Here is a 56,845-nt window from a genome sequence, read left to right on the forward strand (position 1 = left end):
CGCTCGAAGGTGTCGGGGCTGTCGACCTTGGTGACATCGCTGATCTGCGCCACATCGAGCTTGGCGGCCACGCGCGGCGCGACGTTCTTGCCGTTGGCGGTCGAGGGGAACAGGATGTGGCTGTAGTTCTTGGCAATGGCCAGCACCTGGGCGGCGACGTTCTCCGCGAGGTTCTCGGCCAGGCTGGGGCTGTCGGCGACGATCACCTTGGAGACGCCCGCGACCTGGGAGGCGGCCTTGCCGGCTTCGGCGGCATTGGCGCCGGCCACCAGCACGTGGACGTCGCCGCTGGCGCAGGCAAGGCCCGCGGTCACGGTGTTGAGGGTCGCCGGCTTGAGCGTGGCGTGGTCGTGTTCGGCAATAACAAGTACGGTCATTCTTTGCTCCAAAAATTCATCTGATCGGTTGGGGACAGAGCTTGCGCTTCGCGCTGCGGTCTGTCCCGCAAGGGCTTCAGAGGACCTTCGCTTCGTTCTTCAGCTTCTCGACGAGAGTGGCCACATCGGGCACCTTGATGCCGGCGCCACGCTTCGGGGGCTCGCTGACCTTCAAGGTCTTCAGCCGCGGCTTGACATCCACGCCCAGKTCCTCAGGCTTCACCACATCGAGCTGCTTCTTCTTCGCCTTCATGATGTTCGGCAGAGTCACGTAGCGCGGCTCGTTCAGGCGCAGGTCGGTGGTGATCACGGCCGGCAGCGAGAGGGAAATCGTCTCCAGGCCGCCGTCGACCTCACGCGTGACCTTGACCTYGTCGCCGTCGATCTCGACCTTSSWSGCRAAGGTGGCTTGCGGCAGGTCGGCCAGCGCCGCCAGCATCTGGCCGGTCTGGTTGGCGTCGTCGTCGATCGCCTGCTTGCCCAGGATGATCAAGGCCGGTTGTTCCTTGTCGACCAGCGCCTTCAAGAGCTTGGCCACCGCCAGCGGCTGCAGYTCTTCGGTCGTCTCGACCAGGATGCCGCGATCCGCACCAATGGCCATCGCGGTGCGCAGGGTTTCCTGGCACTTCGCGTCGCCGCARGACACCGCGATGATCTCGGTGGCCGCGCCCTTTTCCTTCAGGCGCACCGCTTCTTCGACCGCGATCTCGTCGAAGGGGTTCATGCTCATCTTCACGTTGGCAATGTCGACACCGGTGCCGTCGCTCTTCACGCGCACCTTGACGTTGTAGTCGACGACCCGCTTGACGGGGACAAGAATCTTCATGGGTTGGACTCCATTGATTTGAGAAATCGGGGCTTGCAGGCAGCCGGCAATTTTAGGCGCCGGCCTCCGCGAGGACTGTTCATTTCAATCAGGGGGGCTGAGACTCGAAGAAAAAGAACGGTCGTGCTTTTTTGAGATTATAGGCGAGCTGCCGGGGCCGGAGAAGTACCGACAGGTAACGACTCGACGCGGACCACGCGCTGGGGGTACGGAATTTCGATGCCGGCCCGGCGCAGGCCCTCGAGGATCGCGACGTTGATCGCCGAGCGCAGGTTGTCCCTGCCCTTGTCGGGATCGGAGACCCAGAAGTTGAGTGTGAACTCGAGTCCGTCGGGCGCGAAGTTCAGCAGGAAGGCGACCGGCGCCGGGTCCTGCAACACGCGCGGCTGCGCCACCGCCGACTCGCAAAGGATGGTCTGCACCTGCGCCACGTCGCTGTCGTAGCCGACCACGATGCTGGTCGTGACGTTGAACTTGAGATCGGCCAGCGAAAGGTTCTCGACCCGGCTCGTGATCAACGATTCGTTCGGCACGATCGACTCGCGGCCGTTGCCCGCGCGCACCAGCGTGTAGCGGGTCTTGATGTCGGTGATGCGGCCCTCGAAGCCGTCGACCCGCACGTTGTCGCCGATGCGGATCGAGCGCTCGAGCAGAATCACGAAGCCGCTGACATAGTTGGCCGCCAGTTTCTGCAGCCCCAGGCCCAGGCCGACGCCGAGTGCGCCGCCGAGCACCGACAGCGCGGTCAGGTCGACACCGACCGCCGACAGCGCGAACAGCAGGCCGATCAGCAGCAGGAAGGCGCGGATCGCGTTCGACGCAACCTTGCGCATCGAGAGATCGGCCACCGCCTCGCGCAGGATGCGCTTCTCGATGGTGGCCGAGATCCAGAGCGCGATCACCAGCACCAGGCCGGCCGACAGCGTGCCCTCGAGAATGGTGCGCAGGCTCACGCGCGAGCGGCCGAAGGCCAGCGTGATCTCGTCGAGTTCGGCCAGCACCGGCGGCAGCAGGCCGACGATCCAGAGCACGGCGCCGATCCACGCCATCCAGGAAATGGTGCGTTCCACCAGTCGCGCCATCGCCGAGGCCGGAAAGACCGCGCTGAGCACCCGGGCGAAGAAGCGGATCGCCACCAGCGAGACGAACACCGACACCGCGATGCGCAGCACCAGCACCGGCTGGAAGCCGATCACCGCCCGCCGCGCCAGGTCGGTGAACAGCAGCGAAAGAACAGGGAACAGCAGGCCGTCGATGGTGCGCTGGCCGAACCAGATCGAATCCTTCGGCTGGTCGCGCCCGAACCACCGGCACACGGCCCAGGCCACGAGCACGCAGCCGACCAGGATCGCGATCTCGATCCACAGGCCGCGGGCCTGGATCTGGCCCAGCTTCTGGCTGAACTCGCTGAAGTTCATCCCGCTAGAGATCGGCCAGCACGCGCAGGTGCTCCTCGACGCTGCGCGCCAGCGCATCGAGGTTGTAGCCTCCTTCGAGCATCGAGACGATGCGGCCCTTGGCGTGCCGGCGCGCCACGTCGACCACGCGGCCGGTGATCCAGCCGAAGTCGTGCTCGTTCAGCCGCAGCTGGCCCAGGTCGTCGTCGCGATGGGCATCGAAGCCGGCGCTGACGAAGATCATCTGCGGCTTGAATTCCTCCAGCCGCGGCATCCAGCAGGCCTCGATCAGCTCGCGCACGTCCATGCCCTTGGTGTAGGCCGGCACCGGCAGGTTGAGCATGTTCGGCGCCGGGTGATCGGTGCCGCTGTACGGATAGAACGGATGCTGGAAGATGCCGACCATCAGCACCCGCGGGTCGTTGCTGAGGATGTCCTCGGTGCCGTTGCCGTGGTGGACGTCGAAGTCGACCACCGCCACCCGCTCGAGCCCGTGTTCCTCGATCGCATGGCGCACCGCGATCGCGATATTGTTGAAGAAACAGAAACCCATCGCCTTGTCGCGGCAGGCGTGGTGGCCGGGCGGGCGCACCGCGCAGAAGGCGTTGTCGACGGCCCCGGCGATCACGGCGTCGGTGGCCGCGATGGCGGCACCGGCGGCGCGCCGGGCGGCCAGCAGCGTGAAGCGGGTGAGCGAGGTGTCGGGATCGATCTGCGCATGATCGGGGCCGCCGGCCGGCGCATCCTCGACCAGGCGCTGGCTCAGGGCCTCGAGATGCTCCATGTGGGCCACGCTGTGCGCCCGCGTGATCTGCGGCAAGGTGGCCAGCGGCACCTCGATCCGCTCCAGGGCGTCGCCGACGCCGGTGACCAGAAGGCGATCCTCGATCGCATCGAGCCGCGCGGGGCATTCGGGATGGCCCGGCCCCATGTCGTGCTTCCAGCAATCGCGGTGTGTGAAATAGCCGGTTTTACCCATGGATCGAATCACGTCGTACCCCCATGCGGCATGGGCCCGCCGGGCTTTACGGTATTGTTTGCATATGGATACAAAAATGGACGTCGCCGCGAAGCTCGCCAGTTTGCTCGGCCAGCTTAACACGGTGATCGTGGGCAAAGAGGCGCAGGTGCGCGATTGCGTGGCCTGCCTGCTGGCCGGCGGCCACCTGCTGATCGAGGACGTGCCCGGGGTCGGCAAGACCACCCTGGCACACGCGCTGTCGCACACCTTCGGGCTGCATTTCTCGCGCGTTCAGTTCACCGCCGACCTGATGCCGGGCGACCTCTCGGGCGTCGCGATCTACGACCGCGGCCAGCAGGCCTTCGTGTTCCACCCGGGCCCGATCTTCGCCCAGGTGCTGCTGGCCGACGAGATCAACCGCGCCAGCCCCAAGACCCAGAGCGCGCTGCTGGAGGCGATGGAAGAGAAGCAGGTCACGGTCGAGGGCGAGACCCGGCCGCTGCCGACGCCCTTCTTCGTCATCGCGACCCAGAACCCGCACGACCAGCTCGGCACCTTCGCCCTGCCCGAGTCGCAGCTCGACCGCTTCCTGATGCGCATCTCGCTCGGCTACCCCGACCGCGCGGCCGAACGCGAGCTGCTCGCGGGCGCCGACCGGCGCGAGATGCTGGCCGGACTGCCGGCGCTGCTGACCGCCGGCGAGCTGACGGCGCTGCAGCAGCGGGTGCTGCAGGTCCACGCCTCCGAGCCGCTGCTGAGCTACCTGCAGGACCTGATGGCCGCCACCCGCTCGGGCCGCTGGTTCCTGCAGGGCCTCTCGCCGCGCGCGGGCATCGCGGTGCTGCGCGCGGCCAAGGCGCAGGCGCTGCTGGCCAATCGCGACTACGTGGCGCCGGACGATGTCCAGGCGGTGCTGCCGCAGACCATCGCGCACCGGCTCACGCCGGTCGGCGATGCCGGCCGCGGCGCGGTCGAGCAGGTGCGCGCCATGATCGCGGCGGTGCCGCTGCCGTGAAGGCACCGGCGCCCGCCCGCGCCTGGCTCGCCGAGCGCCACGCGCCCTTGCGCCAGCGTATCGATCGCTGGTTCCTGACGCGGCGCCCGCCCTCGGATGCGCTCGAGCTGACGCAGCGCAATGTCTACATCGTGCCGACCCGGGCCGGCTGGATGCTGGCGGCCACGCTGCTGCTGCTGCTGGTCGCGTCGATCAACTACCAGCTCAATCTCGGCTACCTGCTGACCTTCCTGCTGGCCGGCAGCGTGGCGGTCGGCATGTATGTGTGCCATGCCACGCTGCGCGGCCTGGCGCTGCACCTGCTGGCGCCCGAGCCGCGCTATGCCGGGGCCGCCGCGGTGTTCCGCGTGGTGCTCGACAACGCGCGCCGCAGCACGCGCTACGGCATCGGCCTCGCGGTACACCGCAGCGGCCAGTGGGCCTGGTGCGACGTACCGGCCGAAGGCAGCGCCACGGTCGAGGTGGCCTTCAGGCCCGAGCGCCGCGGCCTGCACCCGGTTCCGACGCTGACCGCGGAAACCCGCTTTCCGCTCGGCACATTTCGGGTCTGGACCGTGTGGCGGCCGGCCTCGAAGGTGCTGGTCTATCCGGCGCCCGAGGCCCATCCGCCGCCGCTGCCCGCCGGCGAACCGCTGGCCGGCCAGGCCGCGTCGGCCGCGCTGCGCGCCCACCCCTCCGGCGAATACGACGGGGTGCGCGCCTATCGCCGCGGCGATCCCTTGAAGCGGGTGGTCTGGAAGCGTGCGGCGCAGGCGCAGGCCATGGGATCCGACGATCTCGTGAGCCGGGATACGCAGCAGGTGCAGCGGCAGGAACTCTGGCTCGACGCCCAGGCCGCGGGACTGCCGGATCAGGAAGCACGGATCTCCCGGCTCTGCGCCTGGGTGTTGATGGCGGACCGACTGGGCGTCGACTATGGCCTGCGCATGGCCGGCCGCGCGGTGGCACCGTCGCAGGGCGAAGCGCACAAGCGGCAATGCCTGGAGCTGCTCGCCCTATGCTGAGCGCCAGGCTGCAGGCCCTGCCCCGCGATGCCAGGGACACCCTCTTCCTGCTGGGTGTCATCGGCCTCATCCTGCTGCCGCAGGCGCCCAACCTGCCGTGGTGGTGCAGCGCGCTGRCCGCCATCGTGCTGCTGTGGCGCGGCACGCTGGCGGTGCAGGGCCGCCCGCTGCCCGGCAAGGGCTGGCGCATCGCCCTGCTCGCCCTGACGCTGGTCGCGACCTACCTGACCCATCGCACGCTGCTGGGCCGCGATGCCGGCGTGACGCTGGTGGTCATCCTGCTGGCGCTGAAGACGCTGGAGCTGCGGGCCCGGCGCGATGCCTTCGTGATCTTCTTCCTGGGCTTCTTCACGATGCTCACGAACTTCTTCTATTCGCAATCGCTCGCGACCGCCTTCGCGATGCTGCTGGCGCTGCTGGGCCTGCTGACCGCGCTGGTCAACGCCCACATGCCGGTGGGCAGGCCGCCGCTGGCGCAGGCCGCGCGCACCGCCGGATGGATGGCGATGCTGGGCGCGCCGATCATGCTGGTGCTGTTCCTTCTGTTCCCGCGCATGGCGCCGCTGTGGGGCACGCCGAACGACRCCATGACCGGGCGCACCGGGCTGTCGAGCACGATGCGCGTCGGCACCATGGCCGCGCTCGCGCTCGACGACGGCATCGCGGCGCGCATCAAGTTCGACGACGGCCGCGTGCCGCCCCGCACGACGCTCTATTTCCGCGGCCCGGTGCTGTCGCAGTTCGACGGCCGCGAATGGACCGCACCGCCGCCCTTCTCGCGCAGCCTCCTGCCGCGGGACCTGCGGGTGCGCGGCCCGTCGGTCGGCTACGAAGTCACCCTGGAACCCGCGAACCGCCCCTGGGTGCTGACGCTCGACGCCACGCCGACCCGGCCCGAGCTGCCTGGTTACGAACTGTTCGGGACCCCGGAGCTTCAATGGATCGCCAACCGGCCGATCGGCGACTTGGTGCGTTTCCGGGCCGAAAGCTTCACCCAGTTCGAGAGCGGCCCGACGCGCCGTACGGCCGCGCTCCAGGCCTACGTCGCCCTGCCGCCGGGCTCGAACCCGCGCACGGTGGCGCTGGCGGCGCAGATGCGAGCCGATCCGGCGCTGGCCGGTGCCGCCACGCCGGCCCTGGTGCAGAACGTGCTGCAGCGCTTGCGCACCGGTGGCTACGCCTACACGCTGGAGCCCGGCCTCTACGGCGACGACACCGCCGACGAGTTCTGGTTCGACCGCAAGGCAGGATTCTGCGAGCACATCGCCTCGGCCTTCGTGGTGCTGATGCGCGCGCTCGACATTCCGGCCCGCATCGTCACGGGCTACCAGGGCGGCGAGATCAACGGCGTCGACAACTTCTGGGTGCTGCGCAACAGCGACGCCCATGCGTGGGCCGAGGTCTGGCAGGCCGGCGTCGGCTGGGCGCGGGTCGATCCGACCGGCGCGATCTCGCCCGACCGGGTCGGCCAGTTCCGCCGGCTGGCACCGCAGCCCGGCCTCATCGCCGGCGCGATCGGCGCCATGAATCCGACCCTGTCGCAGAACCTGCGCGCCGCCTGGGAGGCCGTCAATAACGGCTGGAACCAGTGGGTGCTCAACTACACGCAGAGCCGGCAGCTGGACCTGCTCAAGACCCTCGGCTTCGAGGCCCCCAGCCTGCAGGACCTGGTACTGGTGCTGCTCGCGCTGCTGGTGGTCGCGAGCCTGGCGGGTGCCGGCTGGACGCTCTGGGAGCGCAGCCAGCACGACCCCTGGCTGCGGCTGCTGGGCCGGGCCCGCGCGCGGCTGCAGCGAGCCGGCATCGCAGTGCCCGTCGGCGCTTCGCCGCGCCAGATGGCAGCCTGCCTGTCGGAGCGCTTCGGCAGCGGCGCGGAGCCGGCGCGGCAATGGCTGCTGCGCCTCGAGGCGCAGCGCTATGCAAGAGCCCCGGCCGAGGCGCTGTCGAGCCTGCGCCGCGAATTTCGCCGGCTTGCATGGCCGCGCTGAAACCACTTGTGTCGGTTCGGGACAGGGGCCGCGCCGGCGGCACAATCGACGCGATGCGACGCCTTCTCCTCAACGCCCTGCCGGCCTTCCTCCTGGCAGCCACCTTCCTCGCGGCGGCGCCCGCCGCGGCCCAGGCTGCGAAGGACAAGCGCAGCGCCACGGTGCGCGGCGGCATTCCCTACGCCACGCGCCCCGACGCCATGCAGTTCGCCGACGAGGTGGCGGCACGGCGCGACCTCGACCCCGCCTGGGTACGGGCGACCATCGGCAATGCGCGGCAGTTGCCCCACGTGCCGCAGCTGATGCTGCCCGCGACGAGCGGCACGCCGAAGAACTGGCAGGTCTATCGCAGCCGCTTCATCGACCCGGTCCGCATCGCCGCCGGCATGCGTTTCTGGCGCGACAACGCCGCAACCCTGGCGCGGGCCGAGGCAAGCTACGGCGTGCCGCCCGAGATCATCGTCGGCATCGTCGGCGTCGAGACCATCTATGGCCGCAACATGGGCAGCTTCCGCGTCATCGACGCCCTCGCCACGCTGGCCTTCGACTTCCCGCAGGCGCATCCGCGCGCGGCCGAGCGCCAGGCCTTCTTCCGCGGCGAACTCGAGAGTTTCCTGAGCACCGAGAGCCGTACCGCCGAAGACCCGATGGTGCCGCTGGGCAGCTACGCCGGCGCCATGGGCATGCCGCAGTTCATGCCGAGCAGCATCGCGAAATACGCGGTGGACTTCGACGGCGACGGACGCATCGACCTGGTCCACAACCCGGCCGACGTGATCGGCTCCGTGGCGAGCTATTTCAAGGCCTTCGGCTGGCAGCCGGGATTGCCGCCGATCTTCCCGGTGAGCTTCGACGAATCCCGGCTCCTGAAGTCGGTGCTGCTGGCGCCGGACATCGTGCCGACCTTCAGCGTCGATGCCTTTGTCGCCGGCGGCGCGGTGCTCCAGGGCGAGGCGCTCAGGCACCCCGGCCTGCTGGCACTGGTCGAGCTGCAGAACGGCTACGACGCGCCGAGCTACGTCGCCGGCACCCGCAACTTCTACGTCATCACGCGCTACAACTGGAGCAGCTACTACGCGATGTCGGTGATCGATCTGGGTCGCGAAGTGCGGGCGGCGATGGAGCAGTGATGGACACCGCAGCGCTGCGCAGGTCATGGGCCGACGCGTGGCACGACCTCGGCGTGGACGCCCCGGACGACGCGCTCTTCGACCGCTTGCTGGCGCGCTACGACGAGCCGCAGCGCGCCTACCACGCGCGCCAGCACCTGGCCGAGTGCCTGCTGCACTTCGAGCGCGAGCGCAGCCAGGCCGGGCGCCCCGGCGAGGTCGCGCTGGCGCTCTGCTTCCACGACGCCGTCTACGACATCGGCCGGCACGACAACGAGGCGCGCAGCGCCGACTGGGCGCGGCGCGCACTGCGCGACGCCGGCGCCGCGCCCGAGGCTGCCGAGCGCGTGCATGCGCTCGTGATGGCCACGCGCCACGAGGCCGTGCCGGAAGGCAAGGATGCGCAGCTGCTGGTCGACATCGACCTCGCGATCCTCGGCGCCCCGCCCGAGCGCTTCGCCGAGTACGAGCGGCAGATCCGCATCGAGTACGCGCACATCCCGCCCGAGGTCTTCGAACCGCGGCGGCGCGAGATCCTGGGCCGCTTCCTGGCCCGCGAGCCGCTGTATCGGACCGCGTCGCTGCGCCAGCTGCTGGAAGCCGCGGCGCGCCGCAATCTCCAGCAGGCGCTCAACTGAGCGCCGCGGGCTTCAGCGCACTTTTCCTTCTTTCCAGGCCGTCAGCAGCTTGTCGTAGTCGATGGTCTCGCCCTTCGGCTTCTCGTTCGCGAGCTTCTTCCACGGCGCGTGCTCGTCGCTCAGCATCTTGGCCGGGTCGCCCTTCGGCGCCAGCTTGGGCGCGCACTTGGCCATGCCGGCGCGCTCCAGGCGGCCCATCACGTTGTCCATCTCCTCGGCCAGGTTGTCCATCGCCTTCTGCGGCGCCTTCTCGCCCGTGACCGCCTCGGCCACGTTCTTCCACCACAACTGCGCCAGCTTCGGGTAGTCGGGCACGTTGGTGCCGGTCGGCGTCCAGGCCACCCGCGCCGGGCTGCGGTAGAACTCGATCAGCCCGCCGTACTTGTTGGCGTTCTGCGTGAAGTACTCGTGGCGGATGTCGCTCTCGCGGATGAAGGTCAGGCCCACCACGCTCTTCTTGGCCGAGACGGTCTTGGAAGTGACGAACTGGGCATAGAGCCAGGCCGCCGCTGTCTTGTTGGGGTCATGGGCCTTGAAGAAGGTCCACGAGCCGACGTCCTGGTAGCCGTTCTGCATGCCCTGCTTCCAGTACGGGCCGTTCGGGCCGGGCGCCATGCGCCACTTCGGCGAGCCGTCCGCGTTGACCACCGGCAGCCCGGGCTTGGTCATGTCGGCCGTGAAAGCGGTGTACCAGAAGATCTGTTGCGCAATCTGTCCCTGCGCGGGCACCGGCCCGGCCTCGCCGAAGGTCATCCCGGTGGCCTCCTTGGGCGCGTACTTCTTCATCCAGTCGATGTACTTGGTAAGCGCGTAGACCGCAGCCGGCGAATTGGTCGCGCCGCCGCGCGCCACCGAGGCGCCGACCGGCGTGCACTTGTCGGCCGCCACCTTGATGCCCCACTCGTCGACCGGCATGCCGTTCGGGATGCCCTTGTCGGCCGTGCCAGCCATCGAGAGCCAGGCATCGGTGAAGCGCCAGCCCAGCGACGGGTCCTTCTTGCCGTAGTCCATGTGGCCGTAGATCGGCTTGCCGTCGATGGTCTTGACGTCGGCCGTGAAGAACTCGGCGATGTCCTCGTAGGCGCTCCAGTTGAGCGGCACGCCGAGGTCGTAGCCGTACTTGGCCTTGAACTTGTCCTGCAGGTCCTTGCGCGCGAACAGGTCGGCGCGGAACCAGTAGAGATTGGCGAACTGCTGGTCGGGCAGCTGGTAGAGCTGGCCGTCGGGCGCCGTCGTGAAGCTGGTGCCGATGAAGTCCTTCACGTCGAGCCCCGGATTGGTCCATTCCTTGCCGGCGCCCGCCATGTACTCGGTCAGCGACATGATCTTGCCGTAGCGGTAGTGGGTGCCGATCAGGTCGGAGTCGGAGATCCAGCCGTCATAGATCGACTTGCCCGACTGCATCGAGGTCTGCAGCTTTTCGACCACGTCGCCTTCCTGGATGATGTCGTGCTTGACCTTGATGCCGGTGATTTCCTCGAAGGCCTTGGTCAGCGTCTTCGATTCGTACTCGTGCGTGGTGATGGTCTCCGACACCACCGCGACCTCTTTCACGCCCTTGTCCTGCAGCTTCTTCGCGGCGTCGATGAACCACTTCATTTCGGCCGCCTGCTGCTCCTTGCTGAGGGTCGACGGCTGGAACTCGCTGTCGATCCATTTCTTGGCCTCCGCCTCCCCGCCCCATGCGCTCTGCAAGGCGAAAGTCGCCGCTGCCAGAGCCATTGCTGTGTAGCGAATCTTCATGGTTGTCTCCTCGATGGCGCTTCCCGGTTCTTTCGGAGCCGGCCCCGGGAAAGCGGAGGGCCGGTCCGATGGACAAAAAAAAAAGACTCAGCCCTTTCGCATGATCAGCGCAAGCACGCCCATCGAAAGGACGAAGCTGATCCAGATCGATGGTTCGGCCTCGAGGCCGAACCACTCCTGGAACCTGCCGGCCAGGCCGATGAAGATCAGGTTGACGTAGGCCGCGGTCAGCAAGCCGATGAAGAGCCGGTCGCCGCGCGTGGTCTCCAGCGGCAGCCAGCCGCGCCGCAGCGTGGTTGGCGACTTGAGCTCCCACACGGTCATGCCGACCAGCATCAGCGCGATGCAGGTGAAGAAGACGGCCACCGGGGTGGTCCAGACCATCCAGTCGAACATGATCAGACCCTCCCCATCGCGAAGCCCTTCGCGATGTAGTGCCGCACGAACCAGATCACGATCGCGCCGGGCACGATGGTCAGCACGCCGGCGGCCGCCAGCGTGGCCCAGTCCATGCCCGAGGCGCTCACGGTGCGCGTCATGGTCGCCACGATCGGCTTGGCGTTGACGCTGGTCAGCGTGCGCGCCAGCAGCAGCTCGACCCAGCTGAACATGAAGCAGAAGAAGGCCGCGACGCCGACGCCGGCCTTGATGAGCGGCAGGAACAGCGTGAGGAAGAAGCGCGGGAACGAGTAGCCGTCGATGTAGGCGGTCTCGTCGATCTCGCGCGGGATGCCGCTCATGAAGCCTTCGAGGATCCAGACCGCCAGCGGCACGTTGAACAGCAGGTGCGCCAGCGCCACGCCCAGGTGCGTGTCCATCAGTCCGACGGTCGAATAGAGCTGGAAGAAAGGCAGCAGGAAGACCGCCGGCGGCGTCATGCGGTTGGTCAGCAGCCAGAAGAACACATGCTTGTCGCCGAGGAAGGTGTAGCGAGAGAAGGCATAGGCCGCCGGCAGCGCCACCGTGAGCGAGATCACGGTGTTGATGCCGACGTAGATCAGGCTGTTGATGTAGCCCGAGTACCAGGACTCGTCGGTGAAGATGCGCCTGTAGTTCTCCCAGGTGAAGCTCTGCGGGAAGAACGAGAAGCTCGACAGGATCTCCTCGTTGGTCTTGAAGCTCATGTTGACCATCCAGTAGATGGGCAGCAGCGCGAACACCAGGTAGAGCAGCAGGAAGACGCTGCGCTTGCGGAAGCGGCGCTCGTTCATTTCTCTTCCTCCACCTCGAGCGTGCCGACACGCAGCATCCAGTTGTAAAGCACGAAGCACAGCAGCAGGATGATCAGGAAGTAGATCAGCGAGAACGCCGCCGCCGGGCCCAGGTCGAACTGCCCCACCGCCTTCTGCGTCAGGTACTGGCTCAGGAAGGTGGTCGCATTGCCGGGCCCGCCGCCGGTCAGCACGAAGGGCTCGGTGTAGATCATGAAGCTGTCCATGAAGCGCAGCAGCACCGCGATCACCAGCACGCCGCGCATCTTCGGCAGCTGGATATAGCGGAACACCGCGAACTTGCTGGCGCCGTCGATGCGCGCCGCCTGGTAGTAGGCGTCGGGGATCGAGCGCAGGCCGGCGAAGCACAGCAGCGCCACCAGCGGCGTCCAGTGCCAGACGTCCATCAGCAGCACGGTCAACCAGGCATCGCGCGCGTTGCCGGTGTAGCTGTAGTCGATGCCCAGCTTCTGCAGCGTGTAGCCGAAGAGCCCGATGTCGGCGCGGCCGAAGATCTGCCAGATGGTGCCGACCACGTTCCATGGGATCAGCAGCGACAGCGCCACCACCACCAGCACCGCCGAGGCCTTCCAGCCGGTGGCCGGCATCGACAGCGCCAGGCAGATGCCGAGCGGGATCTCGACCACCAGCACCGCGATCGAGAAGCCGAGCTGCCGCCCGAGCGCCGCATGCAGCTCGTCGTCGCGCATCACGGCGGCGAACCACTCGGTGCCGACGAAGACCCGGCGCTCGGGCGAGATGATGTCCTGCACCGAATAGTTGACCACCGTCATCAAGGGCACGATGGCCGAGAAGGCGACGCACAGCAGCACCGGCAGCACCAGCCACCACGCCTTCTGGTTCAGCGGTTTGTTGTAGCCGTTCATTGAAGCACCTCCATGCTTCGCATTGCGGTGCGAGCTTGCTTGGGGCGGCCCGGCGCTGCGCTCATACGAGTTCCTCGTCGCGGTAGAAGCAGCTCTTGCGGCCCAGCACCTGCAGCCAGACGGTGGCGCCGGGCGCCGGCACCGTGGCATCCGATGCCAGCCGGGCCTTGACGGCGCTCTCGCCGGCCCGGGCGCTCAGCATCAGGTGGGTGCCGACGTCCTGCACCTGCGTCAGGGTGGCGGGCACCGCGCCCGGCGCGTTGGCCTCGACCAGCGCCACGTACTCGGGCCGGATGCCGAGCTTGAGCGCGCCCTCGGGCAGCTCGCGGGTCGCCGCCAGACGCGTGCCCGCGATCTCGAGCGTGCCGCCGGCACTGCGCACCGGCAGGAAGTTCATCCCCGGCGAACCGATGAAATGGCCGACGAAGGTATGGGCCGGCCGCTCGAACAAGGCCTCGGCGCTGCCGATCTGCACCGCCTTGCCGCGCGTCATCACGACCACTTCCTCGGCGAAGGTCAGCGCCTCGACCTGGTCGTGCGTGACGTAGATCAGGGTCAGCTTGAGCTCGCGGTGGATCTGCTTGAGCTTGCGCCGCAGCTGCCACTTGAGATGCGGGTCGATCACGGTCAGCGGCTCGTCGAAGAGCACCGCGGAGACGTCGCTGCGCACCAGGCCGCGCCCGAGCGAAATCTTCTGCTTGGCATCGGCTGCGAGGCCGGCCGCACGCTGGTTGAGCTGGCCGCTCATGTCGAGCATCTCGGCGATCTCGCCGACGCGCCTGCGGATCTGCTCGGCGGGCATGTTGCGGTTGCGCAGCGGAAACGCGAGGTTCTGCGCCACGGTCATGGTGTCGTAGATCACCGGGAACTGGAACACCTGCGCGATGTTGCGCTGCTGCGGGGTCTCCAGCGTCACGTCGCGGCCGTTGAACTTGACGCTGCCCTTCGACGGCGCCAGCAGGCCCGAGATGATGTTGAGCATCGTGGTCTTGCCGCAGCCCGAGGGGCCGAGCAAGGCATAGGCGCCGCCGTCGCGAAAGCTCATCTTGAGCGGCAGCAGCGCGTAGTCGCTCTCCTGCACCGGGTTCGGGCGGTAGGCATGGGCCAGGTCCAGGTCGATGCGTGCCATGTCAGCCTTTCCTGCGCCATTGCGGCGCGACCGCGAGCCGCTCGCCGCTGTCGAACGCATAGGCTTGCGATGCGCTGAAATACAGCGTGATCGCCGCGCCGAGTTCGAAGCGGTGCACGCCGGTCAGTTGCGCGACCAGTTCGCCCACCAGCGTCTCAACGTGGACGAAGGTGTCGGATCCGGAAATCTCGGCCAGTTCGACCTTGCCGGGCAAAGCCAAGTCGCCCTCGCCCGCGCCGACGTTGAGCGCGCTGGCGCGCAGGCCGACCGTGACCGTGCCGTCGACCCCGGCCGGAAGGTTCAGCGGCAGCAGCGGGCCGCCCTCCAGCTGCACGCCGCCGGCGACCACGCGCCCGGCCATCAGGTTCATCGGCGGGTCGCTGAAGGCGCGCGCCACCCGCAGCGATTGCGGCGCGTGGAACACCTCGGCGGTCGGCCCGTACTGCAGCAGTTCGCCGGCATCCATCACGGCCGTGTAGCCGCCCAGCAGCAGCGCCTCGCCGGGCTCGGTGGTGGCATAGACGACGGTCGAGTCGCCGCTCGCGAAAAGCTGGGTGAGCTCTTCGCGCAGGCCCTCGCGCAGCTTGTAGTCGAGGTTCACCAGCGGCTCGTCGAGCAGCATCAGCGGCGCGTTCTTGGCCAGCGCACGGGCCAGCGCCACCCGTTGCTGCTGCCCACCCGAGAGCTCGGCCGGATAGCGGTCGAGGAACATGCCGATGTGCAGCCGGTCGGCCAGTTCGCGCACCCGCGCCTCGATGTTCTTCTCGCCCCGCAGGCGCAGCGGCGAGGCGATGTTGTCGGCCACCTTCAGCGACGGATAGTTGATGAACTGCTGGTAGACCATCGCCACGTTGCGTTCGCGCACGGGCACGCCCGTCACGTCCTTGCCGTCGACCCGCACCTGCCCCTCGGTCGGCGCGTCGAGCCCGGCCATCAGGCGCATCAGGCTGGTCTTGCCGGCCTGCGTGGCGCCCAGCAGCACCGTCACCGCGCCGCTTTTCGGCGCGATGCTCTGCGGGTAGAGCCAGGTCTGCGGACCCGACTTCTTGGTGACGCGATCGAGTGTCAGCTGCATGGGGCTCCTTCCTTCGAACGGGCATGCCGCTGCATCCAGGCGCTCACCTGGCCGCGCTGCTGCGGCGTGAATCGCAGGCCGAGCTTGGAGCGGCGCCACAGCACGTCGTCGCCGCTGCAGGCCCATTCCTGCGCGCGCAGATAGTCGAGCTCGCGCTCGTGCAGGCCGGGCGCCACCGCCGGCCCCAGGTCGGCCATCGAGGCGGCGTCGCCGAGCACTTCGGAGATTCGCGCGCCGTAGGCCCGCGCCAGGCGGCGCGCCAGCGCGAGCTCCAGCCACGGATGCCGCGCCTGCACCGCCGCCACGAAGCGCGCGAAATCGTTGTCGGGCCGCGTACTGCGCGTGGTGGCGCCGATCCAGCCCGACAGGTCGCCGCCGGCCATGAAGGCGCCATCGGTCCAGGCGGCGCGGGTCTCGCCCAGCATCCGCCCCACTTCGTCGGCCGCGTCCTCGGCCAGCTTGCGGAAGGTGGTGATCTTGCCGCCCCACACCGACAGCAGCGGCGCCGCCGCGGTGTTGGTTTCGAGCAGGTAGTCGCGCGTCACGGCCGACGGATCGCCCGATGCATCGTCGAGCAGCGGCCGCACGCCGGAGTAGGTCCAGACCACGTCCGAGGGCCTCACGGGCTGGGCGAAATAGCGGCTGGCCTGGGCGCAGAGGTAGTCGATCTCGTCCTCGGCGATGTGCGCGGCACCCGGGTCGTCGCCTTGCAGTTCGATGTCGGTGGTGCCGATCAGCGTGAAGTCGTCCTGGTAGGGGATCGCGAAGATGATCCGCTTGTCGGGGTTCTGGAAGATGTAGGCGTGGTCGTGGCCGAAGAGCCGCGGCACCACGATGTGGCTGCCCTTGACCAGCCGCAGGTGCCGGGTCGCCAGCGCCTCGCCGTGCACCGGGTGCGCCACGCCGCGCAGGAAGGCCTCGGCCCATGGCCCGGCGGCGTTCACCACCGCCCGGGCGCGCACCGTGCGCCGGCCGTCGGGGCCTTCGAGCACGGCAGTCCAGCCGTCGACGCTGCGCTGCGCATGCACGCAGCGGGTGCGCGTCAGCACCTCGGCACCACGGGCGCGGGCGTCGATCGCGTTCAGCACCACCAGGCGCGCATCGTCGACCCAGCCATCCGAATAGACGAAGCCGCGTTTGAACTCGGGCTTGAGCGGCGCGCCGGCCTCGTGCCGGCGCAGGTCGATCGTGCGCGAGCCCGGCAGCACCTCGCGCTTCGCCAGGTGGTCGTACAGGAACAGGCCGATGCGGATCATCCAGGCCGGCCGCATCGACGGGTCGTGCGGCATCACGAAGCGCAGCGGCCACATGATGTGCGGCGCACTCTTGAGCAGCACCTCGCGCTCCTGCAGCGCCTTGCGCACCAGCGAGAACTCGTAGTACTCGAGGTAGCGCAGGCCGCCGTGGATCAGCTTGGTCGACGACGACGAGGTGTGCGCAGCCAGGTCKTCCTTCTCGCACAGCAGCACGCGCCAGCCACGGCCCGCGAGATCGCGCGCGATGCCGCAGCCGTTGATGCCGCCGCCGACGATGAGAACATCGCAGTCGGCGGCGAAGGCGTTCGGTGTCGAGGCGGTGGCGCTCACGGAAGTGGCTTCAGGTGCGATGTGATTGACTTCACGAACAATTGCTGTTTCGCTTTCGAATCTTTTCATTTTGGTTCCTTACGGCGCGATTTTCCTAGTCGTTAACCCTGAAGTCCATTCGTTTTAGTTCGTTCTAAAGTAGGGCGCGCTGCTTTTCCCATTCCCCGTGAATTCCAACCCCCGCCAGCTCAAGCTGCTCAACACCGTCCGCTCACGCGGCTCGGTCACCGTCGAGCAGTTGGCCGAGATGCTCGGCGTGACGCTCCAGACCGTGCGCCGCGACGTCCAGCGGCTGGCCGACGAGGGCCTGCTGACGCGCTTCCACGGCGGCGTGCGGGTGCCAAGCTCGACCACCGAGAACATCGGCTACCGGCAACGCGAGAACCTGCATGCCGAAGGCAAGGCGCGGATCGCGCGGGCGGTGGCGGCGCGGGTGCCCAACGACTGCTCGCTGATCCTCAACATCGGCACCACCACCGAAGCGATCGCCAAGGCGCTGCTGCGCCACACCGGGCTGCGCGTGATCACCAACAACCTCAATGTGGCCAGCATCCTGAGCGACAACCCGTCTTGCGAGGTGATCGTCGCGGGCGGCTCGGTACGGCTGCGCGACCGCGCCATCGTGGGCGAGGCGACGGTCGACTTCATCCGCCAGTTCAAGGTCGACATCGCGCTGATCGGCGTCTCGAGCATCGAGGACGACGGCACCTTGCGCGACTTCGACCTGCGGGAGGTGAAGGTGGCGCAAACCATCATCGCGCAGGCGCGCGAGGTCTGGCTGGCGGCGGACGCCAGCAAGTTCAACCGGCCGGCGATGATCGAGCTGGCAAAGCTGTCGCAGATCGACTGCCTGTTCACCGATGCCGAGCCGCCGCCGCCCTTCCCCGAGCTTCTAGCGCGCGCCCAGGTGCGCTGCGAGATCGCACGCGACACCTGAAGGATTCCTGCCATGACCTACCTGCTCGCCCTCGACCAGGGCACGTCGAGCTCACGCAGCATCGTCTTCGACGGCGACGGCCGCGTCGTCGCCATCGCCCAACGGGAGCTGACGCAGATCTACCCGCGGCCCGGCTGGGTCGAGCACGATCCGATGGAGATCTGGACGAGCCAGCTGGCCACCGCCCGCGAGGTGCTGTCGAAGTCAGGCATGGCCGCCGCGGACATCCACGCGGTCGGCATCACGAACCAGCGCGAGACCACCCTGCTGTGGAACCGCAAGACCGGCCAGCCGGTGCATCACGCGATCGTCTGGCAGGACCGCCGCGCCGAGCCGCTGTGCGCGCGGCTGCGCGAGGATGGCATGGCCGACGCGATCCGCGAGAAGACCGGACTCGTGATCGACGCCTACTTCTCGGCCACCAAGCTGCGCTGGCTGCTGGACAACGTGCCCGGCGCGCGGGCTGCGGCCGAGCGCGGCGAGCTGGCCTTCGGCACGGTCGACAGCTGGCTGATCTGGCAGCTGACCGGTGGCAAGGTGCACGCGACCGACGTCAGCAACGCCTCGCGCACGATGCTGTTCAACGTGCACCGCAACGCCTGGGATGCCGAGTTGCTGAAGGCGCTCGACATCCCGGCCTCGCTGATGCCCGCGGTCAGGCCCTCGAGCGCGCATTTCGCCGACATCGATGCGGCCCTGCTCGGGCGCAGCCTGCCGATCGGTGGCGTCGCAGGCGACCAGCAGAGCGCGCTGTTCGGCCAGGCCTGCTTCGAGKCCGGCATGGCGAAGAACACCTACGGCACCGGCTGCTTCCTGCTGATGCACACGGGCGGGGCCTTCCAACCCTCGCACAACGGCCTGCTGGTGACCAGCGCGGCGCAGACCAGCGCCACGCCGCAGTTCGCGATGGAAGGCAGCGTCTTCGTCGGCGGCGCGGTGGTGCAGTGGCTGCGCGACGGCCTCAAGGCGATCCAGGGCAGCGCCGAAGTGCAGGCGCTGGCCGAGAGCGTGCCCGATGCCGGCGGCGTGATGATGGTGCCGGCCTTCACCGGGCTCGGCGCGCCCTACTGGGACGCCGATGCGCGCGGCATCATCACCGGCCTGACGCGCGGCACCACGGTCGCCCACATCGCGCGCGCGGCGCTGGAGAGCATCGCCTACCAGAGCGCCGCGCTGCTGCAGGCGATGAGCCGCGACGCGATGGCCGCGGGCGGCGCGCCGGTGGCGGAATTGCGGGTGGACGGCGGGGCCTGCGTCAACGACCTGCTGATGCAGTTCCAGGCGGATCTGCTGGGGATTCCCGTGGTGCGGCCCGAGGTCACCGAGACCACGGCGCTGGGGGCTGCCTACTTGGCGGGGCTGTCGACCGGGGTCTACAGCGACGTGGGGCAGTTGTCGAAACTGTGGCGGATCGAGAGGCGGTTCATGCCGACGATCGGGCGACCACAGGCCGAGGAATCGATGGCCCGCTGGGAGCGCGCGGTGCGTCAGGCCACTGCGGCCTGACAGGGCCGCGCATCAACGGCCTCAGTGCCCAGGCACCAAAAAGTCCTGGCTGATCCGCCACCCCAGTTCGTTCACCCGATCGAGGAACTGCGTCAGGTAGGCATGCAGCCCGGTCGCGAGGATCTCGTCGACCCGTGCGTACTGCAGGTCGGCCAAGAGCTTGCCGGCTCGGCGTTGCGTTTCGGCGCTCTGCTCGTTCTTGACCATGTCGAGGTTGTCGACCACCTCGCGCAGGCTCGCGTGCAGCGAACGCGGCATGTCGGCGCGCAGGATCAGCAGTTCGGCCACGCGCTCGGGCTTGATGACGTCGCGGTACACCTTGCGGTAAACCTCGAAGGCCGAGACGCTGCGCAGGATCGCGCTCCAGTGGTAGAAGTCGTACTCCTGGTCCTCTTCGGTGGCGGTGCCGAAGAATTCGCTGTTGAGCGCATGGAACTTGACGTCGACCAGGCGCGCCGTGTTGTCGGCGCGCTCGAGGAAGGTGCCCAGGCGCGAGAAATAGAAGGCCTCGTCCTGCAGCATCGTTCCGAGCGTCACGCCGCGCGACAGGTGCGAGCGGAACTTGACCCATTCGAAGAACTGCCCCGGGTCGCGCTCGAAATCGCCCGCGCGCAGCATCCGGTTCACTTCGAGCCAGGTGGTGTTCTGGGTCTCCCAGGCTTCGGTGGGCAATGAGCCGCGCACCGCCCGCGCATTCTCGCGCGCCGCGCGCAGGCAGGACAGGATCGACGACGGATTCGACTCGTCCTTGACCATGAACTCCATCACCTCGTCGGGCTTGAACCCTTCGTGCTTCTCGTTGTAGAGCGGCAGCAGCTCGCTGATCGACAGCAGGCCCTGCCAGCCGTATTGGGCCACCTCGGCCGACTGCGGCAGCATCGAGGTCTGGTAGTTGACGTCGAGCATGCGCGCGGTGTTCTCGGCCCGCTCGGTGTAGCGCGACATCCAGTAGAGGTGATCGGCGGTGCGTGACAACATCATGGGTGTGTGCTTCCGTGTGCTCTCTGATCAGGACTGGTTTTGCGACTGCGAAGGCGCCGGGGCGCGCGGCTTGGCGCTGCGATCGGCCTCGAGGATCCAGGTGTCCTTGGTGCCGCCGCCCTGCGACGAGTTGACCACCAGCGAGCCCTCCTTGAGCGCCACGCGCGTGAGGCCGCCGGGCACCATCTGCACTTCCTTGCCCGACAGCACGAAGGGCCGCAGGTCGATGTGGCGCGGCGCGATGCCGGCATCGACGAAGGTCGGCGAGGTCGACAGGCTCAGCGTCGGCTGCGCGATGTAGCCGTCGGGCTTGGCCAGCACGGCCTTCTTGAAGTCTTCGATCTCGGCCTGGGTCGCGGCCGGGCCGATCAGCATGCCGTAGCCGCCGGCGCCGTGCACCTCCTTGACCACCAGGTCCTTCATGTTGTCGAGCGTGTAGGCCAGCTCGTCCTTGTTGCGGCACATGTAGGTCGGCACGTTCTTGAGGATCGGCTGCTCGCCGAGGTAGAACTCGATCATCTTCGGCACGTACGGGTAGATCGACTTGTCGTCGGCGACGCCGGTGCCGACCGCGTTGCAGATCACCACGTTGCCCTCGCGGTAGGCGCGCATCAGGCCGGCGCAACCCAGGGTCGAGGTCGGGCGGAACACCTCGGGGTCGAGGAAGTCGTCGTCGACCCGGCGGTAGATGACGTCGACCCGGCGCGGCCCGCGCGTGGTGCGCATGTAGACGAAGTCGTCCTTGACGAACAGGTCCTGACCCTCGACCAGCTCGACGCCCATCTGCTGCGCCAGGAAGGCGTGCTCGAAATAGGCGCTGTTGTACATGCCGGGCGTCAGCACCACCACGGTGGGCTCGGCGGTGGCGGGCGGGGCCGAGGCGCGCAGGGTTTCGAGCAGCAGGTCGGGATAGTGCGCGACCGGCGCGATCCGGTTCTGGCTGAACAGCTCGGGGAACAGCCGCATCATCATCTTGCGGTTCTCGAGCATGTAGCTGACGCCGCTGGGGACGCGCAGGTTGTCCTCGAGCACGTAGTACTCGCCGTTGCCCTGGGCATCGGGGGCGCGCACGATGTCGATGCCCGAAATGTGCGAGTAGATGTCGTTGGGCACCTTGACGCCCACCATCTCGGGGCGGTACTGGGCGTTGTTCAGGATCTGCTCGGCCGGAATGACGCCGGCCTTGACGATCTCCTGGCCGTGGTAGACGTCGTGGATGAAGCGGTTGAGCGCCGTGACGCGCTGCACCAGGCCTTTTTCCATCGACGCCCACTCGTGGGCCGGGATGATCCGCGGCAGCAGGTCGAAGGGGATCAGGCGCTCGGTGCCCGAGCCATCCTCGTCCTTCGCGCCATAGACCGCGAAGGTGATGCCGACCCGGCGAAAGATCAGCTCGGCCTCCTCCCGCCGCGACTGCATCACCTCGGCGGGCTGCCGGGCGAGCCATTGGTCGTAACGTTTGTAGTGGCTTCGCACTGCCGCGCCGTGGTAGGGCAGCTGCTCGTACATCTCATCGAATTTGTGCATGGGACGACCAATCTCCTTGACCATAGCTTAGCAAGTTCAAGGCCAAACCCTTCCGGAAGATGGCGGATATCGCGCCTGCCCGACTTCATGGCGGCACGTGATGCCAGTAGCGCCGCCCTCGCAAGCGCTCGCAGCCCAGCGCCGAAGGCGTGCTGCTCGACCATGTCGCCGCCCCGCAGCGGGACGACTCGGCCAACGCAATCCCGCGCTCCCGGTAGCGCGCCACCACCTCCTCGGCCGGATGCCCGAAGCGGTTGCGGTATCCGGCCTGGACCAGCGCGAAGCGCGGCTGCACCGCGTCGAGCAGCAGCGCGCTCGACGAGGTCTTGCTGCCATGGTGAGGCACCAGCAGCAAATCGGCGCGCAGGTCCGGCGTGCGGGCCACGAGCGCGGCTTCCTGCAGCCGCTCGATGTCGCCCGCCAGCAAGACGCTGGCGCGGCCGTTGCCGATGCGCAGCACGCAGGAGATGGCATTGGGCTTCGCCGGCACGAAGGACGCATAGTCGTCGCCCTGCGGGTGCAGCAGCTCGAAGTCGACGCCGTCCCAGCGCCAGCGCTGGCCGGCCTCGCAGCGCCGCGCCGGACGCACGGCCTGCAAGGGATGCCCGTCCTCGATCGAACTCAGCAGGCTCGCCTGCGGCTGCGTGGCGAGCACCGCGGCGGCGCCGCCGGTGTGGTCGCTGTCGCGGTGGCTCAGGACCACGACATCCAGCCGCTCGCCGAACGCCCGCAGCAGCGGCACCAGCACGCGCTGGCCGGCATCGCTTTCCGGGCTGTAGCGCGGCCCGGCGTCATAGAGCAGGCTGTGCGAGGCGGTGCGCACCAGCACCGCATTGCCCTGTCCGATGTCGGCCGCCAGCAACTCGAACTCCCCCGCCGCCGGCCTTGGCGCCTGCCACAGCAGCGCCGGCAGCAGCAGGGGCAGTCCCAGCACGCGCACCGACCCTGGCAGCCGCATCGCCAACAGGGCACCGCCGGCCACGCCCGCCACGGCGGTCCAGAGCGGCGGCGCGGGCATCGAGAAGCTCGCAAAGGGCAGCGCCGCGAGCCATCCCAGCACCGCGAGCAAGGCCTGCACCGACTCGGCGGCCAGGTGCCAGAGCGGCGGCACGACGACGCCCAGCATCGCCAGCGGCGTCACCACCAGCGTGACCCAGGGAATCGCGATCGCATTGGCCAGCAGACCGACGGCCGAAACCTGCTGGAACAGCAGCAGCGTGAGCGGCGTCAGCGCCAGCGTCACCACCCATTGCTCGCGCAGCATGCGCAGCAGGCGCGCGCCGATGCCGGCGGGCGCGCCGCCCGGCGCCGCCCCCTCGGCGGCGAACAGCACGCCCACGGCGACGAAGCTGAGCCAGAAACCCGCCTGCATCAGCGCCCACGGATCGGCTGCGACCACCACCGTGCAGGCGAACAGCCAGACGAAGGGCCAGGGCCAGCGCCGGCCCATGAGGCGCAGCAAGCCGATGGCGGCGAGCATCAGAACGGTTCGCCGCGAGGGCACGCCCCAGCCGCTGAACACCGCATAGGCGGTGGCGAGCAGCACGCCGCCGACCAGCGCGGCATGCTGCGCCGGCCAGCGCAGCATCAGGCGCGCGCTGCGGCGCCACAGGGCACCGGCCGCCAGCGTCGCGAGCCAGGCGAACATCGTGATGTGAAGCCCCGAGATCGACATCAGGTGGGCGACGCCGGTGGCGCGGAAGACGTCCCAGTCGGCGCGCTCGATCGCGTTCTGGTCACCGGTGACCAGTGCCGCGATCACACCGGCCTGGCGCGGGTCGCCGATGCGCTCGAATACGACATCGCGCACCGCCTCGCGCAAGCGCTCCACGGGGTGGCGCCAGCCCGATGCCATGCGCTCGGGCGACGGATCGCGAACCCCGTTGCGCACTTGGCCGCTGGCGTGCTCGCCCTGCTCCCACATGCGCAGCTCGTGATCGAAGCCATGTGGATTGAGGCTGCCGTGCGGCGCCCTGAGCCGCACGGCAAAGCGCCAGCGCTCACCCGCGTGGAGCGGCCCGAGGCCGGCCCCTGCAAGGGCCGGCGCGCCGGCCTCGGCGCGAGCCCACGGACCGCCACCCGGCGCGAACCACGCCAGCGAGATCCGCGACGGCACGCGCGGCGGACCTTCACCCTTCGACGCGGCGTCGATCCAGCTCGCCGACTCCACCTCGAACGAAAAGCGCAGGCCGCCCGCGCCATGCTGGGGCATGCTCGCGACCCGCCCTTCCAGACGCAAGTCGCGGCCTTCGAGGGCTGGTGGCAGTGCGCCGGCGGCATACGCAGTGGCGCGCCATCCTGCCAGGCCGCCCCCGGCCATCGCACCGAGCCACAACGCCAGCAACAGCCGCAGCCAGGCCGCCGGCCCCCGCCGCCGCGAGCGGAGCGCAAGCCAGCCCACCCCTGCGCCGGCAAGCAGGCCGGCATAGAACGCAGCGGGCCACAGCTCGGCCTGCTGCAATTGCAGCGCCGCGCCCAGCAGCGAGCCCGCCATCGCGGCGAACGCGGCCAGGGCACGCCCCTCCAGCCCGGCCATCACGGACCGAATTTCCCACGCATCTGCAATTCACTCCCTTGCGCACTTCTTTGGCGCGCAAATTGCTTTCTGTGTCGGCTAGTATGCGTCTCACTCCGAGGCACCCTCGACGCACCGAGAAAAAATGTCCATCCACGCCGCCCTCCACCACGTCACCCACTACAAGTACGACCGTCCGGTGCAACTCGGTCCTCAGGTGGTCCGACTGCGCCCGGCACCGCATTGCCGCAGCAACCTCATCTCGTATTCGCTGCGGGTCGAGCCCGAAGAGCACTTCGTCAACTGGCAGCAGGACCCGTTCGCGAACTACCAGGCGCGGCTGGTGTTCCCCGAGAAAGCGCGCGAGTTCAAGGTCACGGTCGACCTCGTGGTCGAGATGGCGGTCTACAACCCCTTCGATTTCTTCCTCGAGCCGCAGGCCGAGAACTTCCCTTTCAAGTACACCGAGTCGCAGGCCCAGGAACTGGCGCCCTACCTGGTGGCCGACGAGGCGACGCCGCGGGTCCAGGCCTACCTCGAGAAGATCGATCGCAAGGCGCAGCGCACCATCGACTTCCTGGTCGGGCTCAACCAGCAGGTGCAGCAGGACGTCAACTACCTGATCCGCATGGAGCCCGGCGTGCAGACGCCGGAAGAAACGCTCACCAACGCCTCGGGCTCCTGCCGCGACTCGGGCTGGCTGCTGGTGCAGTTGCTGCGTCACTGCGGTCTCGCGGCGCGCTTCGTGTCGGGCTACCTGATCCAGCTGACGCCCGACGTCAAGGCGCTCGACGGCCCGAGCGGCACCGAGGTCGACTTCACCGACCTGCACGCCTGGTGCGAGGTCTACCTGCCGGGCGCCGGCTGGATCGGGCTCGACGCCACCTCCGGCCTGCTGGCCGGCGAAGGCCACATCCCGCTGGCCTGCACGCCGACGCCGTCGAGCGCCGCGCCGATCGAAGGCGTGGTCGACGACGCCGAGGTCGAGTTCGGCCACGAGATGAAGGTCACGCGCATCCACGAATCGCCGCGCGTGACCAAGCCCTACACCGAGGAGCAATGGGCCGAGGTCCTGGCGCTCGGCGACCTGGTCGACAAGCGCCTGAAAGCCGGCGACGTGCGCCTCACGATGGGCGGCGAGCCGACCTACGTCGCCACCAGCGACCGCGACGCGCCCGAATGGAACACCGATGCGCTGGGCCCGACCAAGCGCGGCTTTGCCACCGAACTGGTGCACAAGCTGCGCGCCGAATACGGCCAGGGCGGCTTCCTGCACTTCGGCCAGGGCAAGTGGTATCCGGGCGAGCAACTGCCGCGCTGGGCGCTGTCGATCTACTGGCGCGCCGACGGCCAGACGCTGTGGCACAACCCCGAGCTGTTCGCCGACGAGCGGCACCCCACCCACTACACCAGCGAGGACGCGCGCCGCTTCACCACCGTGCTGGCGCATCGCCTGGGCCTCACCGAGCGCTTCATCCAGCCCGGCTACGAGGACGTCTACTACTACCTCTGGCGCGAGCGCCGGCTGCCGGTCAACGTCGACCCCTTCGATTCCAAGCTCGACGACGAGATGGAACGCGTGCGCCTTCGACGGGTGTTCACGCAGAAGCTCGATGCGGTGATCGGCTACATGCTGCCGATCGAGGCCGGCAATGCCAACCTCGACGCGCCGGCCCTCGAAGGCCCGGGCTGGAAGACCGGCCCCTGGTTCCTGCGCGACGACCGCATGTACCTGATCCCCGGCGATTCGCCGATGGGCTACCGGCTGCCGCTCGACTCCCAGCCCTGGACGAGCAAGGGCGACTACCCCTACCTGGTCGAGCGCGACCCGACCGCGCCGCTCGGCAGCCTGCCGAGCGCGGCCGACTACCGTGCGCGCTACACCGGCCTGCCGACCGGTGCGAGCGCCGACCGCGGCGCCGTGCCCTACGCCTTCGGCGCACCCGAAGCCGCGCCGGCAGCACTGCGCATGCAGTCGCCGGGCGACGGCCCGGCCCGCGCGGGCGACGAGGCCATCGACCCGACCAAGCCGCGCCAGCCGCGGCGCGGCGAGTCGGCCCACTGGATCACCCGCAGCGCGCTGTGCGTCGAGGTGCGCGACCCGCGCCGCGCCAATGGGCCGGCGGCCGAGAAGCTCGGCAGCGCCTCGGGCGTGCTGTACGTCTTCATGCCGCCGCTGGCACGTCTGGAGGACTACCTCGACCTGGTCGCCGCGGTCGAAGCGACGGCCGAGCAGCTCGGCGTCAAGATCGTCATGGAAGGCTATCCGCCGCCGCGCGATCCGCGCCTCAAGCTGCTGCAGGTCACGCCCGACCCGGGCGTGATCGAAGTCAACATCCACCCGGCGCACAACTGGCGCGAGCTCGTCGACCACACCGAGTTCCTCTACAACGCGGCCTTCGAGACCCGCCTGTCGGCCGAGAAGTTCATGACCGACGGCCGCCACACCGGCACCGGCGGCGGCAACCACTTCGTGCTGGGCGGCGCGGTGCCGACCGACAGCCCTTTCCTGCGCCGACCCGAGCTGCTCGCCAGCCTGCTGCTCTACTGGCACAACCACCCGTCGCTGAGCTACCTGTTCTCGGGCATGTTCATCGGCCCGACCAGCCAGGCGCCGCGCGTCGACGAGGCGCGCAACGACCAGGTCTACGAGCTCGAGATCGCGCTCAAGGAAATCGCCCGCAACCGCGAGATCTATGGCCAGAACATGCCGGCCTGGCTGGTCGACCGCAGCTTGCGCAACATCCTGATCGACGTCACGGGCAACACGCACCGCAGCGAGTTCTGCATCGACAAGCTCTACTCGCCCGACTCCAGCACCGGCCGCCTGGGCCTGCTCGAGCTGCGCGCCTTCGAGATGCCGCCGCATGCGCGCATGAGCATCGCGCAGCAACTGCTGCTGCGCGCCTTCATCGCCCGCTTCTGGGACGAGCCGTACCAGGCGCCGGCCACGCGCTGGGGCACCGAGCTGCACGACCGCTTCCTGCTGCCGACCTTCGTCAAGATGGACTTCGACGACGTCGTCAGCGAGATGCGCCAGGCCGGCTTCGCCTTCGACCCGAACTGGTTCGCGCCGCACTTCGAGTTCCGCTTTCCCCTGGTCGGCCAGGTGCAGGCCATGGGCGTCGAGCTGTCGCTGCGCAACGCGCTGGAGCCCTGGCACGTGATGGGCGAGGAAGGCTCGGCCGGCGGCACCGTGCGCTACGTCGACTCGTCGCTCGAACGCATCGAGGTGCGCGTCACCGGCCTCAACGAGAGCCGCTACGTCATCACCGTCAATGGCAAGGCGCTGCCGCTGCAGCCCACCGGCACCGTCGGCGAGTTCGTGGCCGGCGTGCGCTACAAGGCCTGGAACCCGCCCTCCTCGCTGCATCCCAGCATCGGCGCCCATGCGCCGCTGACCTTCGACATCGTCGACACCTGGATGAAGCGATCGCTGGGCGGCTGCCAGTACTTCGTCGCCCACCCGGGCGGGCGCAACTACGACACCTTCCCGGTCAACGCCTACGAGGCCGAGAGCCGGCGCCATTCGCGCTTCACGCGGATGGGCCACACGCCGGGCCTGATGAGCACGCCGCCGGCGACCATCGAGCTGGCGGGCAGCCGCGAGTTCCCGTTCACGCTCGACCTGCGGCGATGAGCGCAGCGCCGGGCCGCTCGCAAGCAAGCTCGCACCGCAGTGCGCAGCACGGAGGTGAGTTCATGAGCGCCGCCCGGCCGCCCGAAGACGCTCGCTCCGCAGTGCGAAGCACGGAGCTTGGCTTATGAGCGCATGCGGGGCGCGCAGTTTCGGACTTTTCTCACGCGCCCGCCCTCGCCATCCGTGACCACAGTGTGACAATCGGCGCACTGTGGACCCACTGAACGAATCCCTCTTCGACGCCCAGGCCCTGGAAGCGCCTGCCGCGCTGGCGGCCGGGCTCGCTCCCCCGGCCGCGCCCGGCCATTTCGACGAATTGCGCGGCGTCGCGACGCCCGAGGACGAAGCGCGCCCGGCTGCCCCGTCGCAGCCGGCGCCGCTCTACGAGGCTTCCTCCGTACCGCCCACTGCGTCGCCGGCGGAAGACGATGCCGGCCCCCACGACCAGGGGCCGCTGGTCCCGGCCTGGAGCGGCTTCTTCGAGAACCTCGGCCCCGGCGGCTTCGACGACCTGCCGCGGCGCGCGATCAACCTCGAGCGGCAGATCCGCGACAACGGCGTCACCTACAACGTCTACGCCGACGCCGACGGCCCGCAGCGGCCGTGGTCGCTCGACCTCTTTCCGCTGATCGTTTCCCCGGACAGCTGGGCCCAGATCGAGGCCGGCGTGCAGCAGCGCGTGCGGGTGCTCGACCAGGTGATGGCCGACGTCTACGGCCCGCAGCAGCTGCTGGCCGAAGGCCTGCTGCCGGCGGCGCTGGTGCAGGGCCATCCGGGCTACCTGCGGGCCATGCACGGCGTGCGCCCGCCCGGCGACACCTGGCTGCACATCGCCGCCTTCGACCTCGCGCGCGGGCCCGACGGCAACTGGTGGGTGGTCTCGCAGCGCACCCAGGCACCCTCGGGCCTGGGCTACCTGCTCGAGAACCGGCTGGCCATCGCGCGCCAGTTCCCGCAGGCCTTCGAGAACCTGCAGGTGCAGCGCCTGGCCGCCACCTACAACGCGATGATGGAAGGCCTGCAGCACATGTGCCCGGCCGGCCAGCCGCCGCACATCGCCCTGCTGACGCCCGGCCCCTACAACGAGACCTACTTCGAGCACGCCTACCTGGCGCGCTACCTCGGCATCACGCTGGTCGAGGGCAGCGACCTCACGGTGCGCGACCAGCGCCTCTACCTCAAGACGCTGCAGGGCCTGCGGCCGGTGCACGGGCTGGTCAAGCGGCTCGACGACCAGTTCCTCGACCCGCTCGAACTGCGGCCCGACTCGACGCTCGGCGTGCCGGGCCTGCTGCAGGCGATCCGCGCCGGCAACGTGCTGGTGGCCAACATGCCCGGCTCGGCCTTCCTCGAATCGCCGGCGCTGCTGGGCTTCCTGCCGGCGCTGGCGCGCCGGCTGATCGGCGAAAAGCTGCAACTGCCGGCCTTGCCGACGTGGTGGTGCGGCGAACGCGCAGCGATGGAAGCCGTGCTGCCGCAACTGGGCGATTGCGCGATCAAGGCGACCTACCCCGACATCGACGCCCACACCGGCTTCGACGCCGTGCTCGGCCGCCACATGGGTCGCCGCGAGCTCGACGAATGGGCCGGCCGCATCGTGCGCCAGGGCGAGGCCCACACGGTGCAGAGCTACCTGCCGCTGTCGCAGATGCCGACCTGGACCCAGGACCTCGGCCGCGGCCACATCGCGCAGCGCTCGGTGCTGCTGCGCGTGTTCGCGGTCAGCGACGGCCCGCGCTCGTGGCGGGTGCTGCCGGGCGGGCTGGCGCGGCTGGCCGGGCGCGACGCCCAGATCGCCTCGATGCAGCGCGGCGGCAGCAGCGCCGACGTCTGGGTCCGCACCGAGGGCGAAGTCGACCGCACCACGCTGCTGCAGCCGCACGCGACGCCCGCCTCGCTGGCCCGGCATCGGGCGCCGGTCACCAGCCGGGCGGCCGAGAACATGTTCTGGCTTGGCCGCTACACCGAGCGGGCCGAGAACGCGGTGCGCCTCGCGCGGCTCACCATCGACCTGCTGGGCGGCGAGGACCATTCCTCGCGCACGCTGCTCGAGTGGCTGCACCGGGTGGCACTGCGCAACGCCCTGGTGCCGGCCGAAGTGCCGAGCCTGCCGAAGTCGCGGCGCGTGTTCGAGCGCGCGCTGATCGCCGAACTGGGCAACGTCGACACTGGCGGCAGCGTGGGCTGGAGCCTGCGCTGCATCCGCCAGTCGGCCGCCGCGGTGCGCGAGCGGCTGTCGCAGGACCACTGGAACCAGATCGTGCGCGCCGAGTCCGACTTCCTGCGCCGCAGCGCCGAGCAGGCCGGCGAGAAGGTCGAAGGCGGCTACGCCAGCGGCGCCGCGCTGCGCCTGCTCGAATCCGCCAGCACCGCGCTGTCGGCGATCACCGGTGCCCAGACCGACCGCATGACGCGCGACGACGCCTGGCGGCTCCTGTCCATCGGCCGCCACATCGAGCGCCTGGCCTTTCTGTCGAGCGCGCTGGCGGCCGGTTTCGAGAACGGTTCGGTGCACGAGGTCAGCGGCTTCGAGGCCATGGTGGCGCTGTTCGACAGCACCATCACCTTCCACGCGCGCTACCAACAGCGGCGCGACGTCGCCACGATGGTCGACCTGCTGGTGCAGGACGGCGACAACCCGCGCTCGCTGGCCTGGGTCACGCACACGCTGCGCAAGCGCATCGCCAAGCTGGCGGGCTGCGCGTCCGGCAAGCTCACCGCCCTGTCCTACGACCTGCCGGACCCCGACAGCTGGACGCTGGAAGGCCTGTGCGAGTCCGGGCCCGAACAACAGTACCCGTCTCTGGTCCACGTGTTCGGGGCCTGCGAGAGCGCGGCCTACCATGTGTCCGATGCGATCGGCACGCGCTATTTCACCTTGACGTCCGAATCGCTGCGCTCCGTCGGCGCATGACTGTTGCTCGCCCCCAGGTTGGCTCACTTCGTGTAGCCGCCCACCCCCGACCGGGGGCGCAGTCAGCGGCCCGGCGAAGCCGGTTCCGCGACTGCCCCCGAAGGGGCGCGCGACGCGCAGCCCAGGAGCAGATGCGCGCCTGCCCCCGCCCCGGCAGTCTGGGGGCGAGTAAAGTCCCCCCATGCTTCTTCACGTCACCCACGCCACGCGCTACGACTACACGCCGCCGGTCGAGACGGCGCAGCACCTGGCGCACCTGAAGCCGATGAACACGGTGTCGCAGCGGCTCGTGAGCCATGCGTTGACGATCAGCCCGACGCCGGCGCTGCGCGAAGAATCGGCCGACGTCTACGGCAACGCGCGCGCCTTCTTCGCGCTCGAGGCCACCCACGAGGAACTGGTCGTGACCGCCGAGAGCGTGGTCGAGACGGGGCAGCCGGTACTGGCGCCGGCCATCGCGCGCCAACTGCCCTGGGAAGAGGTGCGCGAACGCTTCCGCTACGTCAAGGACGCGCGCTACGACCCCGCCTCCGATTTCGTCTTTCCCTCTCGCTATGTGCCGCGCCACGACGACTTCGCTGCCTACGCGCGGCCCAGCTTCGCCCCCGGCCGCCCGACCTTCGACGCCGCGATGGACCTCACGCTGCGCATGTACCGCGACTTCGAGTACGACGCCGGCAGCACCGAGATCAGTACGCCGGCGATCGAGGCCCTGGCCCAGCGCAAGGGCGTCTGCCAGGACTTCGCCCACATCATGATCGCCTGCCTGCGCACCATCGGCCTGCCGGCCCGTTACGTGAGCGGCTACCTGCTGACCCAGCCGCCGCCGGGCAAGCCGCGGCTGGTCGGCGCAGATGCCTCGCACGCCTGGGTGTCGGTCTACCTGCCCGGCGCCGACGGCCCGGGCGACTGGGCCGAATTCGACCCGACCAACGGCCGCCAGCCGGGCGAGGACTACGTGACCCTGGCCATCGGCCGCGACTACTCCGACGTCTCGCCGATGCGCGGCGTGCTGCACGGCGGCGCCCGACACACGCTGGGCGTCAGCGTCACGGTGCGGCCGCTCGAGGAACTGAAGGAAGCAGCGGCGGCCGTCGCGCAATCGCAATCGCAATCCCAAACCCAGTCCCAATCCCAATCCCAGAACAAGGAGTCCTCATGAGCGTCTACGACAAGCTGTCCAGCCTGGGCATCACCCTGCCCCCGGTGGCCACCCCGGCCGCGGCCTACGTGCCCTTCGTGCGCACCGGCAACCTGGTGTTCCTCTCCGGCCACATCGCCCGCAAGGACGGCAAGCCCTGGGTCGGACAGCTCGGCGCCGCGCTCGGCACCGACGAAGGCAAGCAGGCCGCGCGCGCGATCGCGATCGACCTGCTCGGCACCCTGCACGCGGCGGTCGGCGACCTGAACAAGATCAAGCGCATCGTCAAGCTGATGAGCCTGGTCAACTCCACGCCCACCTTCACCGAACAGCACCTGGTGACCAACGGCGCCAGCGAGCTGATGGCCGAGGTCTTCGGCAGCGAGAAAGGCGCCCATGCGCGCAGCGCGTTCGGCGTCGCGCAGAACCCCTTCGGGGCCTGCGTCGAGATCGAGTTGATCGCCGAAGTGGAATGAAATGTTGGCCCCCACGCTCCCCCACTGCGTGTGGGTCGCTGCCCCCCGAGGGGGCCGCAGGCCGMCTTGGGGCGGCCCGGCGCCGGCCTGACTGACCCCCACGCTCCCCCACTGCGTGTGGGTCGCTGCCCCCCGAGGGGGCCGCAGGCCGCCTTGGGGCGGCCCGGCGCCGGCCTGAGACTGCCCGTTGGACGGCACCGATCGGTGCTGAGCCGCAAGTTCGACCGCCGCAGCGCGGCGGCGTCGCCGCCTGGAGCGACCTGACAGGCCCTAATCCAGCCGGATCTCGCCGTCGAACCCGACCTTCAGCTGCAGGCCAGGAATCTCCAGCGTCATCTTTGCCGGCAGCGCGGCATCGCCCGCGATCGCCCCCGCCGCGATGGCCTTCGACACCGCGTGCTCGATCTCGCGCTGCGAGCTCACACCGACCATCTTGAGGAACTTGCGGATGCTGAGATTGAAGTTTTCTTCATTCATGGCGATCTCCGTGACATGGCGGACGGGATTGATTTTCCGGTGCGGAAGGTTCAAATTCAACGGCAGGAGTCCCTGCCATGCCTGCCGTGCGCCGCGCCGCTGTCGACGGCCTGTTCTACCCCGCCGCGCCCTCGGCGCTGCGGCAGCAGGTCGAGCGCTGGCTGAACGGCGACGGCGACGGCGACGGCGGCGAAGCCGATCGCACACACCCGCCCCCGAAGCTGCTGATCGTGCCGCATGCCGGCTACCCCTACTCCGGCGCGGTGGCCGCGAGCGCCTACGCCCTGCTCGGCCACCCGCGCCAGCCGGCGATCCGCCGCGTCGTCCTGCTCGGACCCGCGCATCGCGTCCGGCTGTCCGGCCTCGCCGCGCCTGAAGCAGCCGCCTTCGAGACGCCTCTGGGGCAGGTTCCGATCGACACCGACGCGCTGGCGGGCCTCGGCGACCTGCCGCAGCTGGTCCGCAGCGACCGGGCGCACGCGAACGAGCATTCGCTCGAGGTCCAGTTGCCGTTCCTGCAAAGCGTGCTCGGCAGCTTCACCCTCGTACCGCTGGTCGTCGGCGATGCCGAGGCGGGAGCCGTGGCGCAGGTCCTGGAGCGGCTCTGGGGCGGGCCGGAAACGCTGATCGTGATCAGTTCCGATCTGTCGCATTACCTGCCCTACGCGCAGGCCCAGGCCACGGACCGCGCCACCATTCGGCGCATCCTCGACTTCGATGCCGGTCTCACGCCGCAGGAGGCCTGCGGATCGTCGGCGATCAACGGCGCCTTGCGCGCCGCGCGCCGGCACGGGTTGGCGCCGCGCCTGCTCGACCTGTGCAATTCCGGCGACACCGCCGGTGATCGGGATCGGGTCGTCGGCTACGCCGCGCTCGCGTTCGAGGAGCCGCAATGAGCCGCCGGGCCGCTCCCAAGGCGAATACCGCAGCGCTGCTGCGCGAAGGTGACCCAATGAGCCGCCGGGCCGCTCCCAAGGCGAATACCGCAGCGCTGCTGCGCGAAGGTGACCCAATGAGCCGCCGGGCCGCTCCCAAGGCGAAACCCGAAGCGCCGCTGCGCGAAGGTGACCCGATGACCCGCCTCGACGGCGGGGCCACCGGATCAGCGCCCGCCCGCTGGTGGCACCGCCTCGACGACGGGCGCATCCAGTGCGACCTCTGCCCGCGCGACTGCCGGCTGCACGAAGGCCAGCGCGGCCTGTGCTTCGTGCGCCAGCGCGTCGGCGATGCGATGGTTCTCACGACCTACGGGCGCAGCTCGGGCTTCTGCATCGACCCGATCGAGAAGAAGCCGCTCAACCACTTCTTCCCCGGCAGCAGCGTGCTGAGCTTCGGCACCGCAGGCTGCAACCTCGCCTGCAAGTTCTGCCAGAACTGGGACATCTCGAAGAGCCGCGAACTGGACCGCCTCATGGACAGCGCCTCGCCGGAGCGGATTGCCGAGGCGGCGCGTGCCAGCGGCGCATCGAGCGTGGCCTTCACCTACAACGACCCCGTGATCTTTGCCGAGTACGCGATGGACACGGCCGACGCCTGCCACGCGCTCGGCCTGCACAGCGTCGCGGTGACGGCGGGCTACATGCACGCCGAGCCCCGGCGTGCGTTCTACGACCGGATGGACGCGGCCAACGTCGACCTCAAGGGCTTCACCGAGCGCTTCTACTTCCAGCAGACCGGCGCGCACCTCGCACCGGTGCTCGATACGCTGCAGTACCTGCGGCACGAGACCGATTGCTGGTTCGAGATCACGACCCTGCTGATCCCCGGACACAACGACAGCGACGACGAGATCGAGGCGATGACGCGCTGGGTCGCCGACCGGCTCGGCCTCGATGTGCCGCTGCATTTCACGGCCTTCCACCCCGACTACAAGATGCTCGACGTCGAGCCGACGCCACTGTCCACGCTCAGTCGCGCCCGCGCGATCGCGCGGGCCAACGGCCTGCTTCACGTCTACACCGGCAACGTGCACGACGTCGAGGGCGGCACCACCTTCTGCCCGCAATGCCACGAAGCGCTGGTGCGGCGCGACTGGTACCTCGTGCTGGACTGCCGACTCGACGAACGCGGCACCTGCCCGCATTGCGGCACGCCGATCGCCGGCCGTTTCGGCGCTTTCAAGAGCGGCTTCGGCCGGCGCCGGATTCCGGTGCGCCTCGCTGCGTGAGCCGCTGGCGCGGCCGCCAGCGCCGCGTCGTCCTCGACCGGACGGTCGAAGCGGCAAGCCGGGTCTCGAGGAAAAAATGCGCCCGCTTGTAAAGCCGTTGACATACGGCGCCGGCACCCCTTCCTACACTGGGCCGCAGTCCCCGCCTGCTCCCTTCACAAAACCACGGCACGCTGCCTCAGCCCCTGCATCTCGCGAATCACGCAATGCGACTTGACCATCTCGATCAGTCCCTGCTCCTGCAGCTGCATCAGCACATTGGAGGTCATGACCCGGCTCAGCCCGGCGATGTTGGCCATCTCCTGGTGCGTGAAGGAAATCCGGATGGCGACGCCCTCCTCCCGCACCTCGCCGTAGGTGCCGGCCAGCTGCACCAGGTGATGAACCACCCGCTGCGCCGCCGTGGCCTGGCTCAGCAACAGGTTCTGGTGCGCCAGCACGCGCAGCTTGACGTTCAACAGCCAGAGCACCTGGCGCAGGCAGCCGGCATCGCGCTCCATGCAGCGCAGCAACCGGGCGCGTTCGACCTGGCGCGTGACCCCATCCGACGAAGCCACCGCCGTCACCGAATGGCGGCCGTCGAGGAAGGCACTGCATTCGCCGACCATTCCCTGCGTTCCGACGATCGCCATGTGCTTTTCGTGGCCGGCCTCCGAGAGCAAGACCAGCCGGACGCGGCCCTGCTCGACGACATGGACATGGGTCACGGCATCGCCTTGCGAGAACAGGGTCTGCCCCTTGCGGAAGACCATCCTCGGCGCGCCGTCTGCAATCAGGCTTTCCCAGCCGAAGTGCGGCACCTCGATCCACGCCGAAGGGGAAGCCGCGATCTCTGCGTTCTTGTCCATCGTCTCAAAGCCTCGTCCATGCACCGGGCACATTCATGAAGCATCCATTCTCGTCATACCGAAAGCTCTTTCCCATCCTGGACAACGCGGTCCAGCTGTCCAGCTGCTCGCAGAGCGCGCTCAGCCTGCCGGTGCGGCAGGCCATCGACGAATACCTCGACGTCTGGGTTCGGCGCGGCGCCGACTGGGGCTACTGGATGGACCAGGTGGCCCTGGCCCGCGCCGAGTTCGCCCGCATGATCCACGCCGACGTCGATGACATCGCGGTGCTGGGCAGCGTGTCGGACGCGGCGTCCGCCATCGCCTCGGCACTGCGCTTCGACGCCGGCCGCCCGGAGATCGTCACGACCACGCTCGACTTCCCCTCGATCTGCCATGTCTGGCTGGCGCAGCAGCCGCGCGGCGCCAGCACCCGCTTCGTCGAGGCCGATGCCGGCAGCACCGACACCGCCGGGCGGGTGGCGGCGGCGATCGATGCGCGCACCGCCCTGGTGTCGGTCTCGCAGGCCTGCTTCTACGACGGCCAGATCGTGGACATCGCCGCCACCGGCCGCGCCGCGCGCCACCACGGCGCGGTCCAGTTCGTCGATGCCTACCAGTCCGCCGGCTCGATCGCGATCGACGTCCGCGCGCAGGAGATCGACATCCTGGCCAGCGGCGCGCAGAAGTACCTGCTCGGCATTCCGGGCATCGCATTCCTCTATGTGCGTCCCGCGCTTGCACGGCAGCTCGTGCCCACGGTCACCGGCTGGTTCGGCCGCGTGAACCCGTTCGCCTTCGACCCCGCGCGGCTCGACTTCGCCGACGGCGCCACGCGCTTCAACACCGGCACGCCGCCGATGATGTGCGCCAGCGTGGCGCGCGCCAGCATGGCCTTGCTCAACGAGATCGGCATCCCCGCGATCGAGGCCTACCTGCAGCAGTTGTCGGCGCTCGCCATCGAGGAGGCAACGCGACTGGACCTCGAGGTCGCGAGCCCTGCGGACCCGTCCGCCAAGGGCGCGAACACGGCGATCCGCATCGCCAACGCGCAACAGGTCGAGGCCCGGATGCTGCAGTCGGGCTACGTGGTTTCGGCACGCAACGACGTGATCCGGATCGCACCGCACTTCTACAACAACGCCGACGACGTGGTCGGCGCCCTGCGCGAACTGGCACGCCTCACCCGCTGATGACCATGCCGATCGACAACCCGCTCCTGCGCCCCTCGCACTGCGCCACCGTGGCCTGCCGGGTGTCGGCACCTCGCGCCCTGGCCTTTCTTGCCGACGGCCTGACGCTCGGCCAGTGGGCGCTCGGCTGCTGGCAGACCGACGCCGTCGGCGGCGGCGTGGTGCGCGGCCACTCGCTGTTCGACGGCACGCCGAGCTGGGTCCGGCCTGCCGTGGACGAAGCCCGCATGACCGTGACCTACCACGTCGGTGGCGCGCCCGATGCGCTGCAGCCTCGCATCCACGCGACGGTCGAGGCCGATGCGGACAGCGACGGCTGCCGCATCAGCCTGCATGCCTCGCGCACTGCCGACATGGACGACGCCCGATGGCTTCGCCTGGTGCGCTGCCACGAACTCGAGGTGCTCCTGATCCAGGCCCGCCTGGCGCAAGGCGCCGCCGCCGGCGATCCGAATTTGCTTTGAACCACGATGAGGAAGAGATCATGAACCGTCGCCATTTCGGCCAGGCATTCACGGCCGCGCTGCTCGCCCCCGCGCTCTCGTCTTCCTGGGGCGCCCAGGCGAGCACCAAGGCCTACAGCGGCCCGATCCGCGTGCTGGTCGGCTTCCCGCCGGGCGGCGCCACCGACGTGGTGGCACGCGCCGTGATCGACAAGCTCGGCAAGGCCATGAACGGCCAGGTCTTCGTGGTCGACAACAAGCCCGGCGCCGGCGGCCAGATCGCCGCGCAGCTGCTGAAGGCGGCACCGGCCGACGGCTCCACCCTCATGCTGTCGATCGACCACACGCAGGTGATCATCCCGCTGACCATCGCCGCCGCCGGCTACGACCCGGTGGCCGACTTCACGCCGCTGGCCGGGGTCGCCTCCTACTACAACGTGCTCGCGGTCAGTGCCGCCACCGGCGTCAAGACCATGGCCGAGCTCGGCGCCTGGGTCAAGGCCCATCCCAACGAGGCCAACTACGGCATCCCCGCGGCCGGCAGCGTCCCGCAATTCATCGGCCACATCATCGGCAGGTCCTTCGGCGTGCCGATGAACTCGGTACCCTACAAGGGCGGCGCACCGATGGTGCAGGACCTGCTCGCCGGCCAGGTCCCGATCGGCATCGCCTCGATGACCGAGCTGATCGAATACCACCGCGCCGGCAAGGTCCGCATCCTCGCGAGTTCGGGCCAGGAACGCAGCAAGACCGCGCCCGAGATCCCGACCTTCCTCGAACTGGGCTTCAGCGGCATCGACAAGAACCCGTGGCTGGCCTTCTTCGGGCCCAAGGGCCTGCCGGTCGAATTCGTCGAGGCCTTCGACCGTGCGATGAAGACCGCCCTGGCCCAACCCGAGTTGCAGGAGCGGCTGGCCAAGATGGGCAACGAAGTCACGCCGGCGCCGTCAACGGAGGTCGCGCAATGGGTGGCCGATGCCACGCGCAGCTGGGGCAAGGTGATCCGCGAGTCGGGGTTCAAGGCGCAATGAGCGCCGCCCGCGAGTTCATCCAGAGTGGCTCGCGCTGGGAAGCGCTGGCCGGCTACTCGCGTGCCGTGGTCGACGGCGACTGGGTGTTCGTCTCCGGCACGCTGGGCCAGGACTTTGCCAATGGGGAGTTTCCGCCCACTGCACAGCAGCAGTGCGAGCTCGCGCTGGACACCATCGAGCGCGCGCTGTCGCAGGCGCGCGCCGGCCTCGCCGACGTGGTGCGGGTGCGCGTCTACGTGCCCGACCGCGGCGATGTGATCGCGGTCAGCGGCGTGCTCAAGCGCCGCTTCGGGAGCAACCGCCCGGCCAACACCACGCTGTGCAGCGCACTGGCGGTCGAGGGCGCCAAGGTCGAACTCGAAGTCACTGCCCGGCGCCGCCCCTGAGGTCCCATTTCTCTGTCCCCTCCGTCCTGGAAGCCACGATGAACATCCTGACCCAACTGGCCACCGCCATGCGCCATCGATCGGTTCGCACGATCGACCTCACCCACACCCTGAGCGAGGACTTCCCGCCGCTGCAGCTGCCACCGCAGTTCGGCCAGGTGGCCGCCTTCAAGATCGAACGCATCTCGCGCTACGACGAGGCCGGCCCGGGCTGGTACTGGAACAACTTCAGCTGCGGCGAGCACACCGGCACCCACTTCGACGCGCCGGCGCACTGGGTCAGCGGCAAGGACCATCCGCGCAACACGGTCGACACCATCGATGCCCGCAACTTCATCGCACCGGCGGTGGTGGTCGATGCCAGCGCCGAGGTCGCCGAGGATGCCGACTGGCTGCTGACAGTGGCCTTCCTGCGGGCCTGGGAAGCACGCCACGGCCGCATCCCCGAAGGCGCCTGGGTGCTGTTGCGCACCGACTGGTCGAAGCGCATCGCCGACCCGGCGGCCTTCGTCAACATGCGCGAGGACGGCGCCCACACGCCAGGACCGACGCAGGAGGCGGTCGAGTGGCTGATCCGCGAGCGCGACGTCCATGGTTTCGGCGTGGAGACGATCAACACCGACGCGGGCCAGTCCTACGGCTGGCCCCTGGCCTATCCGTGCCACACGCTGATGCACGGGGCCAATCGCTACGGGCTGCAATGCCTGAAGAATCTCGACCAGTTGCCGCCCACGGGGGCTCTCATCGTGTCGGCGCCGTTGAAGATCCGGGAGGGATCGGGGAGCCCGCTGCGGGTGCTGGCGCTGGTCGAGGGGGATGGGGCCCGCACGCCGAGCTGAGGCAGCGCTCAGCGCGCGCGAATCACGTCGGAGACGACGCCGTTTTCGTTGACGGTGCAGTTGATCGCCGGCTGTCCGGCGCCGATGCTGAGCGTGACGACGTAGAAGCCTTCCTCCATGGTCATCGAGTCGTACATCGGCTTCACGCTTTCCTTGGGCACCTTGAACTCGCGGGCGACGGAGTCGATGCAACTCGTTCGCGACACCAGCGGCGACATGAAGCCCGCGAACGCCTTCGGCGGCTGGTAGTTGGCGCAACCACCGGCGATGGCGCACAAGGCGATGGCGGCCGCTGCGGAGAGTCTGCGAACAGGCATGTTGACTCCTTGGACTGCGGCGTAATTTACACGCGAACGCAGCCCCGGGGAACAGTTGCAATTCGGCTGAAGAGCGCCGCGCGCTTCACGGCATACTCGAGGCGGTCACAACTCGCCTGATTCCCTCCGAATGGACAAAGAAGTCGACCCCGCGGTACTTGCGGTCATCAATGAAAAGCGCCTGCTGGGCGAGAAGCGAACGCCCGTCGAGATCATTTCCAGGATGGGCGTGTTCGACGCCCGCGAAAAGGCGTCCGAGCAGGCCTGGCTGGCGACCGGCGACAACGTCATCGCCACCATCTGGGCCGAGTTCGTGAGCATCGGCGCCGGGGGCCGGTGGTTCTATCTCGAATCTCTGGACACCCCACGCCGGATCGGCGGCGGCGAGCGCAGCGCACTGCAGATCCAACGCGCCAAGGACCGACTCATCCTGCTCAAGCGCTCGTTCGACGCCGGCCAGGGCCTCCGGGCCGTACTGCAGACCAACCGGATCTCCATCCTCGATCTGGAAACCGACAAGGCTGCCAAGGTTTCGACGCGCGTGCCGGATGACCAGGAATGGCACRTCGCCGTCTGGAACCCCGATCAGAAGTTCGCGGTTCTGGTTCGCGGCCCGCGCGGTTGGCTCCCGACCGATGAAGACATGCAAGCCGCCCGGGCGCGGGGCAGCGTGCCGGCGCCGGTGGAGGAGACCCCCTCCGGCCAGGCCTCCCGGGAAGAGGTGCAGGCGGCCGCCGTGGACTACCTGACGCGTCACTTTGCGGGCTATGGGTACAAGACCGAGAACGTGGCCAGCCAGAAGCTCGGCTTCGACATCGAGGTCTCGGACAAGAAGGGGGCCACCTTGCTCAAGCTCGCGGTCAAGGGCACCGCGGCCGGAATGGCCGGCTTCCAGCTCACCGGTGAGGAGCGCGCGTGCGCGAAGCGGGGTGATCCCTGGCGCCTCGCGGTGGTCACGGACCCGATCGGCCCCGCTGCGCAGCACAAGCTCTACAAGCCCTCCGAGATCGACCAGGCACCCGGCCTGGAACCCGAGCTCGACTAGCGGGCTTCGACGCCGTCGTCCGGCCCGGCCGGCCCCGCCTGTCCGCGAACGCTTGCAATTGATGGGGCGACGACTAGAGTGCATCCTCGTTCGCAAGTCCACGACCGCATGGAGAACCCTATGAGTCCCGATCCCTTTGCAGAGTTGAAGAGGCGACAGCGCGAGATGTGGGCGTCTTTTGCGCCGACAGCCATGTTCACCACCCCGGTCGCGGGCCACCTCGTGAAATTCGCGCGGATCGGCTCGGGCGAGACGGTGCTCGACGTCGGCACCGGGACCGGCGTCGTGGCCCTCACGGCTGCGCGGGCCGGCGCCAAGGTCACGGCCCTGGACCTGACGCCCGAACTGCTCGAGCAGGCTCACGAGAACGCCCGCATCGCCGGGCGAGAGGACATCGTTTGGACCGAAGGCGACGCCGAGCAACTGCCCTATGCCGACGGTTCCTTCGACGTCGTGCTGAGCCAGTTCGGACACATGTTTGCGCCTCGGCCGGAAGTAACCATCGCGGAGATGCGTCGCGTACTGAAGCCCGGCGGGCGGGTGGCATTCGCCACTTGGCCACCCGAGCATCTGATCGGCCGCCTCTTCGCCTTCGTCGGCCGCAACTCGCCGCCGCTACCTCCCGGGGCGTCGCCGCCCCCGCAATGGGGCAATCCGACGACGGTCGCAGAGCGTCTCGGCAACGCCTTCGAGGCCCCTTTCTTCGAGCGCGGCATCATGGCTTTTTCGGCGCTCAGTCTCGAGCACTACCGCCTCTTCATGGAGCGTTCGGTCGGTCCCATGCAGAAGCTCGTCGAGGGCCTCGCGAACGATCCCGCGAAGCTCTCGGTCCTCCGGGCCGAGTTCGATGCCATGGCCACTCCGTACTACGCCGAGAATGTCGTGCGCCAGGACTACCTCCTGACGCGTGCGCAGGCGCGCTGAGGTCAGCGCTCGTGCGCCGACAAGGCCACTGACAGCTGGCGCAGCAGCGATGCGCCGTCGCCCTGCCATGCGCTGCCGTGCATGCAGGCGAGCGTGCGGGGTTCGTGCTGCGCAAGCCCGGCCAGCAATGCGGCCGTGTTCGGTGCATGGGCGTAGTAGTCCATCTGGTGTCGAAACGCCTCGCTGGGGCCCAGGATGTCGGCATCGGTGAGCGCCTTCTCGCTGTTGCCTGGCTGCGTGAAGAGGTCGCCGCAGAAGAATGTGCGCGTGCGCGTGTCCATCATCAGCCCGCATTCCCAGCCATGCGGAAGATGGGGCGTGTCGAACCAGCGCATCGTGTGGTGGCCGAGCGCGAGTTCCTCGCCATCGGCCAGCGCGCGCGGTGGACGGTCCGCCAGGTCGGTCATCGAGACCATCGCCGCAATGCTGCCGCACAGCGGCACCGCTTGCGGCGCTGCTGCCAGGAACAGGTTCAACGCGCCACACTCGTCCGCCTCGACATGGGACAGCCCGATGTAGCGGAGGCGCTCGACCGGCATCACACGGGCGATGGCCTCGCTCACCAGCGGGAACAGCTGGCGCGGCCCGGAGTGGAAGAGCAACGGCTCGTCGTCGACGACGAGGTACTGATTGAAGCTGAACAGCTTGCCGTCGGGCAGCGGCACCGGTGTGTTGATGCGGTATATGCCCGTCGCGATTTCCTGCACGTTGGTGCCCGACTGCGAATTTGTGGTCATGCTGGTCATGCGTGTCTCCTGTGCGTTACGGAGCGACGACCGGGATGCGTCGCCAGGGCGCGAAGGTACTCCGATTTGGCCATTCGGCGCCAGAGGGAGTTGTATAGCCAGCCACGGGACCACGATGAGGACCGCGCCGGCCCGGCTGCCTGGCTTCGAGGACCACTGCTGGCATCAAGCGCAGCTGTTGGCATCAAGCGCAGCTCGACGACCCCCGCACCACCAGTTCGCCCGGCAGCAGCAGCTGCCGCGGCGGCCCTTCCAGCCCCCGCAGCCGCTCCAGCAGGCAGGTCGCGGCGACCCGGCCGATCTCCTCGGTCGGCTGCGCGATCGCGCTCAACCCCGGGCCGATCAGCGGCGCCCATTCGGGATCGTCGAAGCCGACGAAGCCGATGTCCTCCCCGAAGCGCAAGCCCAGCCGCGCCATCGCCGCGGCGACGCGCAAGGTCACGACCGCGTTGCCCGACAGCACCGCGGCACGCTTGCCGCGCTTGGCCCGCTTGTGCAGGGCCCGCAGCGCGGCATCGAGCCCTTCGCTGTCGTCGCCCGTGGATTCATGCACCTCGCCGGCGACACGCGGCTCGTGCGTCGCCATGCAGGCGCCGAAGGCGGCGGTGCGCTCGCGCCGCGAGCTCACGCCTTTCTGGGGTTCGGTGATGTAGAGCAATTCACGGTAACCGCCCTCGACCAGGTGGCCGCAGGCCGCCCGCATCGCAGCCACGTTGTCCAGCGAGACGAAATCGGTGTGCATGCCCGCATGGCGCCGGTCGACCAGCACCGCCGGCTTGCCATGCAGCGCATCGGCATCGACCAGGCCCGCACCGCGGCCCAGCGTGTTGAGAATGTAGCCGTCGACCTGGTAGCCGGCCAGCGCATTGATGGCCTCGCGCTCGCGGTCGATGTCGTTGCCGAGATTGAACAGCATCACCAGGTAGCCGGCGTCCTGGCAGGCCTTCTCGGCGCCGCGCAGCACAGCCACCGAATAAGGGTTCGTGATGTCGGCCACGATCAGTCCGATCAGGCGCGAGCGGCCATGGCTCAAGGCCTGTGCCATCGGGCTCGGCGTATACGCCAGTTGCGCCACCGCAACCTCGACGCGGGCCGCGATGTCGGGGCTCAGCAGCCGCTCCCGGTGATTCAGGAAGCGCGATACCGTGGCCTTGGAGACGCCGGCCGCCTTCGCCACGTCGGCGATGGTGGCGCGGACCGGACGCGGGGCGGGGGCTTTGGCTTTCACGCGGAGGCGGTGTCGTAAACCGCCGCAGGGCGCTCACCGGCGAGCGCCTGCAGCAGGTTGGTGGTCGCGAGTTCGGCCATGGCATGCCGGGTCTCGTGGGTGGCCGAGCCGATGTGCGGCAGCGGGGTCACGCGCGGATGGGTGCGCAGCGGCGAATCGGCCGGCAAGGGCTCGGTCGCGAACACATCGAGGCCGGCCGCACGCAGCGTGCCGTGGTCGAGCGCCGCAAGCAGCGCGTCCTCCTGCACCGTGGCGCCGCGTCCGCCATTGATGAAGACGGCGCCCGGCTTCATGGCGTCGAACAGCTTCGCATCGACCATGCCGCGCGTGCTGTCCGACAGCGGCAGCATCGCGACCACGAAGTCGGCGCGCGCCAGCAGGTCGTTCAGCGGCGTGTGCGCGGCACGGCCCTGCAGCTCGGGCGCCTGCACGGCGAGATCGACGGGACGGCGCGCATGGTAGAGCACCGGCATGCCGAAGCCCAGCGCGGCGCGGCGCGCGATGGCCTGGCCGATGCGGCCGAAGCCCAGCAGGCCGAGTGTCTTGCCGTGGACATCGAAGCCGAACAGGTCCTCGCCGATGTTCTTCGTCCAGCGCCCCTCGCGCACCAGGTTCGAGAGCTCGACCACGCGCCGGCTGGTCGCCATCAGCAGGGCGAACACGGTGTCGGCCACGGTCTCGTCGAGCACGCCGGGCGTGTGGCACAAGGCGATGCCGCGCGCATGCAGCGCAGCCAGCGCGTAGTTGTCGACACCGACCGACACGCTGGAGACCACCTCGAGCTTGGGCGCCCGCGCCAGCAGCGCTTCGTCGACCGGGTAGCTCGAGCCGATCAGGCCCTGGGCCTCGGCCAGCGCCGCATCGAAGGCCGCACGCTGCGCCGGCAGGCGCGGATTGGCGACCGTCACGTCGTGCGCCGCCTGCAGCCGGGCGAGCTGGTCATCGGGCAGCTCGCGAAACACCAGCACTTTCTTGCGTACGGCGCTCATCAGGCAAGCTCCGTGCCGCGCGCTGCGGTGCGAGCGGTGCTCATAGCCCGGCCTTCTGAAGCTGCGCGCGCGTGGGCAGGCCCTCGGTATCGCCAAGCACCTGCACCGCGCGGGCGCCGATCCAGGCGCCCCGGCGCACCGCATCGGGCACCGATTTGCCTTCGAGCAAGGCACTGACCACGCCGGCCGCGAAGCCGTCGCCGGCACCCACGGTGTCCACGACCTCCTTCACCGGGAAGCCCTCGACGCGCCCGGTGCCGGCCACGTCGCTGTCGTAGTAGGCGCCCTCGGCGCCGAGCTTCACGACCACCAGTTTCGCGCCAAGCCCGCGGTAGAAACGCGCCACGCCTTCGGGCGTCGATTCGCCGGTGAGGAACAGGCCCTCCTCGATGCCGGGCAGCACCCAGTCGGCGCGCGCCGCCAGCGCGTTGATCCAGTGCCGCATGGTCTCGGGCGAGGACCACAGCGTGGGCCGCAGGTTGGGGTCGAAGGAGATCGTGCGGCCGGCCGCACGCATCACTTCCATGGACTTGATCGCTGCCTGCAGGCTGCTGTCGGAGATCGCCGCGAACACGCCGGTGGCATGCAGGTGGCGCGCCGAACGCAGCCAGGCCTCGTCGATGTCGGCCGGGCCCATGTGGCTGGCGGCCGAGCCCTTGCGGTGGTATTCGACCGGCGGGTCGCTGCCGTCGGTCACGCGGCCCTTGAACTGGAAGCCGGTGCGCTGCGTCGGGTCGCTGATCACGTGCGAGCAGTCGATGCCCTCGCCCTGCATGGCGGCCAGCAGCGCGCGCCCCATCGAGTCGGTGCCGAGCCGGCTGGCCCAGCCGACCTGGAGGCCGAGGCGCGCGAGGCCGATCGCGACGTTGGTCTCGGCGCCCGCAGTGCGCTTGTGGAAGGCGGTCGCGTTCTCGATCGGGCCGGGCTGGTCGGCCACCAGCAGCAGCATGGCCTCGCCGAACAAAGCGACATCGAAGGCGAAAGCGGAAGTGTTGGTCATCACAGGCTCCGGATCAGCGCGACCTGCTCGCGCGTGATGGCATGCAGGTCGTCGCCGACCAGCGGGTATTCGATCGCGCGCGGCACATCGGCCGGCAGCGCGCGCAGCACGGCGCGCCAGGGCGCCACCGAGTCGGCCAGCGGCACGGCGACCCACTTGGGCGGCAGCCGCTGCGCGCCCTTGCAATGCACGTAGCGCACGCGGCGGCCCAGCGCCTGGGCGGCCTGCAGCGGGCATTCGCCGACCCAGTGCCAGTTGCCCATGTCGAAGGTCATGCCGAGGTCGAGGCCGGCGCGGTCGGCAGCGTCGAAGAAGGCCTGCAGCGCCGGCAACGTACCGGCCGAGACGGTCTGGTCGTTCTCGATCACGAGCTCGATGCGGGTCTCGGCAAGTTGCACCTTGAGTCCCCACAGCGAGCCGTGCGAGGCCGGGCCGAAGTCGCCGATCGACATCTTGAGCCGCTTCGCGCCGAGCGTGGTGGCCGCAGCGATGCCGCGGCCGAGCGCGGCGCTGTCGAGCCAGCCACCCTCGGCCCAGAGGCCCTCGGGGCTGGAGTAGACCGAGGCCAGGCCGGCGATGGCGGGCAGCTCCGAGGCCGGGTCGCGCAGCAGCTCGCCGCGCACCTCGACGCCGTCGGCGCCGGCGGCACGCGCGAGCTGCGCGCACCAGAGCTGGCCGTGGCGCCCGATCTCAGCGGCGCCGAAGGATGAAAGGGAAATCAGGACGGGCGGCGGCATGGGAATGTTGGCGAGCGCCTCAATGCGCTTGGTGAGAACTGAGGATCTGGCCCAGGAACTGACGCGTCTTCTCGTGCTTGGGATTGCCGAAGAAATCGGCCGGCGGCCCCTGCTCGATGATCCGGCCGTCGGCCATGAAGATCACGCGGTCGGCCACGCTGCGGGCAAAGCCCATCTCGTGCGTGACGCACAGCATGGTCATGCCGTCCTCGGCGAGACCGATCATGGTGTCGAGCACTTCCTTGACCATCTCGGGATCGAGCGCCGAGGTCGGCTCGTCGAACAGCATGATCTTGGGCGCCATGCACAGCGCGCGCGCGATCGCCACCCGCTGCTGCTGGCCGCCCGAGAGCTGGCTCGGGTACTTGTGGGCCTGTTCGGGGATGCGCACCCGGGTCAGGTACTTCATCGCCACTTCTTCCGCCTCGGTCTTGCTCATGCCGCGCGAGCGCATCGGCGCCAGCGTGCAGTTCTGCAGGATCGTCAGGTGCGGGAACAGGTTGAACTGCTGGAACACCATGCCGACCTCGGCCCGCACCGCATCGACGTTCTTGCCGCCGGCCGTGAGCTCGATGCCGTCCACCACGATCTTGCCCTTCTGCACCGTCTCGAGGCGGTTGATGCAGCGGATCAGGGTCGACTTGCCCGAGCCCGAAGGGCCGCAGATCACGATGCGCTCGCCGGTGCGCACCGACAGGTCGATGCCGGTCAGCACCTGGAAGCTGCCGTACCACTTGTTCACCGCCTCCATGCGGATGATCGGGTCCGTTCCCGCCGATGTCGCGACTGCGTCCGTCATGATTGCTTCCATTGATTCACTGCCTGTGTTCGCGGCGAGGGCACCGAGGCCCGTTGGTGGAACACCGCGGAACCGGCTTTGCCGGCCCGCTGGTGTTGCCCCCTGCAAGGGGGTGGGCGGCTACACGAAGTGAGCCAACCTGGGGGTGTGCCTAGTTCAGCTTCGGAAGATCCGTCTGCAGCCACTTCTGGTAGAGCTTGTTGAGCTCGCCGTTGGCCGAGTTCTTCGCCACGAAATCGTTGACGTTCTTGAGCAGGTCGTCCTGGCCCGGGCGCATGGCGATGCCCATGTTCTGCTGCACCAGGTTGAACTTGTTCTCGAAGGTGTTCGGCGGCACGCGCTTGGCGATCTGGGCGGCGACGGTCGTCGAGGCGCCGATCGCATCGACCTGGCCCGACATCAGCGCCTGCATGGCCGAAGCGTCGTCATCGAAGCGGCGGATCTCGGTGCCTTCGGGCGCGGCCTTGGTCACGGCGACGTCCTGCGTGCTGGCGCGGGCCACGCCCACGCGCAGGCCCTTCAAGTCGGCCGCGCTCTTGATCGGCGTGCCGGTCTTGCCGTACAGCACGATGGTCGCGGCCGCATAGGGCTGCGAGAACTGCACCTGCTTGGCACGCTCGGGCGTGATGGCCAGCGAGGCGACCAGCAGGTCGACCTTGTTGGTCAGCAGGAAGGGAATGCGGTTCGGGCCGGTGACCGGCACGATGTTGGCCTTGACGCCCCACTCCTTGGCCAGCAGCTTGGCGACGTCGGCGTCGTAGCCGTCGGGCTGGTTCTTCGCGTCGGTGGTGCCGTAGGGCGGGAAGTCGACCAGCATGCCGATCGTGATCTCGCCCTTCTTCTTGATGTCGGCCACGCTCTGGGCCGAGGCGAAGGGTGCGAAAACGGTCAGCGCGGCGCCCAGGCCCAGTGCCGCGATGGCGGCGCGGCGGGTGGTGGAACGGATCATGTCAGGTCTCCTTGATAGAACAGAAAGAAAGAGGGGTTGGCGTAGCGACACGAAGTGCGCGAAGACTGGGGGAGTGCTTCATCTTGCCAATGCCCGCGCCCGCTTGCGCTCCATGCGCGCGGCCAGCAGCGACAGCGGCCAGCAGATCACGAAGTAGATCGCGGCCACCGTGGTGAACACGTGCAGCGGCTGGAAGGTGGCGTTGTTGATGATCTGGCCGGCGCGCGTGACTTCCGTGAAGCCGATGATGGCCGCCAGCGAGGTGCCCTTGATGATCTGCACCACGTAGCCCACCGTGGGCGGCAGCGCGATCTTGAAGGCCTGGGGCAGCACCACGTCGCGCATGCGCGCGGCGTAGCTCAGGTTGAGCGCCTGCGCAGCCTCCCACTGGCCGCGCGGGATCGCCTCGATGCAGCCGCGCCAGATCTCGCCGAGGAAGGCGGCGCTGTTGAGGATCAGCGCCACGCCGGCCGCGATCCACGGATTGATCTCGAGGCCCAGCACCGGCGCGCCGAAGAAGATCAGGAACAGTTGCAGCRGCAGCGGCGTGCCCTGGAAGATCTGGATGAAGCCGGTCGACAGCACACGGGCGGTCTTGTTGTCGGCGGTGCGCGCCAGGGCGATCGCAAGGCCGAGGATCGCGCCGCCGACGAAGGCGATCGCGGACAAGGCCAGCGTCCATTGGGCCGCTTCGAGGATGAACAGGAATTCGGGAAAGCCGAAGGTACGCATGGTCTAGGGCCTGCCCTTAGCGCCGGTCCGGATAGTTGAGCGTGCGCCGGTAGATCAGCTTGAACAGCGCCGAGAAGGCCAGCGACAGCGCCAGGTAGATGCAGGCGACCACGATGTAGATCTCGAAGCTGCGGAAGGTCTGCGACTGCAGGTTGGCGGCCACCGAGGTCAGGTCGTCGGCCGAGATCACCGAGACCACGGCCGAGCTCAGCATCAGCAGGATGAACTGGCTCGTGAGCGCCGGATAGATCGCCTTCAGCGCCGGCTTGATGATCACGAAGCGGAAGATTTCCCAGGGCTTGAGGTTGAGCGCCCGGCCCGCCTCGATCTGCCCCTTGGGAATCGATTCGATGCCGGCGCGCACGATCTCGGCCGCATAGGCGCCGAGGTTCACCACCATCGCGGTCAGCGCCGCGGTGTAGGGCGACCAGCGCAGCCCGATGGCCGGCAGCGCAAAGAAGAAGAAGAACAACTGCACCAGGAAGGGCGTGTTGCGGATGACCTCGATGTAGGCATTGACGACGAAGCGAAGCCAGGCCGGGCCCGAGGTCTTGCCCCAGGCGCAGAAGACCGCCACCACCAGGCCCAGCAGCGTGGCCACCAGCGACAGCTGGATCGTGATCCAGGTGCCCTTGAGCAGCAATGGCCAGGCGGCGAAGACGGCGTCGAACTGGAATTGGTAGTTCACGGGGGGCGTCGATTCGAAGGCAGGGTCGAAGTTGGTGCACCCCTTCGAAAAAGCACTTCATCAGGGGGCAGCGCAGTATATGTGAAACCGGTTTCAGCACCACCCTAGGGATTCCCCTAGGTGCCGCTGATGCCTACACTGGCGGGATGCTGAATACCGAACTGGCGAACGCCGAGGCGGAGCTTTCAGGCGCAGTTGCCGCACCCGTCGTGCAGCACCTGCGCCAGACCCTCCTCTGGCCCCTGCGCCTGATGCCGACCCACCAGCCGCGCTCGGCGCAGCGCGGCCCGTGGCAAGTGCTGCGCGACCTCGGCGATGCCTCCCCCTGGCGCGAGGAGATCGACGAATACACCGGCGCCAGCGACYGCTTCCACGAGCGCCACTACAACGAGTTCGTGAGCTTCCTGCCCTACGTGCAGCGCTTCCTGTACGGCGACGGCCGCAAGGGCCGCGCGGCCGGCGGCCCCAGCGGCGGCGATTCGCCGATGCGGGTGTTCCGCCGCAGCGACGTCGCCGCGGTGCGGGTGGTGGCGCGGCCAGGCGATGCGCCGATCACGCTGCAGGTGGTGCATGTCGATCTCTACTTCTTCTTCGACGTCGACGTGGTGCTGCTCAACGTCGAGGTCGGCGTCGATCAGCTGAGCCTGGCGCAGGCGCACGAGATCCTGTATCGCTTCGGCCGCGCCTACCCCGGCGGCTGGGACGCGCAGGGCCAGGCGCTGCACTGCATGCACAACGTCGAGTGGCTGGCCGCCGATGGCAGCGTGCTGGCTGCTTCCGATGCGCAGCAGCGCGAAGCATTCCTGGCCCATGTGGCCGAGCATCGAGCGCCGCGGCTGGCCTCGCACTGGGCCTGGCTCATGCGGCCGCTGGTCAGCGACCATTCGGACGAGGCCGGGACGCTGCGCTTCCGCCAGATCGAGTACTACCGGATGCCGGTGATGGCCTACCTCGCGCTCGACGATCCGCGCCGCCTCTCGCGCAGCGATTTCATCCGGCTGGCGATGGTCACCGGCACGGCCGAGCCCCCCGGCAGCGCAACCCGCTCCCTGCCCTACATCGAAGAGCAGGTGGTCGACTTCGAGAAGCGCTTCTGCTACGACCGCTTCTGGACCGATGCCGGTGCCGCGCCCCGCACCCGCTACCTGTGCAACGGCCTCGCGCTGATCGTGATCGGCGATGCCCGCGCCGAATACTTCTGCTGCCGCGACCGCGGCGTGCTGGCGCAGTTCAGGCACCAGCACTTCCTGCTGTTCCTGATCGCGCACTTCCAGAAGGCGGCGCTGCTGATGTACTCCGACCGGCTGGTCGAGGCGCTGCGCATGCTCGACATCCACGACGTCGCCAGCGTCAAGCGCTTCAAGCGAGCGATCCGCGCCAGCTTCGAGGGCTTCCTGCGCTTCACGCACCGCTACTGGTTCCACGAGATCTCGGAGCAGGCGCAGGTGCGCGCGCTGTCCCACATGTGCACCACGCACCTGGGGCTCGACCCGCTCTACGACGAGGTCAAGGAGCGCATCGCCGACATGAACACCTACCTCGAAGCCGACAGCCTGCGCCGCCAGGCCAACACGGTCGTGCGGCTCACGGTGGTCACGCTGTTCGGCCTGATCGGCACCATCACCACCGGCTTCCTCGGCATGAACCTGCTGGCCGAGGCCGACTCGCCGCTGTGGCGCAAGCTGCTGTGGTTCGGCATCGTCTTCGCATTCACCACCTGGCTCACGGTCTACACCATGGTCAAGTCGAAGCGCCTGTCGGACTTCATCGATGCGCTGTCCGACGAGCGGCACACGCTGCGCACCAAGCTCGGCGTGCTGGCCCGGGTCTGGCGCCCGGGTTCGGACTGAGCGCGTGTCGAGGGGCGCTGTCTCGCCATGACCAGGAGCCTTGCTGCGTCGCTGCTGCTGGCCTTGGCCGCCTGGAGTTCTCATGCCGCCGACATGGGGATCCGCATCACCGGGCCGGTGGTCCGGAATGCACTTCCTTCCGGCTCCGGCATGAGCTGGCATGCGGGAAGGTATTTCGTGGTCGGGGACGATTCGCCCTATCTGTTCACGCTGGATCGGAAGTTCACGATCACCGACCGCTCGCTGTTGAAAGACGATCCGGTCCAGGACAACGGCCGCATCGCCAAGGACATCAAGCCCGACTACGAGGCGATGGCCACCGTCACGTGGAACGGCTCGGTCTGGAACCTGATCCTGGGCTCAGGCAGCAAGAAGGGCACGCGGGAAAGCGGACTGCTGGTCGCCACGGATGGCAAGTCAACCTCGCATGCGCGGGACATGGCCGCGCTGTACCGGGACTTCGCCGCCCTTGCGGGTTTCAAGGCAGGCCAGACGGTCAACATCGAGGCCCTGGCCATTGCCCATGGCGATGCCTATTTCTTCAACCGAGGCAACGCCGACAGAAACCTCCTGTTCACGGTCGCGCTCGCCGACCTCATGGCCTACATGACCGGCAAGGCCGACAAGATCGCCGACGTCGGCCTGCACGACGCCAGACTGCCCCGACTGAACGGGATCGAGGCAGGGTTCTCCGGCGCCGACTACTGGCCCGAGATCGACAGCCTGGTCTACAGTGCCTCCGTCGAGGGATCCGACAACGCCTACGAGGACGGCGCGGTGCTCGGCAGCTACCTCGGGCTGATTCCCCGGTCCAGGCTCAAGGACCGCGCGCCCCTGGACCTGAGCCGAAGCGCGCAACGCCTCTCCAGCGGCGGCCTGCCGGTCAAGACCAAGGTCGAGTCCGTCGCGCTGACGCACACCGAAAGGCAGCGGGCCATCGGTGCCCTGGTCAGCGACAACGACGACGGCAGCAGCGAGTTCTTCGACGTCGTGTTGACCGTCAAGCCCGCGCGGCGACACTGATCACAGCGGCTCAGCTCGCGGCCGCGTCCCTGGCGCGCGGCAGCCAGACCTCGATCGCGCCCGGGTCCGAAGGCACCGGGCGCGGCAGCAGCCGGATCACCCACGGCTGCCCGGTCGGCGACTGCGCGGTCTGGATCAGGGCCTGCGCACAGGCGCGCGAAGCTTCCTCGCGGATGACGACGGTCGGCACCGGATGCCCCACCGGCAGCGCGCGCCCGGCGCGGCGCGAGGTGCTCAGCACGTCCTCGATCGGCGGCACCGAGGCGCCGAGCTCGCGCCACGGGGCGCGCCAGGCGCGCGCCTTGTCGCGCAGGCCGGTGCCGTAGCTCAGGATGTAGACCACCGCGCCTTCGCAGACGTTCGGCGCAATCGGCGCCGGCGGCGGCGCGCCGGTGCCTTCGGGCGACGGCGCGTAGGTTGGCGGCGGGCCGGCCGCCGTCGGCGGGGCGCTCGCCACCAGGTCGCCGCGGCCGAATCCGCCGAGCCGGTCGCGCAGCCAGACCGCGAGCTTGAAGGGCTCCGGCAGGGTGCCGCTGCAGTTCTGCTTGGAACCCGTCTGGCCGCTGTAGTCGCGCGCCCAGTAGCGCGGCGCGCAGGGCGGCGCCTGCGCCGGCTGCAGGCAGTCGATGCCGTTGCCGGGATCGAGCAGCCGCGCGCAGGCCGGCGTGCGCTGGCCCAAGGCCTCGCCGGCGCAGGCCTGCTTGGCATCGTCGACGATCCGCACCGAGAGCCGGAACTTGGCCATGAAGTTGTCGCTGCCCTCGCGGCACAGCAGGTCGCCGGTGCGCAGCAGCTCGGCCGCCAGCAGGGCCGGCGCGTCGCTGTCGGCTTCGCCGTTGCGCAGGTGGGCCCAGCGTTCGGTGAGGTCCTTGAAGGCACTGTTTTCCGACCGCTCCTGGTCGGCACGCTGGGCGCGCCAGCCGTCGATGCCCTGCCAGGCGGCGACGCCGAAGGTGGCGGCGGTGCCGAGGCCGATCGACGCCGTCACCGCGCCGGCCTTGAGCACACGGGCCTGCAGCCGGCTCATCGAGCCCACCGCGGCCGCCGTGGCGCTGTCCTTGCCGCCCGGCTTGGCGCCGCGGGCGCTCGAATCCGGCTGGCCGTCGTCGAGCACGAACAGCCCCGGCGCGCCCTGCGCGACGTGCTCGAGCATCTCCTCGTCGAGCCGGAAGCCGATCTCCGAGCCGAGCCGGAAGTAGCTCTCCCATTGCGCCTCGTCGAAGAACTGGTCGGTGGTCGGCTGCTGCGGAAACAGCGGGTTGGCGGCCTTGAAGTTGACCAGGTCGACCGGCAGCGCGGCCGAGACATTGGGCTTCACCAGCACGATCTGCCCGGTGGCGCCACTCGCATAGCGCACCTGCGCCAGCGCCAGGCAGGCCTGGCTGGTCGGCGAGGCCAGGTCGTTGAGCGAGCCGAAGGCACCCAGGTGCGTCCATTCGGCGTCGGGCCGCGGCTTCATGAAGACGATCTCGGCATTGAGGTCGATGCGAGCCCGCCGGATCAGGATCTCGAGGTCGCAGAAGCGGTAGTCCGGATCGGCGCCGCAATCGGCGATGACGATCAGCGCCGCCTCTTGCCGCAGCAGCGCGTAGGCGCCGGTGTTCTCGAAATGGCCGCCATCGCTCAGGTACCAGTTGGCCGAGCTGCTGCCCGGAAAGGCACCGAAGCACTCGAGCAGCAGGAAGCGAGTCTTCATGAGCAGCGGGCTCGCATGGATCACCGCGCCGTGCTGGGCAATGCCGGCCCCGGCACTGTTCCACCAGTAGCCGAGCCGAAGGCCCGCGAACACCGACAGCGCCGAGATGCCACGTTTGGTGAGCCGCCCGAGGCCCGGCGCGAAAGCCGCGCCTGAAATCGCCATCCAGGCCCCCAGGGTCAGCGCACCGTCGCCATGCGCCTGTGCCCATGGGGCGCCGCCGGCCTGCATCCAGCCCAGCGGGCCGATGGTCAATGGCTGGCTCTTGCGGTCGCGGTTGAACAGGCGCTCCTTGGTGTCGTGCGTCTGGTTGATGCACACGTTGGCCAGGTGCACCGGGCCGCCATTGGCATGCGGCGCATAGCGCAGCTGCGAGATGTCGTCGTGCGGATCGACCTCGCCGACCGGCACCTGCGGCGGCTCCAGTCCGGAAACCTTGTCGAGGGCCTGGGCCCCCAGCCGCCGCGCGTTGGCGGCACCGAGATAGCCCCGCACGATGCGCGCCTTGTAGAACATGTGCAGCGACGACGCATTCAGGAAGGCGAAGTTGCGCCCGGTCGCCAGCGCATAGACGCCGATGATCACGGCGATGGTGCCGAGCCAGGCCCAGCCGCGCATGAAGTCCAGCCCCGCGGGCGTGAAGACCGGCAGCAGCACGGCCGCATACACCACGCCGACCCACCAGGCCGCGAGGCAGAAGGCCAGCGCCAATCCGAGCAGGCTGGCGAGCGTCAACATCAGCGTCTTGCCGACGCCGGGCAGTTCCTGCCGGTGCGACAGCAGCATCGGCAGCACACCGCGCAGCACCGCGGCCGCCACCAGCAGCACCGCGCCGTACGAGACGCGCTGCTCCTGGCCCTCGGCCGCCAGCCACCAGGCGCTGCGGTCGAGCAGGCCGAGCATGACGATCAGCAGCGCGGTGTTCATCACCGAGGCCAGCCGGTCGGTCAGCTCGTTGCGCAGTTCGCCGGGCGAGCGCCGGCGGCTGCGGTGCAGCACCCACAGCAGGGCCACCACCCAGCACACCGCGAAGGCCTCGAAGGCCGGCGCCAGCCAGGGTGGACCGCTGTAACGCTGCATCAGCCTCGGCGCGACGAAGGCCGCGCCAAGGCCCAGCGCCAGCCACATCGCGACCTGCAGCAGCATCGACGAGGTCGACGGCCTGTCGTGCACCGACCAGTAGGCGCAGGCCAGGACCACCGAGGCGAGGAAGGGACCGACCAGCGTGAACCACAGCGTCGGCCACTGCGTGGCCCACTCGACCACCAGCCGCATGTAGTGCTCGGCATAGAGCTCGGGGGTTCGCAGCACCGCGTCCGGCGGCACGCTGTTCAGGTCGACGGCACGGAACACGGCGTCCCACAGCAGCAGGTTGGTGGCCGCCAGCACCATGCCGATCAAGCTGGCGGCGATCGCCAGCTCGATGTGGGTGGCCAGGAGATTGCGCAGATAGAGCGCGGTGGCGAACAAGGTGTCGCGCAGGCCGCCCGGAATCAGGTAGCGCCCGTTGGCGCGCAGCCACCAGCCGAATCGCGCCCGGTCGACATCACTGAGCGCGACCTCGATCTCGCGCACCTCCTGGGCCGAGTGGGCATTGGTGCACAACCGCCCGAGCGCGGCACCGATGTAGCCACCTCCCGACACGGTCGACATCAGGTCGAACTTGAGCAGTTGCCGACGTGCCGCCAGCGCCTTCAGCAGGCCCAGGCAGAAGGTGGCGCTACGGATGCCCCCACCCGACAGCGCCAGGCCCCAGGGCCGTCGGCCATCGTCGGCGCCGTGCAGGGCGCGTCGACGCTCGGCGACCAGCTTCTGGATGGTGTCGTCCATTCGGCTCCTCGTCGTTCGATGCAATATTTCATGCACGCGGCGATCGATCAATGGCTCGAATGGCCTATGCCGGGGCGCAAGTGCAGGCCTCGACGGGCCGCATTGGGTCAGCTCGCGGCCGCACCCGCCCGACAAACCGCACGCTCCGGGCCTCGTGAGTGATCCAGAGCGGCGGCCAGCGCATCTTCTACAGCGGCGACTCGGGCGACCGGCTCAACGTCTGCGTTGACGCTCCTGCGCCCGCCGCACCTGCCGGCTCTGTCCGGCCTCGGCGGCCGCCCGGGCCTGCTCGGCCTTCTTCTGCCGCCGGCGGTTCGACAGCCAGCGGCCCAGCACGAAACTGGCC

The 56,845-nt window shown here is 69.0% G+C and carries 49 protein-coding genes and 1 pseudogene (1 of these 50 cut by a window edge); 22 read left to right on the forward strand and 28 right to left on the reverse strand.

Annotated features, from left to right (window positions below):
• The 4 genes and pseudogenes from AC1D2E_RS07090 to AC1D2E_RS07105 all read right to left on the reverse strand — a co-directional run.
• A pseudogene (locus tag AC1D2E_RS07090) lies at positions 1–377 on the reverse strand (electron transfer flavoprotein subunit alpha/FixB family protein); the annotation flags it as partial.
• 76 nt (positions 378–453) lie between these two features.
• Positions 454–1,203 (reverse strand): electron transfer flavoprotein subunit beta/FixA family protein, encoded by a 750-nt coding sequence (locus AC1D2E_RS07095; protein WP_478196741.1) that lies wholly within the window; start codon positions 1,201–1,203, stop codon positions 454–456.
• A 137-nt stretch (positions 1,204–1,340) separates the two neighbouring features.
• Entirely contained in the window at positions 1,341–2,621 is a 1,281-nt protein-coding gene (locus AC1D2E_RS07100) for a mechanosensitive ion channel family protein (protein ID WP_478196742.1), read from the reverse strand.
• Between the two features lie 4 nt (positions 2,622–2,625).
• Positions 2,626–3,579 carry a histone deacetylase family protein gene (locus tag AC1D2E_RS07105; RefSeq protein WP_478177584.1) on the reverse strand — a complete coding sequence of 318 codons (954 nt, stop codon included), beginning with the start codon at positions 3,577–3,579 and terminating at the stop codon, positions 2,626–2,628.
• A gap of 76 nt (positions 3,580–3,655) precedes the next feature.
• Here AC1D2E_RS07105 and AC1D2E_RS07110 point away from each other — a divergent pair, with 76 nt between their 5' ends.
• Genes AC1D2E_RS07110 through AC1D2E_RS07130 form a run of 5 tightly spaced genes read left to right on the forward strand, consistent with a single transcriptional unit; the run spans position 3,656 to position 9,315 of the window.
• Positions 3,656–4,576 carry an AAA family ATPase gene (locus AC1D2E_RS07110; protein ID WP_478196743.1) on the forward strand — a complete coding sequence of 307 codons (921 nt, stop codon included), beginning with the start codon at positions 3,656–3,658 and terminating at the stop codon, positions 4,574–4,576.
• Positions 4,573–5,580, forward strand: a complete 1,008-nt coding sequence (locus AC1D2E_RS07115) for a DUF58 domain-containing protein (RefSeq protein ID WP_478196744.1) — start codon at positions 4,573–4,575, stop codon at positions 5,578–5,580. Before AC1D2E_RS07110 ends, AC1D2E_RS07115 begins: the two co-directional genes overlap by 4 nt.
• Positions 5,574–7,568 carry a transglutaminase TgpA family protein gene (locus AC1D2E_RS07120; protein WP_478196745.1) on the forward strand — a complete coding sequence of 665 codons (1,995 nt, stop codon included), beginning with the start codon at positions 5,574–5,576 and terminating at the stop codon, positions 7,566–7,568. Before AC1D2E_RS07115 ends, AC1D2E_RS07120 begins: the two co-directional genes overlap by 7 nt.
• 53 nt (positions 7,569–7,621) lie before the next feature.
• A complete protein-coding gene (mltB, locus tag AC1D2E_RS07125; protein WP_478196746.1) occupies positions 7,622–8,698 on the forward strand; it encodes a lytic murein transglycosylase B in 1,077 nt (358 codons plus the stop codon).
• Positions 8,698–9,315, forward strand: coding sequence for an HD domain-containing protein (locus AC1D2E_RS07130; RefSeq protein ID WP_478196747.1), 618 nt, complete (start codon positions 8,698–8,700; stop codon positions 9,313–9,315). The genes mltB and AC1D2E_RS07130 overlap by 1 nt, the downstream gene beginning before the upstream one ends.
• A 12-nt stretch (positions 9,316–9,327) precedes the next feature.
• Here AC1D2E_RS07130 and AC1D2E_RS07135 read toward each other — a convergent pair whose 3' ends face one another.
• The 7 genes from AC1D2E_RS07135 to glpD form a co-directional block, all read right to left on the reverse strand.
• A complete protein-coding gene (locus AC1D2E_RS07135) occupies positions 9,328–11,058 on the reverse strand; it encodes an ABC transporter substrate-binding protein (RefSeq protein WP_478196748.1) in 1,731 nt (576 codons plus the stop codon).
• A gap of 87 nt (positions 11,059–11,145) precedes the next feature.
• A complete protein-coding gene (locus tag AC1D2E_RS07140) occupies positions 11,146–11,454 on the reverse strand; it encodes a DUF2160 domain-containing protein (RefSeq protein ID WP_478196749.1) in 309 nt (102 codons plus the stop codon).
• 2 nt (positions 11,455–11,456) lie between these two features.
• Positions 11,457–12,269 carry a carbohydrate ABC transporter permease gene (locus tag AC1D2E_RS07145; RefSeq protein WP_478196750.1) on the reverse strand — a complete coding sequence of 271 codons (813 nt, stop codon included), beginning with the start codon at positions 12,267–12,269 and terminating at the stop codon, positions 11,457–11,459.
• Entirely contained in the window at positions 12,266–13,156 is an 891-nt protein-coding gene (locus AC1D2E_RS07150; protein ID WP_478177593.1) for a carbohydrate ABC transporter permease, read from the reverse strand. Before AC1D2E_RS07150 ends, AC1D2E_RS07145 begins: the two co-directional genes overlap by 4 nt.
• Before the next feature lie 61 nt (positions 13,157–13,217).
• The gene (locus AC1D2E_RS07155) at positions 13,218–14,285 is read right to left on the reverse strand and encodes an ABC transporter ATP-binding protein (RefSeq protein WP_478196751.1); all 1,068 of its coding nucleotides are present in this window, start codon (positions 14,283–14,285) and stop codon (positions 13,218–13,220) included.
• A gap of 1 nt (position 14,286) precedes the next feature.
• A complete protein-coding gene (locus AC1D2E_RS07160) occupies positions 14,287–15,360 on the reverse strand; it encodes an ABC transporter ATP-binding protein (RefSeq protein ID WP_478196752.1) in 1,074 nt (357 codons plus the stop codon).
• Positions 15,351–17,015, reverse strand: a complete 1,665-nt coding sequence (glpD, locus tag AC1D2E_RS07165; RefSeq protein WP_478196753.1) for a glycerol-3-phosphate dehydrogenase — start codon at positions 17,013–17,015, stop codon at positions 15,351–15,353. The genes AC1D2E_RS07160 and glpD overlap by 10 nt, the downstream gene beginning before the upstream one ends.
• Before the next feature lie 97 nt (positions 17,016–17,112).
• Between glpD and AC1D2E_RS07170 the strand changes: the two genes are divergently transcribed.
• On the forward strand, positions 17,113–17,883 hold the full coding sequence (locus AC1D2E_RS07170; RefSeq protein ID WP_478196754.1) for a DeoR/GlpR family DNA-binding transcription regulator: 771 nt from the start codon (positions 17,113–17,115) through the stop codon (positions 17,881–17,883).
• Positions 17,884–17,895: 12 nt separating this feature from the next.
• Positions 17,896–19,389, forward strand: coding sequence for a glycerol kinase GlpK (gene glpK / locus AC1D2E_RS07175; protein ID WP_478196755.1), 1,494 nt, complete (start codon positions 17,896–17,898; stop codon positions 19,387–19,389).
• Between the two features lie 21 nt (positions 19,390–19,410).
• Here glpK and AC1D2E_RS07180 read toward each other — a convergent pair whose 3' ends face one another.
• The 3 genes from AC1D2E_RS07180 to AC1D2E_RS07190 all read right to left on the reverse strand — a co-directional run bounded on the left by AC1D2E_RS07180 (position 19,411) and on the right by AC1D2E_RS07190 (position 24,433).
• Positions 19,411–20,367 (reverse strand): alpha-E domain-containing protein, encoded by a 957-nt coding sequence (locus AC1D2E_RS07180; RefSeq protein WP_478177604.1) that lies wholly within the window; start codon positions 20,365–20,367, stop codon positions 19,411–19,413.
• Positions 20,368–20,397: 30 nt separating this feature from the next.
• The gene (locus tag AC1D2E_RS07185; RefSeq protein WP_478196756.1) at positions 20,398–21,897 is read right to left on the reverse strand and encodes a circularly permuted type 2 ATP-grasp protein; all 1,500 of its coding nucleotides are present in this window, start codon (positions 21,895–21,897) and stop codon (positions 20,398–20,400) included.
• Positions 21,898–21,982: 85 nt separating this feature from the next.
• Positions 21,983–24,433 (reverse strand): DNA internalization-related competence protein ComEC/Rec2, encoded by a 2,451-nt coding sequence (locus tag AC1D2E_RS07190; protein ID WP_478196803.1) that lies wholly within the window; start codon positions 24,431–24,433, stop codon positions 21,983–21,985.
• 124 nt (positions 24,434–24,557) lie between these two features.
• Between AC1D2E_RS07190 and AC1D2E_RS07195 the strand changes: the two genes are divergently transcribed.
• The 4 genes from AC1D2E_RS07195 (at position 24,558) to AC1D2E_RS07210 (ending at position 32,583) form a co-directional block, all read left to right on the forward strand.
• The gene (locus tag AC1D2E_RS07195) at positions 24,558–28,052 is read left to right on the forward strand and encodes a transglutaminase family protein (RefSeq protein ID WP_478196757.1); all 3,495 of its coding nucleotides are present in this window, start codon (positions 24,558–24,560) and stop codon (positions 28,050–28,052) included.
• A gap of 211 nt (positions 28,053–28,263) precedes the next feature.
• Positions 28,264–30,966, forward strand: coding sequence for a circularly permuted type 2 ATP-grasp protein (locus AC1D2E_RS07200; RefSeq protein WP_478196758.1), 2,703 nt, complete (start codon positions 28,264–28,266; stop codon positions 30,964–30,966).
• Between the two features lie 181 nt (positions 30,967–31,147).
• On the forward strand, positions 31,148–32,128 hold the full coding sequence (locus AC1D2E_RS07205) for a transglutaminase family protein (protein WP_478196759.1): 981 nt from the start codon (positions 31,148–31,150) through the stop codon (positions 32,126–32,128).
• Positions 32,125–32,583 carry a RidA family protein gene (locus AC1D2E_RS07210; protein WP_478177603.1) on the forward strand — a complete coding sequence of 153 codons (459 nt, stop codon included), beginning with the start codon at positions 32,125–32,127 and terminating at the stop codon, positions 32,581–32,583. Before AC1D2E_RS07205 ends, AC1D2E_RS07210 begins: the two co-directional genes overlap by 4 nt.
• 270 nt (positions 32,584–32,853) lie before the next feature.
• Here AC1D2E_RS07210 and AC1D2E_RS07215 read toward each other — a convergent pair whose 3' ends face one another.
• Positions 32,854–33,060, reverse strand: coding sequence for a DUF6494 family protein (locus AC1D2E_RS07215; RefSeq protein ID WP_478175861.1), 207 nt, complete (start codon positions 33,058–33,060; stop codon positions 32,854–32,856).
• A 77-nt stretch (positions 33,061–33,137) separates the two neighbouring features.
• Here AC1D2E_RS07215 and amrB point away from each other — a divergent pair, with 77 nt between their 5' ends.
• Together amrB and amrS are read left to right on the forward strand one after the other, a co-directional pair.
• Positions 33,138–33,956, forward strand: a complete 819-nt coding sequence (gene amrB / locus AC1D2E_RS07220; protein ID WP_478196760.1) for an AmmeMemoRadiSam system protein B — start codon at positions 33,138–33,140, stop codon at positions 33,954–33,956.
• A gap of 176 nt (positions 33,957–34,132) precedes the next feature.
• The gene (amrS, locus tag AC1D2E_RS07225) at positions 34,133–35,227 is read left to right on the forward strand and encodes an AmmeMemoRadiSam system radical SAM enzyme (protein WP_478196761.1); all 1,095 of its coding nucleotides are present in this window, start codon (positions 34,133–34,135) and stop codon (positions 35,225–35,227) included.
• 155 nt (positions 35,228–35,382) lie between these two features.
• Here amrS and AC1D2E_RS07230 read toward each other — a convergent pair whose 3' ends face one another.
• A complete protein-coding gene (locus AC1D2E_RS07230) occupies positions 35,383–36,075 on the reverse strand; it encodes a Crp/Fnr family transcriptional regulator (protein WP_478196762.1) in 693 nt (230 codons plus the stop codon).
• Between the two features lie 35 nt (positions 36,076–36,110).
• On the opposite strand from AC1D2E_RS07230, the gene AC1D2E_RS07235 reads away from it, so the two are divergent.
• The 5 genes from AC1D2E_RS07235 to AC1D2E_RS07255 are packed head-to-tail and all read left to right on the forward strand — an operon-like array spanning position 36,111 to position 39,946.
• Entirely contained in the window at positions 36,111–37,247 is a 1,137-nt protein-coding gene (locus AC1D2E_RS07235; RefSeq protein ID WP_478196763.1) for an aminotransferase class V-fold PLP-dependent enzyme, read from the forward strand.
• A 5-nt stretch (positions 37,248–37,252) separates the two neighbouring features.
• Positions 37,253–37,711, forward strand: a complete 459-nt coding sequence (locus AC1D2E_RS07240) for a hypothetical protein (protein WP_478196764.1) — start codon at positions 37,253–37,255, stop codon at positions 37,709–37,711.
• A gap of 20 nt (positions 37,712–37,731) precedes the next feature.
• The gene (locus AC1D2E_RS07245) at positions 37,732–38,721 is read left to right on the forward strand and encodes a Bug family tripartite tricarboxylate transporter substrate binding protein (RefSeq protein ID WP_478196765.1); all 990 of its coding nucleotides are present in this window, start codon (positions 37,732–37,734) and stop codon (positions 38,719–38,721) included.
• Positions 38,718–39,107: a RidA family protein gene (locus tag AC1D2E_RS07250; protein WP_478196766.1), complete on the forward strand. Its 390-nt coding sequence runs from the start codon at positions 38,718–38,720 to the stop codon at positions 39,105–39,107. Before AC1D2E_RS07245 ends, AC1D2E_RS07250 begins: the two co-directional genes overlap by 4 nt.
• Positions 39,108–39,145: 38 nt before the next feature.
• Complete coding sequence (locus tag AC1D2E_RS07255; protein ID WP_478196767.1) at positions 39,146–39,946, forward strand: cyclase family protein; 801 nt, start codon at positions 39,146–39,148, stop codon at positions 39,944–39,946.
• A gap of 8 nt (positions 39,947–39,954) precedes the next feature.
• Here AC1D2E_RS07255 and AC1D2E_RS07260 read toward each other — a convergent pair whose 3' ends face one another.
• The gene (locus AC1D2E_RS07260) at positions 39,955–40,263 is read right to left on the reverse strand and encodes a hypothetical protein (RefSeq protein WP_478196768.1); all 309 of its coding nucleotides are present in this window, start codon (positions 40,261–40,263) and stop codon (positions 39,955–39,957) included.
• A 130-nt stretch (positions 40,264–40,393) separates the two neighbouring features.
• Here AC1D2E_RS07260 and AC1D2E_RS07265 point away from each other — a divergent pair, with 130 nt between their 5' ends.
• Positions 40,394–41,308: a protein NO VEIN domain-containing protein gene (locus AC1D2E_RS07265; RefSeq protein WP_478196769.1), complete on the forward strand. Its 915-nt coding sequence runs from the start codon at positions 40,394–40,396 to the stop codon at positions 41,306–41,308.
• A gap of 120 nt (positions 41,309–41,428) precedes the next feature.
• Positions 41,429–42,232: a class I SAM-dependent methyltransferase gene (locus tag AC1D2E_RS07270; protein ID WP_478196770.1), complete on the forward strand. Its 804-nt coding sequence runs from the start codon at positions 41,429–41,431 to the stop codon at positions 42,230–42,232.
• 2 nt (positions 42,233–42,234) lie between these two features.
• On the opposite strand, the gene AC1D2E_RS07275 is transcribed toward AC1D2E_RS07270, so the two are convergent.
• The 9 genes from AC1D2E_RS07275 to AC1D2E_RS07315 form a co-directional block, all read right to left on the reverse strand.
• Entirely contained in the window at positions 42,235–42,978 is a 744-nt protein-coding gene (locus tag AC1D2E_RS07275; protein WP_478196771.1) for an oxygen-binding di-iron domain-containing protein, read from the reverse strand.
• A 184-nt stretch (positions 42,979–43,162) separates the two neighbouring features.
• Positions 43,163–44,206 (reverse strand): LacI family DNA-binding transcriptional regulator, encoded by a 1,044-nt coding sequence (locus AC1D2E_RS07280; protein ID WP_478196772.1) that lies wholly within the window; start codon positions 44,204–44,206, stop codon positions 43,163–43,165.
• On the reverse strand, positions 44,203–45,195 hold the full coding sequence (locus AC1D2E_RS07285; RefSeq protein WP_478196773.1) for a 2-hydroxyacid dehydrogenase: 993 nt from the start codon (positions 45,193–45,195) through the stop codon (positions 44,203–44,205). Before AC1D2E_RS07285 ends, AC1D2E_RS07280 begins: the two co-directional genes overlap by 4 nt.
• Before the next feature lie 40 nt (positions 45,196–45,235).
• On the reverse strand, positions 45,236–46,195 hold the full coding sequence (locus AC1D2E_RS07290; RefSeq protein WP_478196774.1) for a sugar kinase: 960 nt from the start codon (positions 46,193–46,195) through the stop codon (positions 45,236–45,238).
• Positions 46,195–46,932 (reverse strand): sugar phosphate isomerase/epimerase family protein, encoded by a 738-nt coding sequence (locus AC1D2E_RS07295; RefSeq protein ID WP_478196775.1) that lies wholly within the window; start codon positions 46,930–46,932, stop codon positions 46,195–46,197. The genes AC1D2E_RS07290 and AC1D2E_RS07295 overlap by 1 nt, the downstream gene beginning before the upstream one ends.
• A 19-nt stretch (positions 46,933–46,951) precedes the next feature.
• Positions 46,952–47,731: an amino acid ABC transporter ATP-binding protein gene (locus AC1D2E_RS07300; protein WP_478196776.1), complete on the reverse strand. Its 780-nt coding sequence runs from the start codon at positions 47,729–47,731 to the stop codon at positions 46,952–46,954.
• Positions 47,732–47,882: 151 nt separating this feature from the next.
• Positions 47,883–48,680, reverse strand: a complete 798-nt coding sequence (locus AC1D2E_RS07305; protein ID WP_478196777.1) for a transporter substrate-binding domain-containing protein — start codon at positions 48,678–48,680, stop codon at positions 47,883–47,885.
• A 78-nt stretch (positions 48,681–48,758) separates the two neighbouring features.
• Positions 48,759–49,412, reverse strand: coding sequence for an amino acid ABC transporter permease (locus AC1D2E_RS07310; RefSeq protein ID WP_478196778.1), 654 nt, complete (start codon positions 49,410–49,412; stop codon positions 48,759–48,761).
• Positions 49,413–49,428: 16 nt separating this feature from the next.
• Positions 49,429–50,100 carry an amino acid ABC transporter permease gene (locus AC1D2E_RS07315; RefSeq protein WP_286532378.1) on the reverse strand — a complete coding sequence of 224 codons (672 nt, stop codon included), beginning with the start codon at positions 50,098–50,100 and terminating at the stop codon, positions 49,429–49,431.
• A gap of 146 nt (positions 50,101–50,246) precedes the next feature.
• Between AC1D2E_RS07315 and AC1D2E_RS07320 the strand changes: the two genes are divergently transcribed.
• Entirely contained in the window at positions 50,247–51,950 is a 1,704-nt protein-coding gene (locus tag AC1D2E_RS07320; protein ID WP_478196779.1) for a hypothetical protein, read from the forward strand.
• Positions 51,951–51,977: 27 nt separating this feature from the next.
• Positions 51,978–52,973 carry a DUF6929 family protein gene (locus tag AC1D2E_RS07325; protein ID WP_478196780.1) on the forward strand — a complete coding sequence of 332 codons (996 nt, stop codon included), beginning with the start codon at positions 51,978–51,980 and terminating at the stop codon, positions 52,971–52,973.
• A gap of 10 nt (positions 52,974–52,983) precedes the next feature.
• Here the strand turns inward: AC1D2E_RS07325 and AC1D2E_RS07330 are convergent, their stop codons facing one another.
• Both AC1D2E_RS07330 and AC1D2E_RS07335 read right to left on the reverse strand, forming a co-directional pair.
• Positions 52,984–56,499 (reverse strand): patatin-like phospholipase family protein, encoded by a 3,516-nt coding sequence (locus AC1D2E_RS07330; protein WP_478196781.1) that lies wholly within the window; start codon positions 56,497–56,499, stop codon positions 52,984–52,986.
• Between the two features lie 213 nt (positions 56,500–56,712).
• On the reverse strand, positions 56,713–56,845 hold the 3' portion of the coding sequence (locus AC1D2E_RS07335; RefSeq protein ID WP_478175839.1) for a hypothetical protein. It continues 47 nt past the right edge of the window; only the last 133 of its 180 coding nucleotides appear in the window; its start codon lies beyond the right edge, outside the window — the gene reads right to left on this strand; its stop codon occupies positions 56,713–56,715.

The organism is Variovorax sp. P1_H2, assembly GCF_056405295.1.

Excerpts from the sequence above, each read along its gene's own strand:
- AC1D2E_RS07230 (WP_478196762.1), bottom strand. The coding sequence starts at position 36,075 with ATGGACAAGAACGCAGAGATCGCGGCTTCCCCTTCGGCGTGGATCGAG.
- AC1D2E_RS07305 (WP_478196777.1), bottom strand. The coding sequence starts at position 48,680 with ATGATCCGTTCCACCACCCGCCGCGCCGCCATCGCGGCACTGGGCCTG.
- AC1D2E_RS07195 (WP_478196757.1), top strand. The coding sequence starts at position 24,558 with ATGTCCATCCACGCCGCCCTCCACCACGTCACCCACTACAAGTACGAC.
- AC1D2E_RS07130 (WP_478196747.1), top strand. The coding sequence starts at position 8,698 with ATGGACACCGCAGCGCTGCGCAGGTCATGGGCCGACGCGTGGCACGAC.
- AC1D2E_RS07235 (WP_478196763.1), top strand. The coding sequence starts at position 36,111 with ATGAAGCATCCATTCTCGTCATACCGAAAGCTCTTTCCCATCCTGGAC.
- AC1D2E_RS07275 (WP_478196771.1), bottom strand. The coding sequence starts at position 42,978 with ATGACCAGCATGACCACAAATTCGCAGTCGGGCACCAACGTGCAGGAA.
- AC1D2E_RS07105 (WP_478177584.1), bottom strand. The coding sequence starts at position 3,579 with ATGGGTAAAACCGGCTATTTCACACACCGCGATTGCTGGAAGCACGAC.
- AC1D2E_RS07150 (WP_478177593.1), bottom strand. The coding sequence starts at position 13,156 with ATGAACGGCTACAACAAACCGCTGAACCAGAAGGCGTGGTGGCTGGTG.
- AC1D2E_RS07215 (WP_478175861.1), bottom strand. The coding sequence starts at position 33,060 with ATGAATGAAGAAAACTTCAATCTCAGCATCCGCAAGTTCCTCAAGATG.
- AC1D2E_RS07135 (WP_478196748.1), bottom strand. The coding sequence starts at position 11,058 with ATGAAGATTCGCTACACAGCAATGGCTCTGGCAGCGGCGACTTTCGCC.
- AC1D2E_RS07290 (WP_478196774.1), bottom strand. The coding sequence starts at position 46,195 with ATGACCAACACTTCCGCTTTCGCCTTCGATGTCGCTTTGTTCGGCGAG.
- AC1D2E_RS07145 (WP_478196750.1), bottom strand. The coding sequence starts at position 12,269 with ATGAACGAGCGCCGCTTCCGCAAGCGCAGCGTCTTCCTGCTGCTCTAC.
- AC1D2E_RS07190 (WP_478196803.1), bottom strand. The coding sequence starts at position 24,433 with ATGGCCGGGCTGGAGGGGCGTGCCCTGGCCGCGTTCGCCGCGATGGCG.
- AC1D2E_RS07100 (WP_478196742.1), bottom strand. The coding sequence starts at position 2,621 with ATGAACTTCAGCGAGTTCAGCCAGAAGCTGGGCCAGATCCAGGCCCGC.
- AC1D2E_RS07325 (WP_478196780.1), top strand. The coding sequence starts at position 51,978 with ATGACCAGGAGCCTTGCTGCGTCGCTGCTGCTGGCCTTGGCCGCCTGG.
- AC1D2E_RS07295 (WP_478196775.1), bottom strand. The coding sequence starts at position 46,932 with ATGCCGCCGCCCGTCCTGATTTCCCTTTCATCCTTCGGCGCCGCTGAG.
- AC1D2E_RS07155 (WP_478196751.1), bottom strand. The coding sequence starts at position 14,285 with ATGGCACGCATCGACCTGGACCTGGCCCATGCCTACCGCCCGAACCCG.
- AC1D2E_RS07140 (WP_478196749.1), bottom strand. The coding sequence starts at position 11,454 with ATGTTCGACTGGATGGTCTGGACCACCCCGGTGGCCGTCTTCTTCACC.
- AC1D2E_RS07205 (WP_478196759.1), top strand. The coding sequence starts at position 31,148 with ATGCTTCTTCACGTCACCCACGCCACGCGCTACGACTACACGCCGCCG.
- AC1D2E_RS07240 (WP_478196764.1), top strand. The coding sequence starts at position 37,253 with ATGCCGATCGACAACCCGCTCCTGCGCCCCTCGCACTGCGCCACCGTG.
- AC1D2E_RS07180 (WP_478177604.1), bottom strand. The coding sequence starts at position 20,367 with ATGTTGTCACGCACCGCCGATCACCTCTACTGGATGTCGCGCTACACC.
- AC1D2E_RS07160 (WP_478196752.1), bottom strand. The coding sequence starts at position 15,360 with ATGCAGCTGACACTCGATCGCGTCACCAAGAAGTCGGGTCCGCAGACC.
- AC1D2E_RS07270 (WP_478196770.1), top strand. The coding sequence starts at position 41,429 with ATGAGTCCCGATCCCTTTGCAGAGTTGAAGAGGCGACAGCGCGAGATG.
- AC1D2E_RS07250 (WP_478196766.1), top strand. The coding sequence starts at position 38,718 with ATGAGCGCCGCCCGCGAGTTCATCCAGAGTGGCTCGCGCTGGGAAGCG.
- AC1D2E_RS07260 (WP_478196768.1), bottom strand. The coding sequence starts at position 40,263 with ATGCCTGTTCGCAGACTCTCCGCAGCGGCCGCCATCGCCTTGTGCGCC.
- AC1D2E_RS07285 (WP_478196773.1), bottom strand. The coding sequence starts at position 45,195 with ATGAGCGCCGTACGCAAGAAAGTGCTGGTGTTTCGCGAGCTGCCCGAT.
- mltB (WP_478196746.1), top strand. The coding sequence starts at position 7,622 with ATGCGACGCCTTCTCCTCAACGCCCTGCCGGCCTTCCTCCTGGCAGCC.
- AC1D2E_RS07255 (WP_478196767.1), top strand. The coding sequence starts at position 39,146 with ATGAACATCCTGACCCAACTGGCCACCGCCATGCGCCATCGATCGGTT.
- AC1D2E_RS07185 (WP_478196756.1), bottom strand. The coding sequence starts at position 21,897 with ATGCACAAATTCGATGAGATGTACGAGCAGCTGCCCTACCACGGCGCG.
- AC1D2E_RS07110 (WP_478196743.1), top strand. The coding sequence starts at position 3,656 with ATGGACGTCGCCGCGAAGCTCGCCAGTTTGCTCGGCCAGCTTAACACG.
- amrB (WP_478196760.1), top strand. The coding sequence starts at position 33,138 with ATGCCTGCCGTGCGCCGCGCCGCTGTCGACGGCCTGTTCTACCCCGCC.
- amrS (WP_478196761.1), top strand. The coding sequence starts at position 34,133 with ATGACCCGCCTCGACGGCGGGGCCACCGGATCAGCGCCCGCCCGCTGG.
- AC1D2E_RS07245 (WP_478196765.1), top strand. The coding sequence starts at position 37,732 with ATGAACCGTCGCCATTTCGGCCAGGCATTCACGGCCGCGCTGCTCGCC.
- AC1D2E_RS07330 (WP_478196781.1), bottom strand. The coding sequence starts at position 56,499 with ATGGACGACACCATCCAGAAGCTGGTCGCCGAGCGTCGACGCGCCCTG.
- AC1D2E_RS07300 (WP_478196776.1), bottom strand. The coding sequence starts at position 47,731 with ATGACGGACGCAGTCGCGACATCGGCGGGAACGGACCCGATCATCCGC.
- AC1D2E_RS07210 (WP_478177603.1), top strand. The coding sequence starts at position 32,125 with ATGAGCGTCTACGACAAGCTGTCCAGCCTGGGCATCACCCTGCCCCCG.